Source organism: Eudoraea adriatica DSM 19308 (assembly GCF_000382125.1).
Classification (GTDB): domain Bacteria; phylum Bacteroidota; class Bacteroidia; order Flavobacteriales; family Flavobacteriaceae; genus Eudoraea; species Eudoraea adriatica.
Genome location: NZ_KB907547.1, coordinates 230,687 through 288,357 on the forward strand (window position 1 = coordinate 230,687; position 57,671 = coordinate 288,357).

Genomic DNA, 57,671 nt, shown 5'->3' on the forward strand with positions numbered 1-57,671 from the left:
TTTTTGGGATGGTGTACTTCCGGATGGAGAATCGGGTATGATAAATGAACATATTCAGGACCATCATATAGACCTGCGTCTGGCAACGAATTTAAATGAAATCCTGGCTGATGAAAATGGCAGGGTAAAGGGAGTAATTACAGATAAAGAAGAAATCATTGAATGTCATATGGTAGGGTTAACACCTGGTGTTTCTCCCAATATTTCTTTTTTAGACGACTCAGGAATTGAGCTGGGAAAAGGCATTAAGGTAAACCGGTTTCTTGAAACGAATATCAAGGATATTTACGCTATAGGAGACTGCGCAGAACAACGTGAACCTATTGGAAACCGCCGTCCTGTGGAAGCTGTTTGGTATACGGGCCGCATGATGGGAGAAACCGTAGCACAGACTATTTGCGGAAACAGGACCGAATACAAACCCGGACACTGGTTTAATTCGGCAAAATTTCTGGATATAGAATACCAGACTTATGGTTGGGTCTTTAGTGCCAACGGCAAGAAAGCGTATGAACAACATTTTCATTGGAGACATCCCTCTGAAAAAATATGTCTTACAATTGCTTTCCACAAAGAATCCGGAAAATTTCTTGGAATAAATACATTTGGTATTCGCATGCGCCATGAGATCTTTGATAGGTGGCTTAATGAAGAACGGGATGTTATGCATGTGATAAAATATCTTAAGGACGCCAATTTTGATCCTGAATTCTACGCAGTATATGAAAATGAAATTGTGGCTAAATTCAATTTAGAATTTGGCACAGATCTTAAGCCGGAAAAGAAAAACTGGAAACGAATTTTTGCTGGCGGATAATCAGGCAACTCTTAAATGTGGTCTAAAAAACTTTCTAATACTCAAATAATATATGAGCACTCTTGATAAAAGTATGGAACTGGCAGGACAACCTCCGGTAGCTTTGAGCCGATTTCAAAAAATGGCTGTAATCCTTGGATTATCGGGTCTCTTCATAATACTCCTCGCCGCTTTTAATGCAAACTTCCCCAATAAAGCAATGTGGCTGATCATTTCTCTCACAGCTATGTTTATTGGAGTATTTTGGTTTACAAAAGAGGCATATGATAAAAAACTCAAGGGCATAAAAAATGATGGCGTTTGGTTTAAATCCATATCCTCTAAAGGGTTATGGGGCTGGATAACCGGAATAACACTTACCGGATTTTACATCGTCCTTTATTTCTTCCCTGAATTCCTGGGCTTAGTGAAGAATGGTGCAAATACGGGTATCATTGCATTTTTTGATCCATTAAGCCAACTATTGAGCGGAAATCCCGCCAGCCAATGGTTCGTCTACGGCACACTTTATACCGTTGCTATTCTGGCTTTCGGCATTAAATTTATTTCGAAATACAGGCATAACAGATACGAGATCATTCGTACCATAAGTGTTATGTTTTTTCAGCTGGCATTTGCATTTATGATTCCCGAAATAATGGCCAGGTTAAATGGAAAGCTCCCCTATTATGACCTGAAGAATATATGGCCTTTAAACTATTACAATTTTGAAAGATATCGTATTAATGCATTTATAGATTCCGGGGATGTAGGTATGGCAATGCTCTTTTTCGGCATATTGTCCGTTTTTGTAATCTCCCCTATCCTAACCTATAAATATGGCAAGCGTTGGTATTGTTCCTGGGTTTGTGGTTGCGGAGGATTGGCAGAAACGGCCGGGGACTCCTTCAGACAGCTAAGCGATAAAAGCTTATCTGCCTGGAAAGTAGAGCGCTGGGTTGTTCACAGTGTTGTGGTATTTGTTACCCTCATGACAACGGCCGTAATTTATTCTTATCTGGGTAACGACACCAGCAAGTATTGGTTGACAAAAAATACTTTCCTGATTGGTGTAGCCTTCTTATTAACCATGATTTTTGTCCTTGCCATGGTATTCAAAAGAGAGCAGTTTCAAAAAGATGCCCGATATGGTGCAATAGGATATTTCGCGATTATCATGGCCTTAATTGGTTTTCACTTTCTTAGTGGAGAGGGCAATGTATTCCTTTTCAAATCGGAAACCTTAAGAAAATCATACGGATTTCTTATTGGCAGTATATTTTCGGGGGTTATAGGCACAGGGTTCTATCCTATTTTCGGCAACAGGGTTTGGTGTCGTTTTGGTTGCCCAATGGCCGCGATTTTAGGATTTCAACAGCGTTTGTTTTCAAAGTTCAGAATAACAACCAACGGGGGTCAATGTATATCATGCGGCAATTGCTCCACCTATTGTGAAATGGGAATTGATGTGCGCGCCTATGCCCAGAAAGGGGAAAACATAGTTCGTTCTAGCTGTGTAGGTTGTGGCATATGCTCTGCGGTCTGTCCCAGAGGTGTTTTAAAACTTGAGAATGGCCCCTTAAAAGGACGTATCGATGGTAATGAGATCTTATTGGGAAATGATGTGGATCTAATGACCCTGGTCAATCAAAATAAATAATACTGGATTTCAACTACGTCGCATCAGTATCTAAATTCCATTGCTTCTGGCTGCCGTATTTTCCGGACTTCCCCGCCACGGCGAAGTATCATCCGATTAAAAAGAATTATTTGATATATCATTGGTGACTTAAATAATGATATTTTTGCACCGCAAAGGCAAAAAAAGTAAACGGTTTATCAAGAAATGTCCAAAAAATTAAGACACGTGGAGATCAACATATCATTCTGGAGCATATGAAGGACATTAATGTCATAATTCCGGCATATAATGAAGCAAATTCCATTGCAAAGGTCATTCAGGAAATTCCAACTACAGTTTCCGAAATAATTGTTGTAAATAATAATTCAACCGACGACACTGCTATGAACGCAAACAGAGCAGGGGCTACCGTATTAAATGAACCAAGAAAAGGCTATGGTTATGCATGCCTTTGTGGAATGGATTATATAGCAAAGAAGTCCAGGAAGCCAGATATTATCGTATTTATCGATGGAGACTATTCAGATTACCCTGAAGAGTTGAATAAAATTGTAAAACCTATTCTGGATGATGATATGGATTTGGTGATTGGGGCAAGAACAAAGGCCTTGCGAGAGGAAGGCTCAATGACCCCTCATCAGATTTTTGGTAATAGACTGGCCACATTTTTAATGAAGATATTTTTTGGGTCAACATTTACGGATTTAGGGCCTTTTAGAGCAATAAAGTACGAGAAGCTTCTGGAGATGCAAATGGAAGATAAAACCTACGGGTGGACCATTGAAATGCAGCTGAAAGCACTCAAAAAGAAAATGGCATATGTCGAAATACCAGTGCGTTACAAGAAAAGAATTGGTGTGTCCAAGGTGTCAGGTACAGTAAAAGGTAGTATCTTTGCAGGATTAAAAATATTGGGTTGGATTTTTAAATATAGTTTAAGATAATATGGGACTAACAATTGCTTACATCATTATAGGGATTTACAGCACGGCGCTCCTACTGATCTTTTTTTACAGTCTGGCACAATTAAACCTTCTGGTTAATTATTTAGGCAACAAAAAGATTAATGAGGTTGCTCCAAAATATAATTTGCTGGACCCAAAGGAGATCCCGTTTGTAACTATTCAGCTGCCCATCTATAATGAAGAATACGTCGTAGAGCGATTGCTGGAAAATATCTCAAAAATAGAATATCCGAAAAGCAAACTGGAAATTCAGGTACTGGACGATTCGACGGATAAGTCTGTTGAAGAAACAGCGACAAGAATAAAAGCCTTGCAGGAAACAGGATTAGACATACAGCATATCCGAAGAGAAAACAGAACAGGCTATAAAGCCGGGGCACTCAAAGAAGGGCTGAAAATAGCAAAAGGTGATTTTATCGCTATTTTTGATGCCGATTTTCTTCCTGATAGCGATTGGTTGAAAAAAACGGTTATTTATTTTAAAGACAGGGAAATAGGTGTAGTTCAAACCAGATGGGGACATATTAACCGTGACTATTCCACACTTACTAAAATTCAGGCTTTTGCACTCGATGCTCATTTCACTCTTGAACAGGTTGGAAGAAATGCCAAAGGCCACTTTATAAACTTTAACGGCACTGCAGGCATCTGGAGAAAAGAATGTATCCTTGATGCAGGAAACTGGGAAGGTGATACCTTAACGGAAGATCTGGACCTTAGTTACAGAGCCCAGTTAAAAAACTGGAAATTTAAATATCTTGAAGATGTTGAAACACCGGCGGAACTTCCTGTAGTAATCAGTGCTGCCAGATCTCAGCAATTCCGATGGAATAAAGGAGGTGCAGAAAACTTCAGGAAAACGGTTTGGAGTGTAATTACTTCTAAAAATATTTCATTCAAAACCAAATTTCACGGAGTAATGCACTTATTAAACAGCTCCATGTTCCTTTGTGTTTTTATAGTGGCTATGTTGAGTATTCCTATGCTTTACATAAAAAATAGTTATGGCCATTTAGGCTGGATATTTGAGGTGACAAGCTTTTTCATTTTAAGTACTGTAATCTTATTCATTTGCTATTGGTTCACTTATAAAAGTATTCAGGGGAGTAGTTTTGACAATTTTGTAGATTATATAAAACTATTCTTTACATTTTTCTCTGTAGCCCTTGGTTTCTCTTTGCATAATACCGTTGCCGTTCTTGAAGGCCATATGGGAAAAAGAAGTGAATTTGTGCGTACCCCAAAATTCAATATCAACAACCTCACAGATAGCTGGAAGGGTAATAAATACCTGGCCAAAAAGATATCTCCTAATATGATACTTGAATTCGGCCTTATGATCTATTTCCTTTTTGGAATGTACAGTGCTATTCCACTAAATGATTTTGGTTTGTTCCCTTTTCATTTTATGTTGTTCCTGGGGTTTGGTTTTGTTGCTTTTAAATCTCTGACTGCTAAAGCCTGACACTTCAATGTTTTAGCCGAATTCCCTGATGTTCTAAAGTCTCCCGGGTTATTTTACCAACCTTTTGGAATGCGTTTTTAGTACTTGAAAATTGTCTTTTTTTGTGTACTTTGTAAAGACCAAACTTTAAAGACCAATGGCGTCAAGGATTTCTTCTTTTTGGAATCTTCATAAGTTCTCAATACTATTGGTATTAGCAAGTCTATTGTTCTATACCAGCTTTGCATACGAGCTCGTAAGAACAGACTTCATAAAGCTTATAAGCCTTTTTTTTGCGCTCTTTTTTCTCACATTCAAGTTAATTCAATTTGAAAAATGGAATTTTAGTTTTCTTCTGATTTCGGGTATTCTTTTTCGTTTGATTTTTTTGATGGTAGAACCAAACTTATCTCAGGACTTCTATAGGTTTATCTGGGATGGTGAATTAGTGCTATCTGGTATGAATCCATATTTACAGACACCTGATGCAATTATGGAAAACGGCCAGATACTTTTGGCTAATGCATCTGAACTGCACAACGGCATGGGCTCATTAAGCGCCAGGAATTTTAGTAATTACCCGCCCTTAAATCAGTTACTATTTGCAATCTCTGCCTTTTTGGGAGGTAAGAGTATTATGGGGTCCTTAATTGCCATGAGATCTATTATTATAATGGCTGATATAGGAATATACTATTTTGGGAAGAAATTACTCCGCCACTTAAACAGATCGCCACATCTTATTTTTTGGTACTTTTTAAATCCCCTTGTAATAATAGAACTTACAGGAAATCTTCATTTCGAAGGAGTGATGCTCTTTTTCTTTGTTTGGGGGCTCTGCTTTCTCACAACAAATAAAAGCCTGTTTGCAGCCATTGTATTTGCATGTTCCATTTCGGTAAAACTTGTACCCTTAATGTTCCTGCCTTTATTTATTTCCTACTTCGGGTTCAGGAAAAGTATAAAGTTCTATTCGGCATTGGGATTAATAACTTTATTGGGTATTCTGCCATTTTATTCACCCGAACTCTTTAGCAATTATACGAATACTGTTGGCCTGTGGTTTTCTAATTTTGAATTTAATGCAGGTCTCTATAACATTATTAAACAGATTGCTATAAATTTTGATGTGAAACCCTGGGAGATAATAAAAACCTATGGGAAATTGATTCCTTTTATAATAATTGGTTTTGTTTTAGCACTTACTTTTCTAAGGGATAACAAAAAATTGTCCGTCCTCATAAGTTCAATGTTATGGACACTGGCACTTTATTACTTTCTTTCTTCTACAGTGCACCCATGGTATATAATTTTTTTGGTGGGATTGACTGTTTTTACAGATTATCGATTCCCCCTTGCCTGGTCACTGGCAATCATTTTAAGTTATTCCGCTTATGCGAATCCTGAATTTAAAGAGAATCCTGGCTTTCTATTAATTGAATATTTAATAGTTTTTGGGTTTATGGCTTACGAAATATATAAACTGAAAGGTAAAAAATTGCTAATTCGTAAAAATTAGAGGGCAAATTATGATAGTTCAATTTAATTTGTACATTTGATCTGCAATGGAAAAATGCGCAAACATAACTATACCAACCTGGAATTTTGTTCCGGCATCCACCTTTGTACGTCCTCGCCCGTAAGGGTGTATTTCTTTCTTGGAAATAGGTGAGTCCATTTCCGCACAATCAAATCAACTGTTTTTTACACCTATAAATAAAGCTAGCAATGGAAATATTAATTGCTAACGAATCGCACTTTAAATACGCCAAAATAATTAGTGACACTATAACCGAATCGGCTAGTGTGCGCGGAACCGGTATCGCCCAAAGAACGCCGGAATACATCATAAAAAGACTGGAAAATGGAAATGCCGTTATTGCTCTGGACGGTGACAAATTTGCCGGATTCTGTTATATAGAAGTGTGGGGTCACAAAAAGTTTGTTGCGAATTCCGGGCTTATAGTCCACCCCGATTACAGGAACCAAGGCCTGGCAAAAAAAATTAAGAAAGCAATTTTTGAACTCTCTTTAAAAAAGTTCCCGGAAGCTAAAATCTTTGGCATTACAACCGGTCTAGCTGTAATGAAGATGAATTACGAACTGGGATATAAACCCGTTACATTTTCAGAATTGACTGATGATCCTGCCTTTTGGAAAGGATGCCAGACATGTAAAAATTTTGATGTACTTACGAGGACCGAACAAAAAATGTGTTTGTGTACCGGTATGTTATATGATCCCGCTTTGGCAGCTGCAAAAAAAGAAAAACTCAACGATAAGGCTTTTAAAAGGCTTAAAAGAATTAAGGAAAGACTACTTCTAAAACGAAAGAACAAATGAAAAAATTAGTTTTGGCATATAGCGGGGGACTTGATACTTCTTATTGCGCCAAATATTTATCCCGGGAAGAAGGTTTTGAAGTACATGCAGTAAGTGTCAATACCGGTGGGTTTTCCCCGGAAGAAATTACAAGCATTAAGGAAAAGGCCATTCAGCTGGGTGCTTCGAGCTATACTTCCATTGATGCTCTGGAACATTTTTATGAAAAGGTAGTAAAGTACTTAATTTACGGCAACGTATTAAGAAATAATACATATCCCTTATCTGTAAGTGCAGAAAGAATAGTTCAGGCTATCGAAATTGTAAACCATGCCAAAAAAATAGGCGCCGGGTATATAGCCCATGGCAGTACGGGCGCAGGTAATGACCAGGTGAGGTTTGATATGATTTTCCAGACTCTGGCACCTGATATTAAAATTATTACTCCCATAAGGGATAAAAGTCTGTCAAGGGAAGCGGAGATTAAGTACCTTCAGGAAAACGGTATTGAGTATTCCTGGGAAAAGGCTAAATATTCTGTAAATAAAGGATTATGGGGTACTTCAGTTGGTGGCGATGAAACACTTACTTCTGATTTGCCTTTACCGGAATCTGCATTCCCTTCTCAGTTGGTTGCTACAGAACCAAAGGATATTAAGCTGGGTTTTTTCAAGGGAGAATTGGTTTCCATTAACGGTCAGGAGGGAACTCCGATTGAAAATATTATTGCACTGGATGCTATAGCCTCGGCATATGCCATAGGCAGGGATATTCATGTAGGTGATACCATCATAGGCATAAAAGGAAGAGTAGGCTTTGAAGCTGCGGCATCAATGATAATAATCAAATCCCATCATTTATTGGAAAAACACACCCTTAGCAAATGGCAGCAATTCCAAAAAGAGCAATTGGGCAATTTTTACGGAATGCTATTACATGAAGGGAATTATCTGGATGAGGTAATGAGAAATATCGAAGCCTTTTTAACAGATACACAAAGAAATGTATCGGGTGAGGTTACAGTAAGTTTACACCCCTATCGATTTGAATTAAATGGCATTAGGTCTGAGAATGATTTAATGAATGCCTCATTTGGCAATTATGGAGAAACAAATAAAGCCTGGTCAGCCGATGACGCGAAGGGCTTCATTAAAATTTTGTCCAATCCGGGTAAAATAGCGAATCAAATAACTAAGAATCATGATTAGAGCAGGTATTATCGGAGGGTCCGGATATACGGGGGGAGAGCTTATTAGGCTTTTAATAAATCATCCCAAAGTGGAGATCGACTTCGTATATAGCAGGACAAAGTCCGGCAAAAAAATTAGTGGGGCGCATGCAGATTTGCTGGGTACTACAGATCTGGCTTTTACAGATTCCATCAATCCGGAAGTCGATATACTTTTCCTGTGCCTGGGTCATGGTAATTCCAAGAGTTTTCTAAGTGAGTATTCTTTTTCATCCAAAACAAAGATTGTTGATTTAAGCAATGATTTCAGATTGATGCAAGATGCTTCTTTCAGCGGAAAAGATTTTGTATATGGCCTTCCCGAATTAAATAAAAACACAATTACAAGTGCAGAATATATTGCCAATCCGGGTTGTTTTGCGACCTGCATTCAGTTGGCTTTACTTCCACTGGCCGATGCCAAATTGTTGAATTCTGAGGTCCATATAAATGCAGTAACCGGGAGCACCGGGGCCGGAGTCATGCCATCTCCAACCACGCATTTTAGCTGGAGAAACAATAATGCATCCTGGTATAAAGCTTTTACACACCAACATCTCGGAGAAATAAATGAAAGTCTGGAATCGCTTCAGGAAGACATTGGTGAACTTTTTTTTATTCCCAACAGGGGCAACTTTTCCCGTGGTATTCTGAGCACAGCATATACCAGGTTTGAAGGCAGTGATGCAGAAGCCTCTGATCTATATCATGAATTCTATAAAGATGCAGTTTTTACACAGATTTCAGAAGATCCTGTACACCTTAAGCAAGTGGTGAATACGAATAATTGTCATATCCACCTGCATAAGCACAAAAATGTTCTACTAATAACATCTGTAATTGATAACCTGCTTAAAGGTGCATCCGGACAAGCAGTACAAAACATGAATTTAATGTTTGGTTTTGATGAAAGCCGGGGTTTGAATTTAAAAGCGACTGTTTATTAAAAGGAACCCTAAAAAGAAATAAGATCTTAAATAAGTATATATGAAAATAGCCATTATTGGAGCAGGAAATTTAGGTTTATCCATTGCCAAGGGAGTTTTACATAGTAATGGAGCTACCACCATGTATCTGACCAAAAGACATGCAGACAGCATTAAGAACTATGAAAAATATGGAAATGTAACTGTAGGTTCAGATAATAGAAAAGCAGTAGAAAAATCTGATATTTTAATTTTTGCTGTACAACCACGCGATTTTGCCAAGATTTTAGAAGAAGTTAAAGATCTTCTAACTGATAAACATGTAATCATTTCTACCATAACCGGCTTTAGTATTGAAAAAATGGAAGCTATTCTCGGAAAGGAAAAACATATTATCCGCAGCATGCCTAATACGGCTATTTCTGTTGGCAAATCTATGACTTGCGTGTGCTCCAATACAGCCGGTAATAAGCGTATAGATCTTGCAAAAGCCATTTTTAACAGAATGGGGTATTCCATGGAAATACCGGAAAACCAAATGCAAGCGGCTACTGTAATATGTGCAAGTGGAATCGCCTTTTGGATGCGTCTGATAAGAGCAACCACGCAAGGGGCTATTCAATTAGGTTTCGATGCTAAGGAAGCTCAGGAACTGGCTATGTATACTTGTAATGGCGCAGCGGGATTACTAATAGAATCCGGGAATCATCCGGAAGAAGAAATAGACAAGGTAACGACACCAATGGGTTGTACTATTCAAGGGTTAAACGAAATGGAGCATCAGGGCTTAAGCTCTTCGCTTATAAGGGGAATAGTGGCTTCCTTCGAGAAAATAAACGAATTTAAAACGAAGGACTAGGTATTGAGATTTATTCCTATGAACCTTTTCTAAAAAGAAATAAATGGAACTATTTGATGTGTACCCTCTTTATGATGTAACACCGGTTAAAGCAAAGGGTATTGTAGTAATTGATGAGAAAGGAGATAAATATCTGGATTTTTATGGCGGCCATGCGGTTATCTCCATTGGACATTCACACCCCTATTACATTAATTGCATTAAAAATCAATTAGATCAGATTGGCTTTTACAGCAACTCGGTTAAAAATCCATTACAAAAACAACTGGCAGCCAGGTTGGGACAATTATCGAAGTGCGAGGATTATAATTTATTTTTATGCAATTCGGGAGCAGAAGCTAATGAGAATGCCTTAAAATTAGCATCTTTTCATACCAATAAATCACGGGTAATTGCATTTACAAATAGTTTTCATGGCAGAACCTCGGCTGCAGTTGCGGCAACCGACAATGAAAAGATAAATGCTCCTATAAATAAACAACAAAAGGTTACATTTTTACCATTTGAGGATCTTAAAGCCTTTGAGACGGAAATTAAAAAGGGGGATGTCTGTGCGGTAATTTTGGAAGCTATTCAGGGAGTCGGCGGCCTGGATGAACCATCCGGGAAGTTCTTTCGGGAAATTGCTGCATTATGTAAAAATTATGGTGTAGTTCTAATTGCAGATGAGGTGCAATCTGGTTTTGGACGCAGTGGTTCTTTTTTTGCCTTTCAGCATCATGACATTGAACCAGATATTATTACAATAGCCAAGGGCATGGGGAATGGCTTTCCCGTTGGTGGGGTATTAATTCATAAAAGAATAGAGGCATCCTATGGCATGCTTGGGACTACTTTTGGGGGGAATCATCTTGCCTGCACGGCTGTTTTGGCAGTTTTAGAGGTTCTGGAAAAAGAAAAGCTAATTGAAAATGCTGAAAAACTGGGTAAATATTTCAAAGAAAAAGCCAAAGAAATCCCACAGGTTAAGGAAATTAAAGGCAGGGGGCTTATGCTTGGATTAAAGTTTGATTTTGAGGTTGCGGATTTGCGCAAACGACTAATACACAACCAACATCTTTTTACAGGAGGCGCAAAAGACAAACAAGTTCTCAGGATTCTCCCTGCGCTGACAATTAATGAAAAGGATCTGGATCTGTTTTTTGAAGCCTTAAAAAATGAATTGCAATGAAGCATTATCTTTCTGTAAACGACATAGATTCGATTAATGAATGGGTTAAAGACGCCTTGATTCTTAAGAAAAATCCATTGGCATTTAATAAGCTTGGAAAACAAAAGACCATTGGGTTGTTATTCTTCAATAATAGTTTAAGAACACGTCTAAGTACACAAAAGGCCGCAATGCACCTCGGGATGACATTCATGACCATGAATTTTGGCAAAGATGGATGGGCACTGGAGTTTGAAGACAGATCTATCATGGATAAAGGTAATGCCGAACATATAAAGGAAGCCGCGCAGGTAGTCTCACAATATTGTGATATCCTGGGAATCCGTGCTTTTCCATCCTTAAAAAATAAGGAAGCCGATGAATCCGAAACGGTTATAAATTCATTCAGTAAATATGCAAGCATCCCCGTTCTGAATATGGAGAGTTCACTAAGTCATCCTCTCCAGGCTTTGGCAGATCTCATAACAATTGAAGAACACAAGAAGAAATCAAACCCAAAAATTGTATTGTCCTGGGCTCCTCATCCCAGAGCTCTTCCACATGCCGTGGCAAATTCCTTTGTAAAAGCTATGCAACTAAAGCAAGCCGATTTTACAATCACACATCCTGAAGGATATGAACTAGATCCAAAAATCACTAATGGTTGCCGAATAGAATACGATCAGGAAAAAGCACTGAATAATGCGGATTTTGTTTATGTTAAGAATTGGAGCAGCTATAAAGATTATGGTAAGGTAATTAACCAGGATAAAAATTGGATGATGACTCAAAAAAAACTGGGAACTGCCAAATTTATGCATTGCCTGCCAGTAAGGCGCAATGTAGTTGTAGAAGATGAAGTACTGGACGGGAATCAGTCTCTGGTTATTGCGCAGGCTAACAACAGAACTTTTGCTGCTCAAATCGTTTTAAAGAAGCTATTGGAATCATTAAAATAATTGAACTTTTGCCGCATATACGGCAAAAAACAGGAAGCTATGAAACAAAAACTTTCAATAATAAAAATTGGAGGGAATATAATTGAAGATCAGGATTACTTATCTCAATTTCTGAAACTATTTGCCCAACTGGAAGGCCGCAAAATTTTGGTTCACGGCGGTGGAAAGCGAGCTACAGATTTAGGCAAAAGACTTGGGATAGAATCTAAAATGGTAGAGGGAAGAAGAATTACGGATGCCCAAAGTCTCGAACTTGTTGTTATGGTCTATGCCGGCTTAGTTAATAAAAATATAGTGGCTCAGCTACAGGCAAATAATTCTAATGCGATCGGATTAAGCGGTGCCGATGCAAATACGGTAATTGCAGTAAAAAGGCCGGTAAACAAATTGGACTTTGGCTTTGTTGGCGATATCGTTGATGTTAATGCCGGATCTATATCCGTGCTATTGAACGCCGAATTCGTACCTGTTTTTTGTGCTTTGACCCATGATACAAAAGGGCAGTTATTCAATACAAATGCAGATACAATTGCCTCTGAAGTGGCCATAGCCATGAGCCAGGCTTATGATACAACATTATATTATTGTTTCGAGAAAAAAGGAGTTCTTCGCTCTGTTACAGATGAAGATTCTGTTATACAGAAAATTAACCGGGAAAATTATCAAAAGCTGAAGCAGGATAAAATTGTTGCAGATGGAATGCTTCCAAAGTTGGATAACTGTTTTCACGCACTGAACAAAGAGGTTCAGCGGGTTTGTATTGGAGATATCTCCATGTTTGAGCCCGAAGCGCAATTATTTACTACAATAACCTTATGATAACAGAACAAAATTTATTGACCAAAAAAGCGATTGAATTACTGCAAAAGCTAATTGCCACCCCTTCTTTTTCCTCAGAAGAAGACATGTCAGCGCAACATCTTGAAAATTGGTTCAAGGAATTTGATATTCCATATAAAAGAGAAAACAATAACGTATATGCCTTCAATAAATACTTTGACAAGGAGAAACCTAATTTACTGCTAAATTCACATCACGATACCGTAAAACCCAACGAAGCATATTCCAGAGACCCATTTGAACCTCATATTGTGGATGGCAAGCTTTTTGGTCTTGGAAGTAATGATGCCGGGGGTTGCCTGGTTTCACTTATTGCGACTTTTACCTTTTTTTATGAATCGAAGAATTTAAATCACAATATAATAATCGCGGCTACAGCTGAGGAGGAAAGTTCCGGAAACAAGGGTTTAAATAGCCTTTTAACTATCCTTCCGGAAATTGATGTTGCAATCGTTGGGGAACCAACATTGATGAACCTGGCGATCGCAGAAAAAGGCCTTGTTGTTTTTGATGCAACAGTTCATGGCACTCCTTCTCATGCAGCACATCCAAATAGCAATAATGCCATTTATAATACCATTGAAGTGTTGGAATGGTTTAAGAATTATAAATTTCCGAAAATTTCCGAAGTCCTGGGCGAAGTAAAATTAACGGTTACACAAATTAAGGCTGGCAGCCAGCATAATGTCGTTCCTGCTAAAGTAAATCTGGTTATTGATGTGCGTGTTAATGACAGGTACAATAATAAGGAAATTGCAGAAATTTTGTCGAATGAAGCCCCCTGTGAACTAAAGCCAAGATCACTAAGGCTAAATTCTTCATGTATAGACAAGAATCATCCTTTGGTAATTTCAGGGATTGCATTGGGAAGAAGCTCATACGGGTCTCCTACCCTTTCAGATCAGGCTGCGCTTAGCTGTCCCTCATTAAAATTAGGTCCGGGAGATAGTACACGCTCACATTCTGCCGATGAATTTATTTTCATTGAGGAAATTGAAGGAGCAATTGATCTTTACATTAAGATTCTGAACGGATTTTTAAATAAAAAAGAGCTTTAAAGAGGAATAACCACTAAAAATAAAAGCAATGAAACTTTGGGACAAAGGATACAGCACAGACAAAAAAATAGATCAGTTTACAGTGGGTAATGACAGGGAGCTTGATTTGGTACTGGCTAAATACGATATACAAGCCTCCTCAGCCCATGCTAAAATGCTGGGTAAAATTGGCTTATTGACAGCTGAGGAAACCCAGGCCCTGCTTAGGGAACTGGAAAATATAGCCCTTAGCATCAAAGAAGGAAATTTCATCATTGAAGATTCGTTTGAGGATGTCCATTCTAAAATAGAATATATCCTTACCGAAAAACTGGGCGATACGGGGAAAAAGATTCATACCGCCCGTTCCCGAAATGATCAGGTTTTGGCAGCTATGCAATTGTATCTTAAAGAAGAATTATCTGAAATAAAACACCTTACTAAAGAACTCTTTAATTTACTGCTCCGACTTGCAGACAAACATAAAGAACAACTTTTACCAGGATATACCCACTTTCAGATTGCGATGCCTTCTTCATTTGGCTTGTGGTTCTCCGCCTATGCCGAAAGCCTGGTAGATGATCTTCATTTTGTAGGTGCAGCGTACAAGATAGCAGATCAAAATCCGCTTGGAAGTGCAGCCGGATATGGAAGTTCATTTCCCATAGATCGTTCCTATACAACTTCGGAAATGGGTTTCGCAGATTTGAAATATAATGTTATTGCTGCCCAAATGGGACGGGGAAAAGTGGAGAAAGCTGTAGCAATTGGAATTTCGGGAATTGCAGATACTCTTTCAAAACTCGCGATGGATATTTGCCTCTATATGAGTCAGAATTTCAACTTTATTTCATTTCCGGATGCATTAACAACGGGAAGCAGTATTATGCCTCATAAAAAAAATCCGGATGTCTTTGAACTAATAAGGGCCAAATGTAACAGCCTGCAGGCCATCCCTAACCAGATAACCTTAATCACAAGCAATTTACCCAGTGGCTATCACAGGGACCTTCAAATCGTAAAGGGATTGATAATACCTGCTATTCAAGAAATAAAATCCTGTTTGGAAATGATGACTTTTACTTTAAAGGATATTAATGTGAATGCCAACATTCTGGATGATCCTAAGTACGATTATCTTTTTAGTGTAGACACATTAAATCATCTTGTACTTAACGGAATGCCCTTCCGAGAAGCATACAAACAAATAGGTTCCGAAATTGAAGCAGGAAATTTTAAACCCGAAAAACATTTAAACCATACCCATGAGGGCAGTCTGGGCAATTTATGCCTCGATAAGATAAAGGCCAAAATGAAACCATGAATTTTGTGTGCATTTTTCACTAAATGATTCCCTAAACGAACTTAAAGAATAAATATTTTTATCTTTAAGGAAGGGATTACAGATACGCTATTAATCATGTTTTGTCTCGTTTATAGATCCACTGCTCAACTGGCTTTTAAGACAGTTGATGTTAAAGAAATGCTGGAAAAAGCCAGGTTTAGCAATTCACGCGATAATATTACAGGTTGTTTGCTGTATTATGAAGGTGAGTTTATTCAGTATCTTGAAGGTAATCAGATTAAGGTTCTAAACCTCTTCGATAAGATCAAAGCAGATAAACGGCACAAAGACATCTCTATTCTAGCTCACGGTATAACAGATTCCCGGGAATTTAAGGATTGGGAAATGGCCTATGCAGATTACTTTGGAGACAATGACCAAATTAACTATTTCCGGTTATTGCTCGATTCTTATGAAGAAATGGAAGATTCATCTATTCACCCAAACCCGTCTTTTAATGCCTTTTGGATTGCTGTCAGGGAAAATCTTGGAAAACCTCTAACGTCACAGCCCTGAATTATTGGTTCATCCCTAAATTTATGACTTCCTGTTTGGTTAAATGTCTCCAATGTCCGCGTGGAAGATCTTTTTTAGTTAAGCCTGCAAATATTACACGATCCAGTTTTTTTACCTCATACCCCAGGTGTTCGAAGATTCGCCGCACAATCCTGTTTCTTCCACTGTGTATTTCGATACCTACCTCTCGTTTTGGGGAATTGTTTATATAACTTATTTCATCAACCTTTATCGGACCATCATCTAACGTAATGCCTTCCTGTATTTTTTTTAGGTCTTCCGCTGTAAGGTTTTTGTTCAATTCAACATGGTAAATCTTTCGAATACCATGTTTAGGATGTGTAAGTTTTTTTGACAGATCCCCGTCATTGGTAAAAAGCAAGAGGCCGGTGGTGTTCCTGTCTAGTCTGCCAACCGGTACTAATCTGGATTTTGAGGCTTTCGAAACCAGTTCCATTACTGTTCTTCGCCCTTTTTCGTCGCTTGTAGTCGTGATAAAATTCTTGGGCTTATTCAACAGTACATATTCCTTTTTCTGCGGGTTTAGTATACGCCCGTCAAACTTAACAATATCTGTAAGCCTAACTTTGTGGCCCATTTCAGTAATGGTCTTCCCGTTAACGGTTACATTGCCTGCTTCTATATAGGTGTCGGCTTCCCGCCTGGAACAAACTCCGGCATTGGCTACATATTTATTGAGTCTTATTAAATCAGGGTCTGAAGAAACGCGACTAGTACTTTTGGTACGTGGTTTGGCACCTCCTTTTGAGAAAGTTTTTTTTACATACTCCCTGCTTTTTCCCGGAGATTTGCCTTTATCCTTATTTGATTGCGGTCTGCGCATTTTCTATATTTTGAGCAAAGGTAGTAAAGGGAATTGGATGTAGCTTACGGTAAAAGTCAATATATATGAAAGTTAATCCTCCACTTCAATTGTTGACTGCCTTTGCCTGTTTACCACCAACTTGGTTACATCTGGTCTTGAGTAGTGCCCGGCAGGATCAAAATTTTGCCGTTCTTCAAAGACTGCGTTAAAATCTATTGTTTGAAAAATAACTTCTTCCTTCCCAACAACAGGTGCCAGAATCCATTCACCGTCAGGACCTGCTATGCAAGATCCTCCGTTGGCCATGATTTCAGGGGTCTTACTCAATAAGTGCTCTAAGTGAGGTAAATTATCCGGGAAATCATTCTTATTCATGAAAGATGAAACCGAGACTACAAAACTCCTTGATTCCCTGGCTATAAAACGTGTAATGTCTTTTGTATTATAATCACTGCCAGGCCAAACGGCAACATGTAAATTTTCTCCCAGGCCATACATTGCAGCCCTGACCAAAGGCATCCAGTTTTCCCAGCAATTTAACCCTCCTACCGTAAACTGTTTTAATTTATGGGTTTTAAGGCCGTGACCATCTCCCTGTGCCCACGTAAGTCGCTCGTCATAGGTAGGTTGAAGTTTTCGATGAACAGATTTTACTATGCCGTCATTGCTGATGAATACCAAAGAGCAATACAAGCTATGACCACCTCTATCCGGGGCTCGTTCTATAATCCCCAGGTATATTGCTAGCTTATGTTCCCGGGCCAGGTCGCAAATCTCATCAAGGTCCCCATTTTCTACCTGAATAGCATTGTGCATATAGTGCGCATGTATTTCCTTATTTATCTTGAGATCCCAGGAAGCGCCATCTGTATATGCCAGCCAGAAAGGATACCCAGGCAGAAACCCTTCACCAAAGATTAATAGTTCCGCATTATTTTCGGCAGCTGTATGGATGGTTTCCTTTACTTTGGCAATGGTGCCTTTTTGGTCCAGCCATACCGGGGAGATTTGCGCCAGTGCTAATTTTAAATGATTCTTCATCAGAATATCCTGTTTAAAACGAGATCTACGTCAATCAATAATATACTAAAAACCCCGGAAACAATTATAAACTTAAGAATATTGTGGAGCCAGATATAATCTATTTTTGTCCTGGATCTCCAAAGCAAAAATAGAAATACTATTAAAAACAGGATGCAGGCAACAAAGTAAATATACATATAGCCAACATCAAATTTCCTTATTAACAAAGACGCCGGAATTAATGTCAGAAGTATTAGAAGAGTTATGATCAGTTTTGAATAGAATGAACCATACAATACAGGTATGGTCTTGTAATTCTGAGCAAGGTCGCCTGTAATATTTTCCAGGTCTTTAATCATTTCGCGAGCTAAAATTAACAAGAACAAGAAAGTGGCATGAACAAAGATTACAGTTTCAAAATTCCTGTAATAGACTAAAATTGCAAAAAAAGGAGTGACTATTAAAGTGGCGGAAATAATGTTTCCTAAAAAAGGTATTTTCTTTAATCTATGTGAATAAAACCAAATTCCAAATACATAAGCTGAGAAAAATAAGACTGCTCTGAAAGACACATAGCTGGCAAACAGAACGGCAAGAAAATTAAATACAAAATAGGCGCTGAGCTTTGTTCGCTGATTAACCAACCGGTCCAGCATACTTTTTTGAGGCCGGTTAATTAGGTCCTTCTCAGAGTCATAAAAACTATTAATAATATAACCGGCAGATATTACCAGAGCCGATGCTAATACAAGTACAAAAAGGTTTGGATCAAATACTACCTCACGCAGGCGCATGTTGGGAGCCAGAATATAAATAGAGGCCAGATACTGGGCCAGTGTTATCATAAGAACATTGTAGCCTCTTATGATAGAAAACAGACTCAGGCCTTTTAATAGGAAGAGTTTGTTTTTTCTGCTAAGCATTTTCAGGGACTTAGAAGTTGTACACCACTTCTAACTGATAGTCTTTTAAGGCAGTTTTCGCTTTCTCCATATCCTGAGTGAAACCCAAAATATAACCACCGCCTCCGGAACCGCATAATTTCAGGTAGTAGTCATTAGTTTCTATACCCCTTTCCCATAGTTTGTGAAATTCTTTAGGTATCATAGGTTTAAAATGATCCAAAACCACATGCGAAAGTTGCTTGAGATTTCCGAACAGCGATTTTACATTTCCGCTTACAAAATCATCTACACAGGCATCCGTGTGTTTTATAAACTGATCTTTCAAAACTTTACGGAAACCTTCATTTTTCATCTTCTCCATAAAAATTTGAACCATCGGGGCTGTTTCTCCGATAATTCCACTATCCAATAGAAATACCGCACCTTTACCATCCAAATTTTGAGACGGAATACTGGTTGATTCTATATTTTCCTGAGAGTTAATTAGAATAGGTAAACTCAGATAACTGTTTAAGGGGTCCAGGCCGGAAGATTTACCATGGAAAAATGATTCCATTTTACCGAAAATCTCCTTGAGTTTTAGCAATTTTTCACGAGTAAGGTTTTCCAGGATGGTTATTTTTTCAATAGAATACTTGTCATAAATCGCAGCAACCAGGGCGCCACTGCTGCCAATCCCATAACCCTGGGGAATAGAGCTGTCAAAATACATCCCTGTATCTACATCGTCCTTTAAGCTTTTAAGGTCTAAAGAGAATAACTTTGGTTCCCGATCCTGTAAATCACTTAAATAATGATAATACTTTTTAAGGCTTTCATTTGATTTCTCAGCTGTTTCAGACAGGTTTTCGTCTTTTTTCAGAGCACCTTTAAAGAAATTATAGGGAATAGAAAGTCCTTTGGAATCCTTGATGATTCCGTACTCGCCAAAAAGTAAAATTTTTGAATAAAAAAGGGGTCCTTTCATCTAAAATCAATTATTTATACAACTAAGATAAGATGTATTAGCATTAATAAAGGCTCAAATTACATTTTTTTGGCTCCAAAACCAATTTGGTCGCAAATATACTGACCATTTTCACAATAGGCAATTAGCTCTTCTTTTATAAATTTTTCTACCTCCTTCTTCTCATTATTTGGATAAAGCAGGTGCACGTTTGCCCCGGCATCCAGGGTAAAACAAAGATGCTTTTTCCCGGTCCTTCGATATTCCCAAATTTTCTCAATTATGCTAAGTGTATTCGGTTTCATCAGTATAAAATACGGGATGCTGGTCATCATCATTGCATGCAAAGTAAGAGCTTCACTTTCTACTACTTCCATAAAATCATCCAGATTACCTTCGGCGAAAATTGAACGCAATCGAATCAGGTTGTCATGAGCCTGTTTAAATCGTTTTTCACTGAAGGGGTGGCCGTGCATAAGATCATGGCCTAAAGTGCTGCTCACACTCTTCTGTCCCTTATGCACAAGGAGTATTGTATCCTGGTAACTTTTAAACACATCATTTACGGGAAAAGGATAGGGTATTCCGTATAGATTTGTGCTCCCAACTATTTTATCGTGCTCTCCCCATTGCACAAGGCTACCCTTTACGCTTCTGCAGGCACTACCCGATCCCAACCGAGCTAAAAAAGATGCTTTTTTATAAAAAAAATCCGGATTCATTTCTGAAACCATTTGTTTTTCTATATCCATTAGACATAAAGACAATGCAGCCATACTGCTGGCGGAAGAGGCAATTCCACTGCTATGTGGAAAAGTGTTCGACGTATTAATAGAAAAATGATAATTTTTAAGAAAAGGAATATACCTTTCGATTCGTTTGAAAAATGTTTCAATCTTGGGTTTAAAGTCTTCCCTTTTTTGTCCTTCAAAAAGTAAATCAAATGAAAATTCTTTATCTACTTTATCGAGCTTAGTAAATTCAACAGAGGTTATAGTTCTGCACTTATCAAGTGTAAAGCTTACAGAGGCGTTGGCCGGTATTTGATTTTGCTTCTTACCCCAATACTTAACTAATGCAATATTACTCGGGGCTTTCCACTGTACTCTACCTTGTTCCTTGTCATGCGCATAGGATGAAGGAATAAAGTCGTTTTCAATCATTTACAAAACAATTTATGCAAAGATAGTTTTTAACCGCCTTTGCAATAGCCACAATTAAAATAAATTACTATTTTAGATAACTTATGATCAACTAATTTTGAAAAAGAAACTAACCTATATTGCCATTTCCGTAGCCATTTGTCTTCTCATTGGTTTCTTATCGGGCTTTGCTACCCAGTCTTCTGTAGGTGATTGGTATGTATCCCTGAATAAACCCAGTTTTAATCCACCAAATTGGATTTTTGGTCCTGTCTGGACACTGCTGTACATACTAATGGGAATCGCCGCAGGAATTGTTTGGGCCAAAGGTTTTTATCATATTTGGGTGAAAACAGCATTGTATAACTTTGGTTTTCAGTTATTATTTAACGCACTCTGGAGTGTCGTTTTCTTCGGGTTTAAAAACCCATTTTGGGCACTTTTGGTAATTCTGTTTCTCCTCGCATTAATTTTAGTAACTATTAAGTGGTTCAATGTAGTGAGCAGGACTGCTGCATATCTCCTTATCCCCTATTTTTTATGGGTTTGCTTTGCCACTATCTTAAATTATAAAATTTGGGAAATGAATTAGCTGCCTGCCAGCTCCAATAGTTTTAAAGTAGTTTTATGGTTTCTTGCTGTAGCATTAACACCTAGTCTTTTTTCAAAAATATTGGTAGTAAGTTTGGCTTTCCCCATCCCTGCCAGACATTTCAGATAAATATAATCCCTTTGAATAAAAAACCTTTCATTTTTATATTTAGTCTTATTGAATAATTCTACTGCCGCCTTTTGTGGTAAATCTTTCAGGAATACATAATAAATTTTATTGATGTCATCTTCATCAAAAGGTTTAAAAGGATTCTCACTAACTATCTTTTGAAGTTTTGAATTGGTCAATACCATTACCGGCACCTGAAAACCAAATGCCTTTTCTATAGATTGTTCTATTTGATGTTCTAACTTTAGAATATTCGTTTCATTGCACATAAATATTACATTCCCACTTTGGATATAGGATACGACTTCTGAAAAACTCAATTTTTGGAACAAGATCTTCAATTCAGTCATCTTTATTTTCTTGTGACCTCCAACGTTGATCCCGCGCAATAGGGCTATATATTTAGGCATGGTAAAACAAATTTTTACATACAGACAAAGAATACCGGGTTTAAATTAGCGAATTATGAAGTATTACATAAATCAATTACATTTATTACCTTTCACTTGTTAATTCTTTAAATCCATTTTTCAGTTAGTATGCAAACATATATCCTTGCATTTGATCAAGGCACTACAAGCTGTAGAGCACTAATTTTTGATAAAAAGGGAACTATCATTTCCACTTCGCAGAGAGAATTCACACAGTATTTTCCAAAACCGGGCTGGGTAGAGCACGATGCAATGGAAATATGGTCTACACAAGTGGCTATGGCAGCTGAAACCGTTACTAAAAAAGGATTAGAAGCAACCAATATTGCCGCAATAGGGATAACCAATCAACGTGAAACTGTAGTTGTCTGGGATAAAAAAACGGGGAAACCCGTTTATAATGCCATTGTATGGCAAGATAAAAGAACAGCTGACTATTGTGACCTTTTAAAAAGTGAAGGCAAGTCCGGGTGGATACGAGAAAAAACAGGCCTGGTAATCGATGCTTATTTCTCCGGAACAAAAGTAAAATGGATATTGGATAATGTAGAAGGGGTCAGGGAAAGAGCAGAGTCTGGTGACTTGTTAATGGGAACAATAGATTCATGGCTTATCTGGAACATGACCAGGGGAGAATTACATGTGACGGATGTAACCAATGCATGCAGGACACTTCTATTTAATATCAATACCCTGGAATGGGACGACGAACTTTTGAAATTATTTACCATTCCAAAAAGTATGTTGCCCATTGTAAAACAGTCCAGTGAAGTTTATGGGCAGACTGCTCCGGGATTGTTTGCTGCCAGAATTCCTATTTCCGGAATAGCCGGTGATCAGCAGGCTGCATTATTTGGACAAATGTGCACAAAGCAGGGAATGGTTAAAAATACTTATGGCACCGGATGTTTTATGTTAATGAATATTGGCGATAAACCAATAGTATCTAAAAACAACCTTCTTACTTCGGTAGCCTGGCAAATTAATGGTAAGGCCGAGTACGTTCTGGAAGGAAGCATTTTTATTGCCGGTGCTGTTGTACAGTGGCTTAGAGATAGTCTTAAAATCATAAAAACATCTGAAGAAGTAGAACAACTGGCTGGTTCTGTGGAGGATTCCGGCGGGGTATATTTTGTTCCTGCTTTTGCCGGATTAGGCGCTCCACACTGGAATCAGCATGCGCAGGGCACCATTTTTGGTCTTACGCGCGGTAGTACAGATGCCCATATTGCCCGGGCTGCACTGGAATCAATTGCATTCCAGACCATGGATATTTTAAAGGCTATGGAAGCAGATTCGGGAATTACAATTAAGGAATTACGTGTAGATGGTGGTGCTACTGTCAACAATTTACTCATGCAATTTCAGGCTGATGTATTAAATACAGTAACCGTAAGACCCAAAGTAGTAGAAACTACAGTCATGGGGGCGGCTTTCCTTGCAGGACTGGCAGTAGGTTATTGGGACAATCTGGAAGAAATTCAGGAGATTTGGCAAACTGACGTTCATTTTAAACCAACCAAAGACAGGGATTCCATAAATAGTCATATCGAGGGTTGGTATAAGGCCATAAATGCCCTGGAATTTTGGACAAAATAGTTAAAAACCGATAGTATATATGACACCATTTATCGCTGAAATAATAGGTACTTTTCTTTTAATCCTTCTTGGGTGCGGAGTTATTGCCAATGTAGTTCTAAAAGATACCAAGGGGCATAATAGTGGATGGATTGTAATTACCACGGGATGGGCCTTTGCAGTTTATATCGGTGTGCTTGTTGCCGCTCCATACAGTGGTGCACACATAAATCCGGCTGTAAGCATTGGTCTGGCCGCTGCGGGGGAGTTTCCCTGGGAAAGCGTTCCCTCCTATTTGCTAGCCCAATTTATCGGTGCTATGCTGGGTGCTACATTAGTATGGCTGATGCACAAAGATCATTTTGACCGTACGGAAGAACAAAGCTTAAAACTTGCAGTTTTTAGTACCAGCCCGGCAATCAAAAATACATTTACAAATCTTCTGGGAGAAATTTCCGGAACATTTGTCCTGGTTTTCGCTGTTCTCTTTTTTACCGATGCCTCCTTAACTGAATCAGAAACTGTGATTGGTCTGGGTTCTCTGGGGGCACTTCCCGTTGCATTGGTAGTTTGGGGAGTTGGACTTTGTTTGGGTGGTACCACGGGTTATGCAATTAACCCCGCCAGGGACCTGGGACCAAGAATAATGCACGCCATATTACCTATAAAGAACAAGGGGTTAAACAATTGGTCTTATTCCTGGATTCCGGTAATTGGGCCCGTCGTGGGAGGAGTCATTGCGGCTTTACTTTACCTGGCACTTCCATTAGTTTAGTTAATCTTCACTGCTATAAAGACTTCCCAATAGCCTGAGCGGCGATATATGCTCCGGTCCATGCATTTTGAAAGTTGAAGCCTCCGGTAACCGCATCTATATTCAATACTTCTCCGGCAAAATACATGCCGGGGAATAATTTGCTTTCAAAAGTCTTAAAATTTACCTCTTTTAAATCTACACCACCTGCAGTAACAAATTCATCCTTAAAAGTACTCTTGCCCTCTACATTAAATTCTGAAGCCGTTATAAATTGACTGAGTCTTTCTAACTGTTTCCTGGAAACATCAGCCCATTTTAAATCCTTTGCTATATCCGAGGCAACTACCAGTTTTCCCCATAACCTGGCCGGGATGTCGATGGCTTTTGTTTTATAGATCGTCTTCTTGGGGTCAATTTTCTTTATTTCATTAAAAAGAGACAAAAGCCCCTCTTTATGATAGTCCGGCATCCAGTTTATCCTTACCCTAAATCTGTAGTTATATTCATTTAATAATCTTGCTGCCCGGGCCGACAGTTTTAAGACAGCCGGTCCACTTAGACCCCAATGGGTAATCAAAACAGGGCCTTCTGAAGTTAAATTCAAAGCCCCGCCTATTCTGCTTTTAAACCTGGATTTGATCTCCTCCCCCATCATCTGTCTGGGTAAAACTTCAATTTTGGCATGCGTGCTCAGCCCCGGTATTCCGGAAATTCTAACATCATTAATATTAAATGTAAACAAAGAAGGTACAGGCGTTACAATTTTATGACCCAGTTTTTCCAATAAACCCCATATTTTAAGATTACTCCCGGTTGCCACAACAATTCTTTTTGCGTAATAAACCTTTTTAACCGATTGCACCTGCCATACAGCTTCCTCACCAAATTTATTATCCTTGTGAGGCCCAATATCTACAACTGAACTGCTCTTCAGGAGGGCAATACCGTATCTCTCAATTTCACTAAGAAAACATTCAATAATGGTCTGGGAGCTGTTGCTTTCGGGAAACATTCTGCCATCAGACTCCGTTTTTATCCGTATTCCGCGTTTCTCAAAAAACGCTACTGTATCAGCAGTAGAATAGATGTGAAAAGGACCAAGAAGTTCTTTTTCTCCACGGGGATAATTCTTTACCAATGAAGATGGTTCAAATTCGGCATGGGTAACATTGCATCGGCCACCACCGGATACTTTGACTTTAGAAAGCACCTGTTTTCCCCGCTCAAGAATAGCTATTTTCAGTTTGGGATTTGCCTCTGCAATGTGAATGGCACAATAGAATCCCGCGGCCCCTCCCCCTATTATTATAACATCAAACATTACTTGACCCGCTCCGGATAATTTGTAAAAATACCATCGACCCCTATTGATTTCATTTTTGAAATTTGTTCCGCATCATTTACTGTCCAGGTAAATATCTTAAATCCGTGACTTCTGATTTTTGAAACATTTCCTTTGGTTAACCTCTTATAATTTGGGTTAATAGCAACTGCATCCAATTCTTCTGCAATAGCTATGGCATCCAAAGGATTGGACTCTGTAAGGACAGCAATTTCTATATCTTTGTCAATAGCACGCATCTCTTTTAACTCCTGCCAGTTAAAACTTGAAATCAGAAAATCATCCAAACGCCAGCCCCGGTTTTTTATATAAGAATTAATAATTTCATGCACACCTTCGGATGTGCCGGGTCCTTTTAATTCAATATTTAAGGGCACCTTATGATCTATTACATCTAAAACTTCAATTAGTAAAGGAATTTTATGATTCCCTTTAACGGTTAAATTTTTCAGAGCTTCTAAATTCATGTTTTCAATAGCGCCACTGCCATTTGTTAAGCGGTCTATTTTCTCATCATGAAATACTACTATTTCGCCACTGGAAATTTTAAAGACATCTATCTCTATCATATCCACATTCAGCTCCAATGCTTTTTGTATTGAGGCGATGGTATTTTCCGTCTCATGGCCCATAGCTCCCCTGTGTCCTATGTTTAAAATGGTGTTATCCTGTCCTATACAATTCATAAAAAAAAGAATAAGAATAGATGGTAGTAATCCTCTCATCAAACTAAAATTTTATTTGCTCAAAAGTACAACATGATCCTTAGAATAATTAAGAATAAGACGTCTTATAGCATAATGGTTTTGCGCCTGGCACATTTTATTGTAAGGCGCCAGAAGAATCCATAATGCAGCGTTATTTTTAAATCTAAGACCCGGGAATTAGTTTTTAGCGGTCTCGTATCTGACCATTTTAACTAATCCAGGAGTTTAAAGATATAAGATTCCAGCGGAGCAATCTCCACATTTAATTTACCGATTCCATCAATAACCTTCAACTCTTTCTCTGTTTTGTCATATAATGCGTCTTTCACCTTAAAAGACCCCTCTTTCAGGCTCCATTCCTGTATAGTCCCCTGTGGTATTTTTAATTCAAAAGAATAGGATTCTTCGGCATCAAAATTGGAAATGACAATTAGTTTTTCATTTCCGGACCATCGTACATACGAAAGTACTCTGTGGTTATAATTCTCCGTATGCTCTTTGTTGTAATAGTGTATATCAGCATACTTACCCATTAATGCCTCGCTGCCAATTGTAAAATTAAGTAACCGTTTGTAAAAATCTCTTAGTTCCTTTTCTTCGGGTAAAAGCTGACCTCCATCAAACTTTTTATTGTTTACCCACCGTTGATGGTTAGGAACTCCAATATAATCAAATATAGATGTACGGGTAGGACTGCCAAAGCCTGCATGTTCTTTCGCGGGCTCACCTACTTCCTGACCAAAATAGATCATAGTTGGTGAAGTGCTAATTGTGGCTGAAACCACCATGGCAGGTTTTCCCTTTTCAGCATTGCCGGCAAAATCCGGACTGGCAATACGCTGTTCATCATGATTTTCAAGAAAATGCAACATTTGATGTTCTATATCCAGCATTCCTTTTTGTACTACCGGAATATGGTCTGTCCAACCGTGACCCTGCATAATATGTTTCAGGCTATCGTAGAATTCCACCTTATCATATAGGTAATCCATTTTGCCTTTATGAATATAAGTCCTGTACAGATTCGGATTATAAACCTCCGCCAGGAGAAAAGCATCAGGGTTTTTCATTTTAATATTGGAGTTCAGATAGCTCCAGAATTCCACAGGTACCATTTCGGCCATGTCAAAACGAAATCCATCTACCCCCATCTCAAGCCAATACAAGGCAATATCCTTAAATTTTACCCATGAATCCGGGAGGTCCTTATCAGACCAAAAAGCAAAGTGTGCTTTATAATCCTTTTGGGTGTATTCATCGGGCAGGGTTTCAAAATCATATGAGCCATCCGGTCGTACGCCATAATTGATTTTCACAGTTTCGTACCAATCATTGAAGTCTGGTTGCGACAGGCGTGAACCATTTCCTGTCCATTTTGCCGGAACCTCATCAAATTTACCATCCGCCAAAGGGTGTTTTTCACCTCCCAGAGGTAGGTAGCCGTTTTGCCATTCCGGTACTTTGAAGGATCCTTCTGTGATATAATAATAATTATTGTCCTTATCGTATTCCAGGGTAGTATCGTCCTTTGCCCCAAACGGATCATGGCCCTCCGGGGTTGATCCGCCTTCGTATTTTCGGGCAACATGATTTGGAACTATGTCGATTAAAAGTTTTAATCCCGCATTATGTGTTCGCTCAATCAAAGATCTGAATTCCTCCAGTCTATTTGAAAGGTCATCCGCCAGGTCCGGATTAACATTGTAGTAATCTTTAACGGCATAGGGAGATCCTGCCCTGCCTTTCACAACATCCGGATCATCATTAGAAATACCAAATGCCGTATAATCAGTTACCAATGCATGATGCGGCACCCCCGTATACCATATGTGAGTAACCCCAAGATCTTTGATCTCTCGTAAGGCTTTATCTGTAAAATCAGAAAATTTACCCACTCCATTTTCCCGGATAGTCCCCCAGGGCTTGTTTGTGGTATTTGTATTTCCAAACAAACGCGTAAATACCTGATATACCACTTCTTTATTTGATTGATTTATGCTATTCATTTTTTTAATATTTGTTCGTTCTTTTTCCTTAACGCACCCCATAAGTACAAAGCAACTCAATAACACAAAAAAGATCCTTTGCATCTTATTCAGATTTTTTGGTTAATAGTAATACGCCCTTTTCTTTTAATTGCAATTCATTTTTCAAAATTACCTCCTCTGAGCTAAGTACATTTTTAAATCGGGTCCCTATAAGATTCATTTCATTGTATCGCTCCAGGTTTAAGGCAAAAGGTTTCTCATTTTTGTTTAGTACAAGCATTACGGTTTCATCCCTGTCCTGCCTGAAAATAATATAAACGCCATCTTTCGGAGCAAAGTGAACGGTTTTACCCGAGTGAATTGCTGAACTTTGTTTCCTGTAATTCAGTAATTTTCTTGTAAAATCCTGCATTTCTTTCTGATCCTTATTGAGGCCTTCGCCCTTAAAGGCGTTTACCAAATCCTTTTCCCATCCGCCCGGAAAGTCAGTCCGGATTAGACCATGATCTCCGGGATTTTCAGTATTACTAAGCAATACTTCCGTCCCATAATATATTTGAGGTATTCGCGGAGCAGTTAAAATAAATGCGAGTGCCATTTTTGTTTTAACAAAATCTTCATTCAACTGGGTAAATAAGCGATCCATGTCATGATTATCTCCAAAAAGCAATATGGAAGAGGGATCGTGGTAAGCAAAATCATTTGCAAGTCCTTTATATAATTTTATCCAACCCGAATCCCAGTGCTCTTCTTCATTTAGCGCTTCTATTAATGCGCGTTGTAAGGGAAAATCCATTGTCGTTTTTAGGTTAGATTCATAACCATCACTATTACTTACCCCCTGCTGCCAGTAGCGAACCAAAAGAGGGTTATAGGACCACTCCTCCCCAACTATATTGAATTCCGGATATTCGTCCATTATTTTACCTGCCCATCTTGACATAAATGCCTTATCGGGATAAGGATAGGTATCCTGCCTTATTCCACCGAGTTTTAAAGTCTCAATCCACCAAATACTATTCTGAATAATATAATTTGCCATAAATGTATTCTCTTGGTTTAAATCTGGCATTGAGGGCACAAACCAACCATTATTCATAAGGTCTTTATCGGCCTGTGAAGCGTAAAGGTCCTGATTAACTGTGCGCTGATGGTTCGTAATCATTGCCGCAGAGCCTTTCTCGTAATCTGATTGATAGTTTATCCAATCTTTAAATGGTAAATCAGACATCCACCAATGACCGGTCCCGCAATGGTTTGCAACCTGGTCCATTATTAATTTAATGCCATTTTCAGATGCTTTTTTTGAAAGCAACTTATATTTCTCAAGATTTCCAAAACGTGGATCCACCTTGTAAAAGTCCGTCATTGCATAGCCATGATACGAAGTCCGGGGCATATCATTGATCAATAGGGGGGTTGGCCATAAAGCCGTAAAACCCATTTCAGAAATATAATCCAAATGATCGATCATTCCCTGTATATCGCCACCATGCCTGGCGTAATCATCTTTTCTGTCGATCCTTTTTTCCAGTAATCCGGGGACCACATCTAGTTCAGGATCGCCATTTGCAAATCGATCCGGAGTAATTAGATAAACTACATCCGATGCATTAAAACCCAAAAATTCCTTAGAAGACCTTTCTCTTTGGTTTAAAGGATACGAATAAGTAATTTCATTTCCATCCAAAGCAGTAAATACAATTTCCATCCTCCCCGGAGAAGCAATTTCCGAAATAGAAATATCCATGAATAAATAATTGGGGCTTTCAGCCCTGTGGAAAGCTTCCAGCGTAACACCATTGTATAGAATTGACGGAGTAGTTGTGCCAATATCCTTGCCATATATCATTAGCTGTACGCTGGAGTTCTTAAATCCTAACCACCAATTCGGAGGCTCTACCCTATCTATCTGAGCGGTTGAAAAAGTTACTATCAAAAAGAGCATAGCGGTTAAAACAATTGATTTAATCAACCCTCCAATTTTCATCATAGGTTAATTTCTTGTGAAGCATCATCCTAATAAAATCATATAGCCTGATCTCTTAGATATTTTGAACAATGGTTTCCTGAGATGGTTTTAAGAGAATCCGTTTGTCATTTACACGCAGCGTCATTTCAGCAGTGCCATTGTATTCAAAACTTGTCTGATTTTCTGTTACGTTTACCTTAATAATACGATTTCTGAAATTTACTTTAAATGAATAGGATTTCCATTGCTTTGGAATTTTTGGAGCAAAAGAAAGTTTATCATCTTTCATTCGCATTCCTCCAAATCCCTCCACGATACTCATCCAAGTGCCAGCCATAGAAGTTATATGCAAACCTTCTTCCACTTCTTTGTTATAATCATCCAGATCCAGTCTGGATGTGCGCAAATAAAATTTATATGCCTGCTCCATCCTTCCCAATTTGGCGGCCTGAATACTGTGAACACATGGCGACAGAGATGATTCGTGAACTGTAAATGGTTCATAGAAGTCAAAGTGCCTTTCAAGTTCGTCTATGCTAAAATGGTCTTCGAATAAATAAAACCCTTGTAAGGTATCGGCTTGTTTTATATAAGGGGAACGCAAAATTCTATCCCAGCTCCATTTTTGATTAATTGGCCTTTGGGAAACATCAAGATCTTTAACTGTGATAAGTTCTTTATCCAGGAAACCGTCTTGCTGAAGGAAAATTTGCAATTGGTCCGAATAGGGAAAATACAAATTTTGTATAATCTCTTTCCATCTGTCCGTCTCCGTTTCAGAAAGTGATGTACGCCCCATAATCCTTGTGTAGTCTTCTATATAGCCCTCTTTTACTTTTTGCAATTGTTGGAGCGTATATTCCATACACCATTTTGCAAGATAATTTGTATACCAATTATTATTGACGTTATTCTCGTATTCGTTGGGGCCCGTTACTCCCAGAATTACGAACTTATTTTTGTCATTTGAAAATGTGGCTCTTTGGCTCCAGAAACGGGAAATCCCTATCAGTACTTCGAGGCCCATTTCTGGTATATAGGAATAGTCTCCCGTATATCTGAAATAGTTGTATATGGCAAATGCTATTGCTCCATTACGGTGTATTTCTTCAAAAGTAATTTCCCATTCATTGTGACATTCTTCTCCATTCATTGTTACCATAGGGTACAAGGCCGCCCCATTGACAAAACCCAGTTTTTTGGCATTCTCAATAGCTTTTTCCAGGTGATTATATCTGTATTGGAGGAGATTTCTGGCCACAAGGTGATCTTTGGTTGCCATATAAAATGGAATACAATAGGCCTCGGTATCCCAGTAAGTACTACCTCCATATTTCTCTCCGGTAAAACCTTTCGGGCCAATATTTAGTCTGGAATCTGTTCCCAGGTAAGTTTGATTAAGGTGAAAAATATTAAATCGTATACCCTGTTGCGCTTTTACATCGCCCTGTATACTAATGTCACTCATCTCCCAGATTTTAGCCCAGGAAGCTATCTGCTTTTCCAACAAATTTTCGAATCCCAGAGAAGTAACAGATTTGAGGGCTTTTTTTGCGGCATTGACAAGCTCCTCTGGTTTGTGGTCCCTGGAGACGGTGTAGCCACCATATTTATAAAAAGTAACTTCTTCGCCCTTATCCGCAGCATGTATATATTTATGCCCTACCCATACTTCTTTGACTTCTTCAGAAACAGCTGCAGGGACTTCTGAACCGGCAGCCGTTAACCGGCACTCCATAAATGTGCAAATCTCAAAATTCGTTTTCATGGTATGAGCCTCTATAAAGGCTTGTTTCCCTTCAGAACTAACATTGGTAACATTCCAGAATTTGTCGTCCCAATTGCTGTCCTCGTTCGTAATGCCATTATCTAGATATGGAGTAAATTGAATTTCAGCACTTTTATTTACCGGAGTGATTTTATATTTAATGGCCCCTACTTCATCAATATCCAGGCTCAAAAACCTAACCACTTCAATAGCAACAACAATACCATTGGGTAAAGCAGCTGTGAAGTTCCTTTTGTACCAACCCCCCTTCATATTAAGCTCACGCCTGAAGCCGGTAATATTTGTACAGGTATTAAGATCTAAAGGTTCCTCATCAACGAAAACATTAATCCCAATCCAGTTTGGTGCATTTAATACTTTGGCAAAATACTCCGGGTAGCCATTTTTCCACCATCCTACCCTTGTTTTATCCGGATAGTATACACCGGCGATATAGCTGCCCTGAAATGTGGGGCCAGAGTATTGTTCCTCAAAATTTGCACGTTGCCCCATGGCACCATTTCCAATGCTAAAAAGGCTTTCAGAAGATTTAACATCCTCTTTGTTAAACCCTTCTTCAATTATGGACCATTCGTCTGCTTTAATATATTCTTTATTCATTTTCTAAATCGTTACTTTATTTAAGGATTGAAAAATAGGGAATTAGGTAGAATTTGCCGGATAAATATCTTAATTTTTGCTCTCAAGCAGCAATATAAGGTCATCCAAAAACTTTACATCTATTTCGGTGAAGTTGTTAAAGCCATGGTCAGCATCAGACAAAATTTTAACATCTCCAATTCCAATACTTTCCATGCCCGCAATATTTGCAGCCTCTATTCCTGCCAATGCATCCTCAAAAACAACACAATTTTCGGGTTCGGCTCCTATTTTTTTTGCCGCTATTAAAAAGACTTCTGGATCTGGTTTAGCCTTTGTAACCTGAGTTCCATCTACAATTGCATCAAAATAAGACATTAGCGCAACCTTTTCCAAAATAGAAACAGCATTTTTACTTGCAGATCCCAAAGCCATCGGTATTCCCTTATCCTTTATATAATCCAGGACTTTAGTCACATCCGGAAGTATTTCTTTCTTATCCATTTTGGAAATATATTTCAAATAGTCTTCATTTTTTTCCTCCAGCCATCTGTCGAATTGCTCTTTTGAAACGGTAATATTACCCATTTCCAATAGAAGCTCCAGACATCTTTTACGGCTAACCCCTTTAAATTTCTCATTATCTGCTTCGGTGAACTCTATGCCCAGTTCATTGGCCAGATTTTTCCAGGCCAGATAATGGTATTTCGCGGTATCCACAATTACTCCGTCTAAATCGAATATAAATCCGGCTTTTTTCATTTTGCTTTTAATCATTTTATTTGGTTGATTGTAGATTCTCTTTCAATCAGCGTTGCTTCAATAACTGCTGTTTTAAAGCTTTCTACTTGCTGAATTTCATCATCCCGCTCTATTTTCTCTATTAGCATTTTAGCAGCTACCTTACCCATTTGTTCTCCATGTTGGGCAATAGAGGTAAGTGCAGGATTAGCCAATTTTGAAAGAATGCCGTCTGTAAAACCAATAAAGGCGATATCTTCCGGGATTTTCTTTCCATTTCCTTGGGCAATTCGCATAGCTCTGACCGCAAAAATTTCATTCACACATAAAACCGCATCCATAATGGTTGAAGCAAAGAAAGCCTCACTCTTTTTTTCATCTTCGAATTGATAGGGTAGACGCAAAATTAAATTTTCATCCAACTCCAGATCATGGTCTTTCAAAGCCTTGTAATAACCTTGAGCCCTTTTTTCACTGACATTCAGATAGCTTTCTGTCGTTATCAGGGCTATTCGTTTTCTCCCATTTTCTATTAGTTTTTTGGTAGCCATGTAAGAGGCCTCAAAATCATTAATCACTACCTTATCACAAACCACTTCATCGGCAACCCTGTCAAAAAGAACCAGAGGCATTCCCTGATCAATTATTTCCATTAAATGATGAAAGTCTTTTTTTTGCTGTGTTTCTGCGGACAAAGCCAATATAAAGCCATCAATGCTTCCGTTCGCCAGCATTTCCATATTGATCACTTCCTTTTCAAAAGATTCATCAGACACACATGCAATAACATTATAACCTTTGGTGTCTGCATATTGCTCAATTCCTCTGAAAACAGTAGTAAAAAAATGGTGAACTATATCAGGTATTATTACTCCAATATTTCTGGTGCGCTTATTTTTAAGGCTAAGCGCTATATTGTTAGGCTTGTAGTGGTAAAGTTTAGCAAACGCCTGAATCTTCTCAGTAGTATCCTTGCTAATTTCTTTGCTGTTTTTCAGAGCCTTGGAAACCGTTGAAATGGATACTTCCAATTCCCTGGCAATTTGCTTAAGAGTAATTTTTTTTTTCAAAAGTCAAAAATTGAAAGTCGCGTAAATATTAAAGTAACCAATTTCCAGATAACTTATAAATATATCCTTTTTTTAACATATTAAAAGCCCCAAAACCATGTAAGTAAAGAACATTAAAACCTTGTGGAATAAAAAAAGTCTTATATTTGTTCCGTTATTGACAAAAATTGAACCTGTTAAATAAGGATATCAGAATTTTGCCAATTCTATATTATCATACTCATATATTTCAAAAGTTATCAACACGAAACCGTTTTCGTTGTTAACATATGTTGACAAGAGTGTGGTGTTAACAATTATTTTACATAGGTTTAACCTTTGGTGCTAAAATTAACTAAACTCAAAATTAACTTTTTATGAAGATTACGCTACTAAAGAGCTTTTTATTGGTTGGGGCTATTCTAAGCTTCGGACTTGCAAAAGCGCAAGAAGTATCAGGTACAGTTTCTGATGCAAATGGTCCTTTACCAGGGGCCAGTGTTGTTGTAAAAGGAACTACCAACGGTACACAAACAGACTTTGATGGTAACTACACGATAAATAATGTAGACAGCGATGCTACATTGGTTATTAGTTATATCGGTTACAGTACTCAGGAAGTCGCCATTAATGGAAGAACTACTGTTAATGTAGTTTTAGAAGAGGATGCGCAAGCTTTGGATGAAGTAGTTATCATAGGATATGGTACAACTACGGTTAAAGATGCAACAGGTGCGGTCTCCGCAATTAATTCTGAAGACTTCAATTCGGGTATTATTGCATCTCCTGAGCAATTGATTCAGGGTAAAACCGCAGGGGTTCAGATTACTCAGGCCAGTGGGGAACCAGGTGCAGGAGTAAACATCAGGATAAGGGGTGCAAATTCTATCCGTTCCAACAATAGCCCGCTATTTGTTGTGGATGGTGTTCCTTTATCATCTGAATCTACTACGCCCGGTGGTGGTGACATAGCTGAAGGTGCACTTGCTTCAAGAAACCCGTTAAACTTTATAAACCCATCTGATATTGAAAGTATCTCTATCTTAAAGGATGCCTCTGCAACAGCCATTTATGGGTCCAGGGGGGCAAACGGGGTAGTAATCGTAACCACTAAAAGTGGTAAAACTGCCTCAGGTGGTGTTTGGGAAATAGATCAAACCATTAGTTTTTCAACGCCCAGAGAGAATTTTGACCTTCTGGATGCACCAACATTTCTTGAGCAGACCGCGGCATTTCGTGGTGAGCAGAGCGCAAACGATATTGATGAAGGCTTTAATACAGACTGGCAGAAAGTAGTTTTAAGAACTGTAGCTTCTCCTGTTACCAATTTATCCTATTCCAATAATTATGGCAGTGGTAATGTAAGGGGAACTTTTTCTTATGGAAAACAGTTTGGAGTTCTCGAAGGTTCTTCTCAGGAAAGAATAACAGGAAGAGTAAATGTGAATCAGCGCTTTCTGGATGACAGGCTAAAATTTGATTTACAAGCCTCACTTGCCCGTGTTAATGATTTGGCTCCTCAAATTAGTGGTGGTTCCGGTGCCAGTGGTAACTTAATTGGAGCCACATATTCCGCAAATCCGACATGGCCGAACAACCCATCGTTTTTTATTCCGGGCAACCTCTTAAACCCAGCGAACTTTTTGGCTTACTACCGCCAAAAAACCAATACAGACAGGTTCCTGGTAAACTTTGCGACTTCTTATGATATTATCGATGCTGATGATAATGAATTGAGGGCTAAAATAGCTTTGGGTTATGATGATTCTGATGCTACAGCTAGCGCAACTATTTCACCTTTAGTAAATAATCTGAACAGGGTGAGTGGTCAGGGACAGGCCTCATTCAATGAATTGCGGGCAACAAGTAAATTACTTGAGGCTACGCTTAATTGGCAAAGAGATTGGGAGAACGTTTCTTTAGATGCAATTATTGGTTTTACCTATCAGGATTTTCAAAGACAAGGATTCAATTCTCAGGGTTGGGGTACGCCGGAAGTTAACCTGGACCAGATGGGCAGAAACCTGAGACAAGACATAAATAATGCAGCCAGTACCATTGAAGGCCCATACCAGCAATTTGGTTATGATTCTAACGGTACTTTTGTAAACTCCCTAAACCCATTCAATGATAGCGGAGTGCTCCCTACTGTTCAGGGCAGGCAATATAACTCTGTCTGGGTAAACAACTTCAACAACACCGATGAATTACAATCGTATTTTGCAAGGGCAAATGTAAGCCTCCATAACAAATACTTGTTTACTGCTACCTTTAGAGCGGATGGTTCATCCAAATTTTCTCCGGACAACCAATATGGTTATTTCCCATCAGGTGCCTTTGCATGGAAGGTTAATGAAGAAGAGTTCATTGGCCCTGCTTTTTCTACATTAAAACTAAGGTTAAGTGCCGGTATTACTGGTAACCAGGATGGATTATCCTATGGCCAGTTCATAAAAAGACAGCGTTTTGCGGATCCAAACATTGAAGATAATGGTAATATAAACAGGCCAGGACTTGAAACGGTTGCGGTGCAAAATCCTGATTTAAAGTGGGAAGAGACAACGGATTTCAATGTTGGTATTGATTTTGGTTTCGGCCTCGATCGCTTAACTGGCTCACTAGACTTCTACAAAAAGGAGACTAAAGATCTCTTGTTCAGACAATCGGCTGCTGCACCGGCTTTTGATCCTTTTGTATTTAAGAATCTTGAAAATGGTAAATTAGTCAACCAGGGGGTAGAATTGGCGGTTGCCTATGATTTTATTCAAAATGATAAAATGACCTTCTCAGGAGCATTTAATATCTCCTATAACGACAACAAGGTTAAAGGACTGGAAGGTACAACTGCAGATTTCGGAGAAATTAATGGACCGGGTCTTACCGGAGCTTTCGCGCAACGTCTTGGTGAAGGAATATCTATTTTCTCCTACTATATGGCAACATATTCGGAGGATGCCAATGGTAACCCTAACTTCAGTGCTGACGATAAAGATTTTGTCGGTGAAGATGCGGTACCTGATGTTCTTTCCGGACTTACCCTTAACCTAAATGCAGGCAATTGGGATGCCAATATCTTCTTTGCAGGACAGTTTGGTTTCTCGGTTTATAACAACACAAGAAATGCCTTCTTAAACAGGCCTACCTTCTTAACTTCCAGAAATACAGATCCCGAAGGATTAGCGCTTGTATCGCAAGAAGTATCTACTCTATATTTGGAGAAAGGAGATTTTGTGCGCTTACAAAACGCAACGGTTGGCTATAATGTGCCTCTTAAGGATGGAACGTTTAAGAATTTGAGATTCTCTTTAACAGGACAGAATTTATTACTGTTTACTGGCTATAGCGGTCTGGACCCTGAAGTTTCGGCCAACACGGGCGATTTTGGTACTGGTATCCCAAGTCAGGGAATAGATTATACCACATTCCCAAGACCACTTACAGTGACCTTAGGTATAAATGCTAAATTTTAATTTAAAAAAAAACTGCAATGATTAATTATTTAAAAACACGATCAAAAATTTTGATGTTTTCGTTACCGGCATTGGCACTGTTTTTCTCATGTACCGATCTGGAAATCGAACCGACGGATTCGTTGCTTGCCACTAATTTTGAGGGCATTGCAACTGCAGAAGAAGCAGCTAGCCAGGTATCCGCAATGTATAATTCCATTAACACATTCATTGGCGACCAGGCTAACCTGTATGCGCTGAGTGAGGTTACCACGGATGAAATGTTGGTTCCTACAAGAGGTTCTGACTGGGGGGATAATGGTATATGGAGACAATTGCACCAGCATTCATGGACACCGGATCATCAGTATATTACTACTGTTTGGAATCAATGGAATGAGCTTCAGCTCGTAGCAAGTGAAGTATTAGACCCCAGGTCTGCATCTTCACCAGATTCAAGGGCAGCCGCATCTTTCTTCAGGGCTTTGGCAGTATATGTTATTTTAGATAATTTTGGCCAGGTCCCAATCAGGGACACTGAAGCTCCACCATTGGCAGATCCTGAGGTTCTGACCGGTGAAGATGCTATAGCCTTTATAGTTTCCGATTTAAATGATGCTATTGCAGGACTTCCTGCATTAGGACCTTCAGGTGCAGAAAACGTAAATGTTTCTCAAGCCGCAGCCAGGTATTTATTGGCTAAAACACATTTGAACAGACATATTTTGAATGGTACCAGAACCGTTGATCCTGCAGACATGACAATAGTAATATCCTTGGTAGATGAAATTGAAGCCGATGGCTACGCATTGGAAGAGGGATTCTTTGATATCTTCAGGGATACTCCGGATAATGAAACCATATGGTGGATCAATACTAGTGTTGGTAACCGGATTTGGAATGGTTTGCACTATAACCTGGTTACACCAGAGCAATCTGGTGGTTGGAATGGTTTTGCTACCTTATCTGAGTTCTACGATCTTTTTGAAGGTCCTGAAAGTAATGTAGAAGGTGGAGGACAGGAAGAAAGAAGAGGTGCTGTACCCCTTCAAGGTTTGCCTGCCGGCACAGATGGCACCGTTGATGATGATGGTGATGGTATTGCAGACGGAACACATATTGGATTTGGTTTCCTTAAAGGGCAGCAATATGGACCAACCGGCACTGCTCTTAAAGAGAGAGGTGGCGATCCTTTGGATTTTACCAGAGAATTTGTGAGTTCGGTTGATGGCCAGCCAAGCCTTTTGGATAATAATGAAATAACTGGTATCAGGGTACTTAAGTACAATCCCCGATATGGTGCAACTACTACACATGAAATCTTTTTCAGATATTCAGATGCGCATTTAATGAGAGCAGAAGCTATTCAAAGAGGCGGTAGCGGTGGTGCCAAAACAGCCTTGGCCTATGTTAACGATCTACGTAGTTTACGTGGCGCCACGACATTAGGAAGTTTATCAGATCAAGACTTAATTGATGAAAGAGGCAGAGAACTATACATAGAGTTTTGGAGACGTAGTGATTTAATCAGATTTGGACAATATACACGGGATTGGGAATTTAAAGACCCTGCCGCTGTTGGGAATTCAGATCGTGAATTATTCCCTATTCCTGCTACGCAGATTATTCTTAACCCCAATCTGGTTCAGAACCCGGGATACTAAGAAGTTTTTTTAAGTTTATTTTTTTAATCCCTGATCATAGAGATCAGGGATTTTTTGTTTTTGTTTGCTTGGCATATCCCCATAAAAACAATATCTTAAGGCGTTAAAAATCAATCCCAAATATGTACACTTTAGGCTATGACCTTGGAAGTTCTTCGATAAAAGTAGCCTTAGTAGAGATAGCCTCAGGTAAAAGTCTGTCTGTATTAAGCGAGCCTAAAAAGGAAATGAGTATGCTATCCCTTAAAAAAGGATGGGCAGAACAGGATCCTGATAATTGGTGGGTACACCTGTGCAATGCTACAAAGGAAATACTAAAAGAAACAAAAGTAGATCCGGGTAAAATAACTGGAGTTGGCATTTCCTACCAAATGCATGGCCTGGTTTTGGTTGACAAGAAAGGGATTCCCTTAAGAAAATCCATCATATGGTGTGATGGCAGAGCTGTGGCTATTGGCAATAAAGCTTTTGACGATCTGGGGCATAATACATGTTCCGAAAAACTTTTGAATTCCCCGGCAAACTTTACGGCCTCCAAATTAAAATGGGTTAAGGAAAATGAACCCGATCTCTACAATAGCAGTTTTAAGGCCATGCTACCCGGCGATTATATTGCCTATAAGCTTAGTGGTAAAATGAATACTACCGTATCCGGACTTTCGGAAGGTATATTTTGGGATTTTGCAGAGGATAAAATTGCACGTTGGTTATTAGACTATTACGGCCTGGATGAAAAGCTTATCCCAGAAATTGTAGATACGTTTTCAGACCAGGGTCACGTATCGGCAGAGGGCGCCATGGAAACCGGTTTAACCGAAGGCACTCCAATTCTTTACCGTGCCGGCGACCAGCCCAACAATGCGCTATCACTTAATGTATTCAATCCTGGTGAAGTAGCCGCAACCGGTGGCACATCTGGGGTTATCTATGCAATTACGGATAATCTGTCTGTTCGGGAAAGTTCGCGTGTTAATAATTTTGCGCATGTCAATTACTCATCGGGCAATATGCGCATAGGCAAATTGCTTTGTGTAAATGGGGCTGGGATAATGTACAGGTGGCTTTTAAACAATTTAGATATTTCTTCCTACCACGAAATGAATGAGTTAGCCAAAAAAGTTCCGATTGGTTCTGAAGGAGTTGTTATTTTACCTTTTGGAAATGGCCCGGAGCGCATGCTGGATAACAAGGATTTAGGAGCGCAATTAGAAAATATAAACCTAAATATTCATAGCAGCTCACACCTTTGCAGGGCTGCATTGGAGGGGATTGCCTTCTCCTTTGTCTATGGAATGGAAATACTTAAGGCAGATGGCATTAAGGCCAATGTTATCAGGGCAGGGAATGATAATTTATTCAGGTCTCCAATTTTTTCAAACACTATAGCCAGCTTAATAGATCAGGAAATTGAAATTTACAATACCACAGGTGCTATTGGTGCAGCTCGTGCCTGTCAGCTGCATGATGGAAATTATGCGGCTTTCGGGAAACAAATTATGGATAATGACTATATTATGAGCTATAAACCCTCATCAGCAAATAAAGAGTATAAGATGGCATATGAAATCTGGAAAAACAAACTGGAAATAACATTAAAAAACAACTAATATGGCACTAATAGGAAACACAGAATTTTATAAGGGAATAGGTGAAATACCTTTTGAAGGCAAAGAATCTGATAATCCCCTGGCATTTAAATACTACAATCCGGAACAAGTGGTTGCAGGCAAAACAATGCGGGACCATCTAAGATTTGCAGTGGCCTACTGGCATACATTTTGTGGTGTAGGAGCTGATCCTTTCGGACCCGGAACCCAAAATTTTCCATGGGATAATTTTAGCGATCCTTTAGATGCCGCAAAAGCAAAGGCGGATGCCGCCTTTGAATTTATTACAAAAATGGGGTTTGACTATTTCTGCTTTCATGATTTTGACCTGGTAAGGGAAGGAAGTACATTTTCGGAATCCGAAAAGAGGCTCTCGTCTATAGTCGATTATATTAAAGAGAAAAAAGCAGCATCCGGAGTAAAACTTTTATGGGGTACTGCGAACTGTTTTTCACATCCGAGATATATGAACGGCGCCGCTACCAATCCGGATTTTAATGTACTGGCCAGAGCAGGTGGCCAGATAAAACTGGCTCTTGATGCCACAATGGCCCTGGATGGAGAAAATTATGTTTTTTGGGGAGGCCGGGAGGGCTATATGTCTTTATTAAATACAGACATGAAACGCGAATTGGACCATATGGGCCGTTTTTTGGCAACAGCGAGGGATTATGCAAGAAAACAAGGTTTTAAAGGGACTTTCTTTATAGAACCGAAACCTATGGAACCTATGAAACATCAATATGACTTTGACGCTGCGACGGTAGTGGGCTTTTTGCACCAGTACGGTTTACAAGATGATTTTAAACTGAATCTTGAAGTGAATCATGCCACCCTGGCAAGTCACACCATGCAGCACGAAATGGAAGTTGCCGCAGCCCATGGAATGCTTGGAAGTATCGATGCAAACCGGGGTGATTATCAGAATGGCTGGGATACAGATCAATTTCCAAATAATATTACAGAAGTCACGGAAGCCATGCTCACATTTCTAAAGGCAGGAGGTTTGCAGGGGGGCGGTATTAATTTTGATGCCAAAATAAGGCGAAATTCCACAGATCTGGACGATGTCTTTCACGCCCATATTGGCGGTGCAGATACTTTTGCCAGGGCTTTACTCATTGCGGACAAGATTATAACTTCTTCACCCTATAATGAGCTTAGGGAAAAACGATATCAGTCCTTTGATTCGGGTAAAGGAAAGGAATATGAACTGGGTAAATTAGACATGACTGATCTTTATGAAATTGCCAAATCAAATGGTGAATTGGAATTACAAAGCGGCAAGCAGGAATTGTTTGAAAATATTGTTAACCAATACATTTAATATTAAGGTTAGAACCTAATATATTTCAAGGCTATTTTTTAATTAAAGAAGAATTTTGCCTAAATTGAGCAATTAGCATATTATAATACTAACAACCAACCAAACAAACTATGACATCATCTTTCGGATTTTGGGATTATTTTATTTTTGTGGCATATGCCTTCCTGATTTTAGGGGTAGGCCTATGGGTATCCAGAGATAAAAAAGGACATCAGAAGAATGCAGAAGATTATTTCCTGGCCAGTAAATCTTTGCCCTGGTGGGCAATAGGGGCCTCCCTGATTGCTGCCAATATTTCAGCAGAACAGTTTATTGGAATGTCCGGATCAGGATTTGCTGTGGGCCTTGCAATTGCCTCTTATGAATGGATGGCGGCAATAACATTGCTGATTGTTGGTAAATTTTTCCTTCCAATTTTTATAGATAAAGGTCTGTATACGATCCCGGAGTTTGTTGAGCAACGATATTCCACAACTCTAAAAACTATTTTAGCCGTATTCTGGATCGCACTTTACGTTTTTGTAAATTTAGCTTCTGTTTTGTATTTAGGTTCACTCGCATTGGAAACAATAATGGGAATTCCAATGGTTTACGGGGTAATTGGGTTGTCATTGTTCGCGGCGGCATATTCACTTTATGGAGGCCTTTCTGCCGTTGCTTGGACAGATGTGATCCAGGTTATCTTCCTGGTTTTCGGAGGTTTAATTACATCGTATTTAGCACTAAATACAGTCTCAGACGGGCAGGGAGTTCTGGAAGGTCTTAAAGTAGTTTACGAAAGTGTACCTGAAAAATTTGTCATGATTCTGGATAAATCCAATCCGGAATATGCTAATCTGCCAGGACTGGGAGTATTAGTTGGTGGTTTGTGGGTAGCCAACTTATATTATTGGGGATTTAACCAATATATTATTCAAAGAACCTTAGCTGCAAAGTCTTTGCGTGAATCACAAAAAGGTATCATTCTGGCTGCTTTCCTTAAAATAATTATTCCTGTAATCGTAGTTGTACCGGGAATTGCCGCCTATGTAATGGTTAATGACGCTGAAATATTGAATCGGCTTGGTGATGCCGGACTTCAAAACTTACCTACCCTTGAACAGGCGGATAAGGCTTACCCATGGCTATTGCAATTTTTACCAACCGGGCTTAAAGGGGTTGCTTTTGCTGCTTTGACAGCCGCTGTGGTGTCTTCCCTGGCCTCTATGTTAAATTCTACATCCACCATTTTTACGATGGATATTTACAAACAATACATAAACAAAAACGCTACAGACAAAAAAACGGTGAATGTTGGTCGTATTTCAGCAGCCGTAGCACTTGGCATTGCTTGTGTCATGGCACCATTGCTGGGAGGGATAGATCAGGCATTCCAGTTTATTCAGGAATGGACAGGACTCGTAAGTCCCGGTATTCTGGCTGTGTTTATGCTGGGCTTATTCTGGAAGAAAACTACCAATAGGGCTGCCATTGTTGGGGCATTGGTGTCTATCCCAATAGCGTTCTATTTCAAAGTGGCCCCAAGTGGCTGGTCTGATAGTGCAATTTTTGCTGATGTCCCTTTCCTGGATCAGATGGGATACACAACACTACTTACAATGCTTGTTATAGTTTTGGTTAGCCTTAATCAAAATAAAGGCAAGGATGATCCTAAAGGCATCCCGCTTACAAAAGGTTTGTTCAATACCAGCGCTAAATTCAATATCGGGGCGTTTGCAGCAATGATTATTATTGCTACGATTTATGCATTATTCTGGAATTAATTTCAGGTTTAATTATGATAAAATATGAAAAGAGTCGAATAACTTCGACTCTTTTTTATAAACCTTAACCTCCATACTAAAATGAGACAGGAACTCAGGTTGCATATCAGCAATGTACTGTAAATTGGTTAAACATTAACTCGTATTACACTCCTGTTTCTGCCGTTTTCATTATCTTGCCAACCAATTTTGGAGCATAAATGAAAAGGATTTTAAGACTTCTTTTAATTGCGTTTATTCTAATAACCGCTTGTAACAAAAAGAAAGAAAAACTGTTTAACAAAGTTGATCCTTCCTATTCCGGAATTTATTTTAAAAACCTGCTGATTGATACCCCTGAACTTAATATTCTAAACTATCTGTATTATTATAACGGAGCAGGTGTAGTTTCAGCCGATTTTAATAATGATGGATTGGCTGATCTTTATTTTTCATCTAATCAGGGGGAAGATAAGCTATACTTAAACAAAGGAGGATTAAAATTTGAAGATGTCACCAAGGCAGCACAGATTGATAATTCCGGAAACTGGACTACAGGAGTTTCTCATGTTGATATTAACCACGATGGCTTGCTGGACATTTATGTTTGTAAGGCCAGTAATTACAGGGGGTTGAAAGGCTCAAACCTGTTATTTATCAATAAAGGCATAAACGAACAAGGTATTCCTCAGTTTAGTGAGGAGGCGTCTTCCTATGGTCTTGATTTTAGTGGGCTCTCAACACAGGCCGCATTTTTTGACTATGACCTGGATGGAGATTTGGATATGTTCCTTTTAAATCATTCGGTTCATCCTAACCATACTTATGGAAAGGGGGCGCAACGTTTAGAAATAGATTCGCTTTCTGGTGATCGCCTCTACAGGAATGATGACGGGTGGTATGAGGATGTTTCAGCAAATGCCGGGATTTTTCAGGGAAAAATTGGATATGGTTTGGGACTTGGCGTAAGTGACCTCAATGATGATGGATTCCCGGATATTTATATTGGCAATGATTTTTTTGAAAACGATTATTTGTATATCAACCAGGGCGATGGCACTTTTAAAGACATTATTTCATCAGACAACAGGCACCTGGGACATACTACGCATTATTCTATGGGCAATGACCTGGCAGATTTAAACAACGATGGACTAACCGACATCCTCTCATTAGACATGCTTCCCGAAGATTTGGAAACCTATAAAACTTCCGGACTGGAGTATTCCTATCCAACCTACCAATACTATTTAAAAAATGGATATGCCCCCCAGTATATGCAAAACACCCTGCACTTAAATCTGGGCACATCAAATTTTAGTGAGATTGGAAACTTATCCGGAATATCGGCTACAGAGTGGTCCTGGAGTGTTCTTGCTGCAGATTATGACAATGATGGTTATAAAGACATTTATATCTCCAATGGAATTAAAGGTGCCACCAATGATATGGATTTTATAAGTTTTATCGCCAATGAGAATATTCAAAAAAGAATAAGTGCTGGCATGACTCAAACAGACATGGCATTTATTAAAGAATTACCGGAGAAGAAAGTAGCAAACTACCTTTTCAGGAATGAAAAAAACCTTTCTTTTCAAAATGTCTCCAAAGAATGGCACCACCCGGAATTATCTTTTAGCAATGGTAGTGTTTATGCAGACCTGGATAACGACGGCGATTTGGAAATTGTTGTGAACAACATAAATGAAGAGGCCTATCTTTTTGAAAATAAGTCAGATAAAAACACAGACAACAATTACATTCAGATCACCTTAAGCGGAGACAGGAAAAACAGTTTTGGCATTGGGACTAAAGTAATGGCTTATACAACAAATGGTATTTTAAAACATGAAAATTTTGTGACCAAAGGATACTTATCAGCCGTTTCCAATAAAATTCATTTTGGCCTCGGACAGGATACTTTGATAGATTCCATACAGATAATATGGCCCGGCGGGAGATACGAAACAATAAGGTCTGTTAAATCTAATCAGGAGCTATTCATTGATGAGCAGAATGCGCGAGGTGATTTTTATAAGGAACACCAACCAGAATTAGAAAGTCTAATTGTTAACGCCCCCGAAACACTCGATTTTAAACATCGGGACCCAAATACCCTGGAATTCAACCGAGACCCCCTTGTGCCCTTTGCAAATACAAATGAAGGTCCTTCCATTTCTGTTTGCGACGTGAACAAAGACTCCAAAGATGATTTTTTTATTAGTGGCGCTAAGGGGCAAGCCTCCGCACTCTTTATGCAGGATAGTTTAGGTAGATTTAAAAGAAAACAGTATGCTGTTTTTCAACCGGATGCAATAAGTGAAGATGTATCGCATGTCTTTTTTGATGCCAATGGAGATGACTATGATGATTTGTTGGTAGTTAGCGGAGGTAATGAGTTTAAAAAAGGTAAACCTCTTCAACCCCGTCTTTACTTTAATAATGAAGGCACATTCAAAAAAGATACTTTGGCATTTCTGAATATACAAACTAACGCCTCAAAAGTCACTGCATCGGATTTTGACAATGACGGGGATTTGGATATAACCATAGCCTCTGACCAGCTTCCTCTGACATTTGGGGCTGTCCCAAATCAATATTTATTTTTAAATGACGGATATGGTAATTTTAATGAGGTAACTGCCAAAATAGCTCCCGAATTTCAAAAAACAGGCCTGGTCAAAGACCTGATATGGAAAGATCTTGACAATAATGGATATAAGGATCTTATTGCCGTTGGTTATTGGATGCCCATTTCTGTTTTCATGAACGATGGTATTAAATTAGAATTACAAAATAATAATGGTCTTGATCTTACCAACGGTTGGTGGAATACGATTATAGCCGACGATTTTGACAATGATGGAGATACAGACCTGGTCTGTGGGAATTGGGGTTTGAATACTAAATTAAAAGCCTCTAAAGAAAAACCTCTATCGCTTTATAGCTATGATTTTGATGAAAACGGCACTTTAGATCCAATTGTCACCTACTTTCATAAAGACAAAGAAACCCCTTTTGCTTCGAAAGATGAACTGGTTAAACAAATGCCCTATTTAAATAAAGAATACCTTTCATATAAGAAATTTGCCGGGGCAAGCTTAAAAGACCTTTTTACCGCCGGCAAGTTAAGTAAGGCCAGGAAAATACAGGTATATGAATTAGCCAGCTGCTATTTTGAAAATGAAGGCAATGGAAAATTCAAAAAGAAAGAATTGCCGCTACTTGCACAGTCTTCTTCAATAAGGTCAATAGCAGTAAATGACTTCAACAAAGATGGGTATAAAGATTTGTTAATTGTAGGCAATAATTATGAAATTAGCACGCAATTGGGTAGGATGGATGCCTTACATGGCTTAATTTTGCAAAATGATCAGAAAGGAGGTTTCGTGATGGTTAACCAGCAGAATTTTGATGTTTCCGGACCGGCAAGAGATCTGAAAAATATAACTATAGCAGGGCGTGACTACTACATTGTGACCATAAATAATGATTCTCCTATTATTTTGGCAAAAAACAACAAATAATCTATATGACAATATCAGGATTAAAAAGAATAGCAGGTTTTATGCTTGTGCTTTCATTGGCTTTATCTTGTGTTTCAGAAGAGGAAAATACTACCGAGGAAACAAGCAATGAAAAAACACTCTTTACCCTTTTGTCTTCAGAGCAAACAGGCATAGACTTCCTTAACAAAGTTGAAAACCAAAAAAACTTCAACATCTTTAAGTATAGAAATTTCTACAATGGTGGCGGGGTAGCCATAGGTGATATAAACAATGATGGATTGGCCGATATTTATATGACCGGCAATATGGTGGCCAACAGGCTATACCTCAACAAAGGAAATTTAAAGTTTGAAGATATCTCAGAAAGTGCAGGAGTTAAAGGGTCCAAACCCTGGTCCACCGGGGTGGTTATGGTTGATATAAACCAGGATGGATTGCTGGATATCTATGTTAGCAATGCCGGAAATATGAAGGCCAATAATCATGATAATGATCTCTATATAAACAATGGAGACCTCACTTTTACAGAAATGGCTTCCGAGTATAATTTGGCTAAAACCGGGTTTTCTACACATGCTTCTTTCTTTGATTATGACAAAGACGGTGATCTTGATGCATATATCCTTAACAATAGTAACATTCCTGTAAGTAGTTTAGGGTATGCAGAACAAAGGGAAGTAAGAGCTCAGGACTGGGAAGGAGTCCCGGATATTTTTAAGGGCGTTGGGGATATGCTTTTAAAGAATGATAATGGAAAATTTGTTGATGTCAGCGAGGAAGCAGGCATCTATGGAAGTCTTATTGGATTTGGCCTTGGGGTAATGATTACAGATATCAATAAAGACCTGTATCCGGATATCTATGTTTCCAACGACTTTTATGAACGAGACTATCTGTACATCAACAATCAGGATGGCACCTTTAAAGAAGATATTAAGAACTGGACTTCCCATCTCTCCTTATCTGCTATGGGCATTGATATTTCGGATATTAATAACGACGGTAATGCAGATATTTTTATTACCGATATGCTTCCGGAACCAGATCAAAGGGTAAAATCTGTTATGGAATTTGAAGGTTATAACATTTATAAATTAAAGCAAAGCAAGGATTTTTACCAGCAATACATTCAAAATACCTTGCAGCTGAACAATGGAAACGGATCCTTTTCAGAAATAGCCTATTTCAGCGGTGTGGATGCTACAGATTGGAGTTGGGCCGGACTTCTTTTTGATATGGACAATGATGGGTTAAGAGATATCTATATAACCAACGGCATGAATCACGATCTTACGGATCTGGACTTTAATGATTTTTTTGCCAATGAAATCATTCAAAAAATGGTTTTAACAGGTAAGAAAGAATCGATTGATTCCATAATAAACAAAATGCCCGTTAGACCACAACCAAATTACGCCTATAAAAACAATGGAGATCTCACATTTTCGAACGCTAACAAAGATTGGGGGTTTGAAATACCAAGTTTATCGAATGGTGCTGCTTACGGAGATTTGGATAATGATGGAGATCTGGATATCGTAGTTAACAATGTAAATATGGAGTCGTTTGTATATGAAAACAATGCTACTTCACTCACAGATAACAATTACATAAAGTTTCGGTTTGAAGGTCAGGATAAAAATAAATTCGCAGTAGGAACAACCGTTCTGTTGTATTATGACAAAAATGTAATCCTGCAAGAATTAATACCTTCACGGGGATTTCAATCTTCCATGGATCATGTAATGACAATAGGCCTGGGCAAATTCAAAACCATTGATTCTGTCCGGATTATTTGGCCGGATGATAAAACGGAAAAATTAGAAAATGTTGCTGCCAATCAATACCTTACCCTAAAGCATTCCAATGCCAGGGATGTATATACTCCCAAGGTAAAAGACAAAAAACCTGCCTTATTAAAAGAAATCAATAACAGTAAGCTCATTGCCCATAAAGAGAATGCCTACAATGACTTTGATTACGAGGGTCTTATTTACAAACAGCTATCACAGGAAGGACCTGCCCTGGCAGTAGGTGATATAGATGGCGACGGTAACGAGGATATATTTATAGGTGGGGCAAAAAAACAAGCTGGAATAATCTACAAACATAATGGTAAAGGTAGGCTAAGTGTTATACCGCAACGCGATTTGGAAGAAGACGAAGAATACGAAGATACTGCAGCTGCTTTTTTTGATGCAGATGGTGATTTGGATTTGGATCTGATCGTTGGAACCGGGGGCAATCAGGTAGGTGAAGAAAATAATTATAGAGCACGCCTTTATTTAAATAATGGAAAAGGGACTTTCGTTAAGTCGGCGGAAAAGCTTCCCTCTGCATTTACAAATATTTCAACCATAGCCCCTTCAGACTATGACAATGATGGAGATATAGATTTATTTATTGGTTCAAGAAGTGTTGTGGGTATTTACGGAATTAATCCCGGTCATTTGTTTTTGGAAAATAAGGGTGACGGCACTTTCGAAAATGTAACGGAGAGAATTGCCTATGATCTTAAAGATGCAGGAATGATCACAGATGCAACCTGGGTTGATATGGATGGGGATTCTAAAAAGGACCTCATTACCGTTGAGGACTGGGGAACTCCAAAAATCTTCAAAAATTCAGGCCGCCGATTGAGCCTGCGTTCTTCTGCACTGGACAGCCTTCATGGATGTTGGAATGTTGTGGAAGCCGTTGATATAGATAAAGACGGAGATAATGACTTGATTCTTGGTAATCAGGGAAAAAATCTGCATTACAAACCTAAGGAGAATAGGCCAATGAAAATGTGGGTTAATGACTTTGATGATAATGGTACTATTGAACAAATAGTAACGCAAAATATTGATGGGAAGGATCTTCCTATCCATCAGAAAAAGGATCTGACAGCGCAAATGGTTGCTCTGAAAAAGCAAAACCTAAAGGCATCTGAATATTCAACCAAGGCCTTATCGGAGTTGTTCCCTAAAGAAGTTTTTGAGAACTCAATTATGAAAAAATCGGCTATTTCTGAATCTGTAATTGCGGTCAACGAGGGTGGTGGGAACTTTAGAATTATTAAACTTCCTTCAAGGAGTCAATTATCTTGTATATGTGGCATCACCTGTACCGATGTAAATAATGATGGGAATATAGATCTCATCCTTGGAGGAAATAATTTTGAATTCAGACCACAGTATTCCAGATTAGATGGTAATTATGGTAATGTACTACTGGGAGATGGTGCACTGGGATTTGAATGGCAGGACTATGAAACCAGTGGTTTCTTTATTAAGGACGAGATAAAGCATCTGAAACAGTTTAAGGATAAAACAGGAAAGACTTTCCTAATAGTCGCGATCAATGAGAATAAACCGAAGATATTTGAACTCAATGAATAAATTCCTGACAGTTATTCTTGTTACTTTGGGTTTTATAAGTTGCACTTCAAGGGAAGGTGAATTATTTTATAACCCGCCTGCAGCAGAAACCGGAATATCATTTGAAAATACCCTGCAGGAAACAGACGATCTTAATATTCTGGATTATCTGTATTTCTATAATGGAGGGGGCGTTGCTGTTGGAGACATAAATAATGACGGCCTTGCAGATATTTTCTTCTCTGGAAATATGGTTAAGAATAAACTCTATTTAAATAAGGGGAATCTTGAATTTGAAGATATAACGGAACAAGCCGGGGTTGCTGGAAATAGCAGTTGGAATACCGGATCTGTAATGGGTGATGTGAATGGTGATGGTTTGCTTGATATTTATGTATGTGCTGTGGTAGGAATTAATGGTTTTGATGGCTACAACGAACTTTACATCAATCAGGGAGATTCAACTTTTTTGGAAAGTGCTTCGGAATATGGCCTTGATTTCGATTCCTATAGTTCATCGGCAACATTTTTAGACTATGATCTCGATGGTGATCTGGATATCTACCTTCTAAACCACGCTGTGCATACCCAGGAGTCTTTTGGTACGGCTGACCTGCGTTTAAAAAGGAATTACGAGACCGGAGACAAGTTGCTGCGAAACGAAAATGGAAAATTTATCGATGTAAGTGAAGAAGCCGGAATCTTTGGAGGTGTTAATGGATATGGTCTCGGGGTTGCTGTCTCCGATTTTAATCAGGATGGATACCCGGATATCTATGTGGGCAATGATTTTCATGAAGATGACTACTATTACTTAAACAATGGTGACGGAACGTTCACTGAGGGTATAAAAAAGTATTTTGGGCATACCACCAGATTTTCTATGGGTACTGATGTTGCAGACATTAATCATGACGGATGGCCGGATATTCTATCTTTAGATATGCTTCCGGAAAATGAGAACGTCCTTAAATCTTCTGAAGGCGATGACAACATTCAAACGCAGAAAATGAGAGTCGAAAAGTTTGGCTATCACTACCAGTTCACCAGAAATATGATGCATTTAAACCAACCGGGAAGTAGCTTCGCTGAAATTGCATTATACAGCGGCATTGCAGCTACGGACTGGAGTTGGAGTAGTCTTTTTGGGGACTTTAACCAGGACGGTGAACAGGACTTATTTATATCCAACGGTATCCCGAAACGCCCTAACGATCTGGATTTTATAAATTTTGCTTCCAATGATCAGATTAAGAAAAAGATTAGTAACACCAAACTGTTAGATCAGCAGGCTCTTGATATGATGCCTTCTGGTATCGTACATAATTACATATTTAAAGGAACTACAGACCTCTTATTCGAAGATAAATCAGGGGCATGGATTGTTTATGATACCCTTGTTTCCGGGGCCACGGCGATGGCGGACTTTGATAACGATGGTGACCTGGATCTTGTGACCAATAATATAAATAGCCCTGCCAGTTTATATATCAATAAAACAAATGGGGAACACAATTACCTGAAAATTAAAGTAAACTATTCGCCGCAAAACCAATTTGGAATCGGAACAAAAGTACTCTCTTATCACAATGGTGTTTTACAGTACAAGGAATTATACCCGGTCAGGGGATTTCAAGCCTCTTCAGAGCCAATAATTCATTTTGGATATGGTAAAGCCGAAACTATAGACTCTCTAAAAATAGTCTGGCCCGATGGTCAGTATCAGGTGGTCAAAAACATTAATACCAATCAAACCTTAACTGTTTCACCCCAAAAAAGGATGCCTTTTGATTATGCATCTCTTCAGCCCTCAAGAGATATTATCTTCAGTGAGGTAGAAGATAACCTAGGAATCAACTTTGTGCATAAGGAAGATAACTATGTAGATTTTAACAGGCAAAAACTAATCCCTTATCAACTATCAGACAGAGGGCCCGCAACCGCAATTGGAGATATCAATAATGATGGCAAAACCGATATTTTTTTTGGAGGATCTAAATTTATTCCTTCCAGGATCTTTTATCAGACAGACTCTTTGTTCACAGAAAAAATGATCCCTGAAATTCAAAGAGATAGCATTAAAGAAGATGTTTCCGCGGCAATTGCTGATTTTACGGGCAACGGTAAAGCTGATTTAATTCTGGGTTCCGGTGGGGGAGATTTTTATAATAAAATGGCACCATTATTAGACAGTTATTACGTTCAGAATGATTCCGTTTTCGAACAAGCTACACTGCCTGAATATTTTGAGAACGCTTCGGTTATTAAAGTAAATGACTTTGACAATGATGGGGATCTTGACCTATTTGTTGGAAACCAGGCAGTGACCAATGACTTTGGTAAAATACCAAATTCTTATTTGCTTAAAAACACCAATGGTCAGTTCAGCATTGTAAAAAATGAGGAACTCCAAAATGCGGGGATGATCACCGAAGCCCTATGGGAAGATTTAAATGGAGACGGTTTTAAGGATCTTATCGTAATTGGGGAATGGATGTCTCCCAAATTTTTTATCAATAGCAATGGTCTTCTTGTTGAAAAGAAACTTTTGAACAACGAAATAAATGGCCTTTGGCAAAGTGTAATTGCTTTTGATATAGATCAGGATGGCGACAAGGATTACCTGTTGGGTAATTGGGGTACTAACAATAAGTTCAGGGCATCTGAAGACTATCCCTTAAAACTATTTTATTCGGATTTTGATGGAAATGGCAGCACCGAAACTATTGTTGCCATACCCAAGAATGGAAAATACTTTCCACTGGAAGGATTAGATGGTATTGCCGGGCAAATAATAGAATTGCGTAAAAAGTTTACCAACTACCGCGATTATGCAGGCAAAACCATTGAGCAGGTATTTGATAAGAAAACCTTAGATAAATCTATTGTTTTAGAAGTATCGGAATTGAGATCAGGATATCTCGAGAATACTAATGGTAAATTTACCTTTGTGCCTTTTGAAAATGAGTTACAACGGGCACCTATAATGGCCTTTCTTGCTTATGACTTTGACCAGGATGGTTCTGAAGAAGTGTTGGCAGCAGGAAATTATTTTGGGGTTAAACCTTATCATGGACGTTTTGGTTCTTTTCCCGGTGCTATGATTAAAAGCAAAAATGACGTAATTTTGGGACATAATATAGGACTGGATCTTTCTCAAAAATCGACACGTCATCTTAATATAATTACGTTAAACAACCAACCTTATCTACTGTTAACCTTTAATAACGAGAAGGCCCTTGTTTATGAATTAATAAAACATAACTGAAAATGAAGAAGACATTAGGAGTATTATTGGTACTGGCAACCCTCGTTGCCTGCAATAAGAACGTAGAACCCATTATTGTGACAACAGATGAACTGCATATGGCCATTGATAAAGTTACAGAGATAATGATACATGATATCTTCTCTCCGCCTGTTGCCAGTAGAATATACGCCTACCCGAATATTGCGGCCTATGAAATAATAGCTCTAAACGATGAAACTTACAATTCATTGGCCGGTCAGGCTCACGAACTAACTGCTATCCCCAAACCAGATACAACCAAACCGGTAAATTATGCTTTATCTGCCCTGGTAGCGCATATGGATGTAAGCAGCAGAGTAATATTTTCGGAGGAGAAACTGGCGGTCTTCAGAGATAGTCTGTATGCAGTCTGGGAATCCAAAAACCCCAGTGAATTTAATGCGTCTAAAGATTATGGTCTGCAGGTAGCCGAACATATTGCAGAATGGATGAAGGGCGACAATTATAATCAAACAAGAACAATGCCTAAGTTCACTGTCAATACTGATGATCCTTCAAGATGGCAGCCCACCCCTCCGGCATATATGGATGGAATAGAGCCGCATTGGAATAAAATACGCCCCTTCGTTATAGATTCTGCTAATCAGTTTGTACCCGATCCTCCCCCACCATTTTCTATGGATGAAGATTCCGAATTTTATAAAGAAGTCAAGGAAGTATACGATATTAGCCTGGAAATCACTGAAAAAGGAGATGCCTCGGAAGAAATTGCGATAGCCCAGTTCTGGGATTGTAATCCATATGTCTCCGTGACCCGTGGACATTTGATGTTTGCTACCAAGAAAATTTCTCCGGGAGCACATTGGATTGGAATCGTTAAAATTGCAGCTAAAAAGACAAATAGCGATTTTAACAAAACCGTTTATGCCTATACAAAAACATCCATGGCCATAGCAGATGCCTTCATCAGCTGTTGGGATGAAAAATACAGGAGTAATCTTATTAGGCCGGAAACCCTGATAAACGAGCATATTGATGAAAACTGGCAGCCGGTATTACAAACTCCGCCATTTCCGGAGTACACCAGTGGGCATAGCGTTGTTTCCGGAGCTGCGGCAACTGCACTTACGGATATTTTTGGGGATGAATTTGCCTTTGACGACGATACAGAATTACCTTATGGATTGCCTGTAAGAAGTTTTAATTCCTTTAATGAAGCCGCAGATGAGGCAGCTATCAGCAGAATGTATGGAGGCATCCATTACAGAAAAGCCGTTGCGGTCGGTGTTAAACAAGGAAGAGATTTAGGCCAGTACGTTTTGGAAAACCTTACAATGGCTAATTAGGTATATGAAAAAAGTCATTTTTGTTTTAGCACCACTAGTAGTTGTTGGACTTGTTTGGTATTTGTTTTTAAAACCCTATGATTATCTTGTGACTTTTGAAGCCAGGACTTTTCCCGGCACCATTAATCAATCCATTAAGCTATGGAATTCTACACTGGAAGATGCCCAAATAGTGAATCAGGAAAGTCTAACACACCTTGAACAAACAATAAAATTCAGCGATTCTACCTATTCCTATGAATGGGAAATTACCCCTGTAACAGATTCTACTTCCAAAGTAAAAGTCTACATAAAGGATCTTGATCATAGCCTTCAAAACAAAATTGCCATTCCATTTTACAATACGGATTTTGAAAAACGAACCATAAGTACTGTTAAGGATTTTAATGAAAAGCTAAATGAACATATAGGATTGTTTAGGGTTAAAGTTATCGGTACGAGTCAATTACCTGCTACATATTGTGCTTATGTTTCTGTGAAAACGGATCAATTTGGTAAAGCCAAAGGAATGATGTACAATTATCCATTACTAAATTCTATCCTTGCAAATAATGGGATTGAGCTTAACGGAAGACCATTCATAGAAGTGAGACAATGGAACAAGGAAACAGATAGCATTCGATATGATTTTTGCTATCCCATAATTAAATCAGATTCTTTGCCACAACATCCAGACTTAAAGTACAGGGAGTTTAATACAAGAACTGCGCTTAAGGCAATCTACAATGGCAATTATATAACTTCCGACCGAGCCTGGTATGCACTAATGGATTATGCCAATAAAAATGATTTGGAAATTTCAGGTTTGCCTGTTGAAGTTTTTCATAATAACCCTAATATGGGAGGTGATGCCCTTAAATGGAAAGCGGAGATTTACATGCCTTTAAAGGATATGGATGACTAGATATATATCGCTCTTATTTTTTAGTCTTTTAACCAGTTGTACCAACTATGGACAACTGACTTTCATTACTAAACTCCCTAAAAAACTGGATGAAAATTCAGGAATGGTTGTAAGCAAGGATTCAACTATCTGGATGATTAACGACAGCGGTGGTGCCGATAAAATTTATCAGACAAATTTCAAGGGAAAATTGCTTAAAGAACTTGGGGTAAAAAATGCCGGAAACATAGATTGGGAAGAACTGGCTATGGATAAGGGTGGTAATCTTTATATAGGAGATACAGGTAATAACAACAATAAAAGAAAAGATCTTGTGGTCTATAAAATCCCCGATCCGAATAAGGAAAAAGGAGACAAGATAGAAGCGGAACGCATAGAATTCAGTTTTCCGGAACAAAAAAAATACCCTCCAAAAAGGAGCAAACTTCTATACGACACGGAGGCCATCTTCTACGCTAAAGACAGTCTTTATTTGATAACAAAAAATCGGTCTCATCCCTTTAAGGGTGAAGCTTTGATATACAGAATCCCGGCAAAAAAAGGAAAATACAAGGCTACTTATCTGGGTGCCTTTATTCCATGTACAGAATTTTCGGTTTGTAAAATTACGGCGGCAGATATTTCGCCAGACGGTAAAACTATTGCCCTGTTAGGCTATGGTAAATTATGGCTTTTCACAAATTTTGACCTTTCCAAATTCTTCGAAGGAGAACTAAGAACAGTAGATCTTGGCGTTAGTACACAGCTGGAATCTATTTCGTTTCTTAATGATAAAACATTGCTTCTTTCAGATGAACAATTAAAACATAGAGGGAGAAATCTATATTCTTATAAAATCAATTAGCGTTTTTTCAGTATTTGACATGAATAGCCTTGACGGTTTTCAAATTTAAGTCAATTAAACAGTAATTATTCTTTAGTAAGATCAACGTATAATAATTCTACTTAAAAGTAAAAAGCACTATATTTCATAAATTTTTACACAA

42 protein-coding genes (1 of these 42 cut by a window edge) are annotated in these 57,671 nt (G+C 38.7%); 29 read left to right on the forward strand and 13 right to left on the reverse strand.

Annotated elements, in window-relative coordinates:
* The 15 genes from G504_RS0104670 to G504_RS19115 form a co-directional block, all read left to right on the forward strand.
* Positions 1–817: the 3' portion of an NAD(P)/FAD-dependent oxidoreductase gene (locus G504_RS0104670; protein WP_019668981.1), read on the forward strand. Its footprint begins 530 nt before the window's first position; the window shows 817 of its 1,347 coding nt (coding positions 531–1,347); its start codon lies off the left edge, out of view; the stop codon is at positions 815–817.
* Positions 818–869: 52 nt separating this feature from the next.
* Entirely contained in the window at positions 870–2,456 is a 1,587-nt protein-coding gene (locus G504_RS0104675; RefSeq protein WP_019668982.1) for a 4Fe-4S binding protein, read from the forward strand.
* 236 nt (positions 2,457–2,692) lie between these two features.
* Complete coding sequence (locus G504_RS0104680; RefSeq protein WP_019668983.1) at positions 2,693–3,382, forward strand: glycosyltransferase family 2 protein; 690 nt, start codon at positions 2,693–2,695, stop codon at positions 3,380–3,382.
* 1 nt (position 3,383) lies between these two features.
* Positions 3,384–4,868: a cellulose synthase family protein gene (locus G504_RS0104685; RefSeq protein WP_019668984.1), complete on the forward strand. Its 1,485-nt coding sequence runs from the start codon at positions 3,384–3,386 to the stop codon at positions 4,866–4,868.
* Positions 4,869–5,004: 136 nt separating this feature from the next.
* On the forward strand, positions 5,005–6,366 hold the full coding sequence (gene mptB / locus G504_RS0104690) for a polyprenol phosphomannose-dependent alpha 1,6 mannosyltransferase MptB (RefSeq protein WP_019668985.1): 1,362 nt from the start codon (positions 5,005–5,007) through the stop codon (positions 6,364–6,366).
* A 209-nt stretch (positions 6,367–6,575) separates the two neighbouring features.
* The gene (locus G504_RS0104700; RefSeq protein WP_019668987.1) at positions 6,576–7,190 is read left to right on the forward strand and encodes a GNAT family N-acetyltransferase; all 615 of its coding nucleotides are present in this window, start codon (positions 6,576–6,578) and stop codon (positions 7,188–7,190) included.
* Positions 7,187–8,377, forward strand: a complete 1,191-nt coding sequence (locus tag G504_RS0104705) for an argininosuccinate synthase (RefSeq protein ID WP_019668988.1) — start codon at positions 7,187–7,189, stop codon at positions 8,375–8,377. Before G504_RS0104700 ends, G504_RS0104705 begins: the two co-directional genes overlap by 4 nt.
* Positions 8,370–9,344, forward strand: a complete 975-nt coding sequence (gene argC, locus G504_RS0104710; RefSeq protein ID WP_019668989.1) for an N-acetyl-gamma-glutamyl-phosphate reductase — start codon at positions 8,370–8,372, stop codon at positions 9,342–9,344. The genes G504_RS0104705 and argC overlap by 8 nt, the downstream gene beginning before the upstream one ends.
* A gap of 40 nt (positions 9,345–9,384) precedes the next feature.
* Positions 9,385–10,182: a pyrroline-5-carboxylate reductase gene (gene proC / locus G504_RS0104715; RefSeq protein ID WP_019668990.1), complete on the forward strand. Its 798-nt coding sequence runs from the start codon at positions 9,385–9,387 to the stop codon at positions 10,180–10,182.
* A gap of 43 nt (positions 10,183–10,225) precedes the next feature.
* Positions 10,226–11,353: an aspartate aminotransferase family protein gene (locus tag G504_RS0104720; RefSeq protein ID WP_019668991.1), complete on the forward strand. Its 1,128-nt coding sequence runs from the start codon at positions 10,226–10,228 to the stop codon at positions 11,351–11,353.
* Complete coding sequence (locus G504_RS0104725) at positions 11,350–12,291, forward strand: Rossmann-fold NAD(P)-binding domain-containing protein (protein WP_019668992.1); 942 nt, start codon at positions 11,350–11,352, stop codon at positions 12,289–12,291. Before G504_RS0104720 ends, G504_RS0104725 begins: the two co-directional genes overlap by 4 nt.
* A gap of 39 nt (positions 12,292–12,330) precedes the next feature.
* Complete coding sequence (argB, locus tag G504_RS0104730) at positions 12,331–13,110, forward strand: acetylglutamate kinase (RefSeq protein ID WP_019668993.1); 780 nt, start codon at positions 12,331–12,333, stop codon at positions 13,108–13,110.
* On the forward strand, positions 13,107–14,189 hold the full coding sequence (locus G504_RS0104735; protein WP_019668994.1) for a M20 family metallo-hydrolase: 1,083 nt from the start codon (positions 13,107–13,109) through the stop codon (positions 14,187–14,189). The genes argB and G504_RS0104735 overlap by 4 nt, the downstream gene beginning before the upstream one ends.
* Before the next feature lie 28 nt (positions 14,190–14,217).
* Entirely contained in the window at positions 14,218–15,492 is a 1,275-nt protein-coding gene (argH, locus tag G504_RS0104740; protein ID WP_019668995.1) for an argininosuccinate lyase, read from the forward strand.
* Between the two features lie 96 nt (positions 15,493–15,588).
* Positions 15,589–16,029, forward strand: coding sequence for a BLUF domain-containing protein (locus G504_RS19115; RefSeq protein WP_019668996.1), 441 nt, complete (start codon positions 15,589–15,591; stop codon positions 16,027–16,029).
* A gap of 1 nt (position 16,030) precedes the next feature.
* Here the strand turns inward: G504_RS19115 and G504_RS0104750 are convergent, their stop codons facing one another.
* The 5 genes from G504_RS0104750 to G504_RS0104770 form a co-directional block, all read right to left on the reverse strand.
* Positions 16,031–16,873, reverse strand: a complete 843-nt coding sequence (locus G504_RS0104750) for a pseudouridine synthase (protein ID WP_019668997.1) — start codon at positions 16,871–16,873, stop codon at positions 16,031–16,033.
* A 72-nt stretch (positions 16,874–16,945) separates the two neighbouring features.
* Entirely contained in the window at positions 16,946–17,896 is a 951-nt protein-coding gene (locus G504_RS0104755) for a carbon-nitrogen hydrolase family protein (RefSeq protein WP_019668998.1), read from the reverse strand.
* The gene (locus G504_RS0104760) at positions 17,896–18,801 is read right to left on the reverse strand and encodes a geranylgeranylglycerol-phosphate geranylgeranyltransferase (protein ID WP_019668999.1); all 906 of its coding nucleotides are present in this window, start codon (positions 18,799–18,801) and stop codon (positions 17,896–17,898) included. The genes G504_RS0104755 and G504_RS0104760 overlap by 1 nt, the downstream gene beginning before the upstream one ends.
* Positions 18,802–18,811: 10 nt before the next feature.
* Positions 18,812–19,750 carry a mevalonate kinase family protein gene (locus G504_RS0104765; protein WP_019669000.1) on the reverse strand — a complete coding sequence of 313 codons (939 nt, stop codon included), beginning with the start codon at positions 19,748–19,750 and terminating at the stop codon, positions 18,812–18,814.
* A gap of 59 nt (positions 19,751–19,809) precedes the next feature.
* Complete coding sequence (locus G504_RS0104770; RefSeq protein ID WP_019669001.1) at positions 19,810–20,892, reverse strand: diphosphomevalonate/mevalonate 3,5-bisphosphate decarboxylase family protein; 1,083 nt, start codon at positions 20,890–20,892, stop codon at positions 19,810–19,812.
* 97 nt (positions 20,893–20,989) lie between these two features.
* Between G504_RS0104770 and G504_RS0104775 the strand changes: the two genes are divergently transcribed.
* Positions 20,990–21,463 carry a TspO/MBR family protein gene (locus G504_RS0104775; RefSeq protein ID WP_026348400.1) on the forward strand — a complete coding sequence of 158 codons (474 nt, stop codon included), beginning with the start codon at positions 20,990–20,992 and terminating at the stop codon, positions 21,461–21,463.
* Here G504_RS0104775 and G504_RS0104780 read toward each other — a convergent pair.
* On the reverse strand, positions 21,460–22,002 hold the full coding sequence (locus G504_RS0104780; RefSeq protein WP_019669004.1) for a DUF1697 domain-containing protein: 543 nt from the start codon (positions 22,000–22,002) through the stop codon (positions 21,460–21,462). The two genes, G504_RS0104775 and G504_RS0104780, sit on opposite strands and share 4 nt — an antisense overlap.
* Before the next feature lie 129 nt (positions 22,003–22,131).
* Here G504_RS0104780 and glpK point away from each other — a divergent pair, with 129 nt between their 5' ends.
* Together glpK and G504_RS0104790 are read left to right on the forward strand one after the other, a co-directional pair.
* Positions 22,132–23,622, forward strand: a complete 1,491-nt coding sequence (glpK, locus tag G504_RS0104785; protein WP_019669005.1) for a glycerol kinase GlpK — start codon at positions 22,132–22,134, stop codon at positions 23,620–23,622.
* Between the two features lie 19 nt (positions 23,623–23,641).
* A complete protein-coding gene (locus G504_RS0104790; RefSeq protein ID WP_019669006.1) occupies positions 23,642–24,376 on the forward strand; it encodes an MIP/aquaporin family protein in 735 nt (244 codons plus the stop codon).
* A gap of 13 nt (positions 24,377–24,389) precedes the next feature.
* Here G504_RS0104790 and G504_RS0104795 read toward each other — a convergent pair whose 3' ends face one another.
* The 7 genes from G504_RS0104795 to G504_RS0104825 all read right to left on the reverse strand — a co-directional run bounded on the left by G504_RS0104795 (position 24,390) and on the right by G504_RS0104825 (position 34,546).
* Positions 24,390–25,679, reverse strand: a complete 1,290-nt coding sequence (locus G504_RS0104795) for a BaiN/RdsA family NAD(P)/FAD-dependent oxidoreductase (RefSeq protein ID WP_019669007.1) — start codon at positions 25,677–25,679, stop codon at positions 24,390–24,392.
* On the reverse strand, positions 25,679–26,425 hold the full coding sequence (locus G504_RS0104800) for a glycerophosphodiester phosphodiesterase (protein ID WP_019669008.1): 747 nt from the start codon (positions 26,423–26,425) through the stop codon (positions 25,679–25,681). Before G504_RS0104800 ends, G504_RS0104795 begins: the two co-directional genes overlap by 1 nt.
* 194 nt (positions 26,426–26,619) lie before the next feature.
* Entirely contained in the window at positions 26,620–28,497 is a 1,878-nt protein-coding gene (locus tag G504_RS0104805) for an alpha-amylase family protein (RefSeq protein WP_026348401.1), read from the reverse strand.
* A 1-nt stretch (position 28,498) separates the two neighbouring features.
* Positions 28,499–30,385 carry a glycoside hydrolase family 13 protein gene (locus tag G504_RS0104810; RefSeq protein ID WP_019669010.1) on the reverse strand — a complete coding sequence of 629 codons (1,887 nt, stop codon included), beginning with the start codon at positions 30,383–30,385 and terminating at the stop codon, positions 28,499–28,501.
* Positions 30,386–30,440: 55 nt separating this feature from the next.
* Positions 30,441–32,756: a glycoside hydrolase family 65 protein gene (locus G504_RS0104815; protein WP_019669011.1), complete on the reverse strand. Its 2,316-nt coding sequence runs from the start codon at positions 32,754–32,756 to the stop codon at positions 30,441–30,443.
* A gap of 69 nt (positions 32,757–32,825) precedes the next feature.
* Positions 32,826–33,512 carry a beta-phosphoglucomutase gene (gene pgmB, locus G504_RS0104820; protein ID WP_019669012.1) on the reverse strand — a complete coding sequence of 229 codons (687 nt, stop codon included), beginning with the start codon at positions 33,510–33,512 and terminating at the stop codon, positions 32,826–32,828.
* Positions 33,509–34,546 (reverse strand): LacI family DNA-binding transcriptional regulator, encoded by a 1,038-nt coding sequence (locus G504_RS0104825; RefSeq protein ID WP_019669013.1) that lies wholly within the window; start codon positions 34,544–34,546, stop codon positions 33,509–33,511. The genes pgmB and G504_RS0104825 overlap by 4 nt, the downstream gene beginning before the upstream one ends.
* 356 nt (positions 34,547–34,902) lie before the next feature.
* Between G504_RS0104825 and G504_RS0104830 the strand changes: the two genes are divergently transcribed.
* The 11 genes from G504_RS0104830 to G504_RS0104880 all read left to right on the forward strand — a co-directional run bounded on the left by G504_RS0104830 (position 34,903) and on the right by G504_RS0104880 (position 57,529).
* On the forward strand, positions 34,903–37,995 hold the full coding sequence (locus G504_RS0104830) for a SusC/RagA family TonB-linked outer membrane protein (RefSeq protein WP_019669014.1): 3,093 nt from the start codon (positions 34,903–34,905) through the stop codon (positions 37,993–37,995).
* Between the two features lie 17 nt (positions 37,996–38,012).
* Positions 38,013–39,638, forward strand: coding sequence for a RagB/SusD family nutrient uptake outer membrane protein (locus G504_RS0104835; RefSeq protein WP_019669015.1), 1,626 nt, complete (start codon positions 38,013–38,015; stop codon positions 39,636–39,638).
* Positions 39,639–39,760: 122 nt separating this feature from the next.
* Entirely contained in the window at positions 39,761–41,245 is a 1,485-nt protein-coding gene (locus G504_RS0104840; RefSeq protein ID WP_019669016.1) for a xylulokinase, read from the forward strand.
* A 1-nt stretch (position 41,246) separates the two neighbouring features.
* Positions 41,247–42,572: a xylose isomerase gene (gene xylA / locus G504_RS0104845; protein ID WP_019669017.1), complete on the forward strand. Its 1,326-nt coding sequence runs from the start codon at positions 41,247–41,249 to the stop codon at positions 42,570–42,572.
* 110 nt (positions 42,573–42,682) lie between these two features.
* The gene (locus tag G504_RS0104850) at positions 42,683–44,335 is read left to right on the forward strand and encodes a sodium/sugar symporter (RefSeq protein WP_019669018.1); all 1,653 of its coding nucleotides are present in this window, start codon (positions 42,683–42,685) and stop codon (positions 44,333–44,335) included.
* A gap of 200 nt (positions 44,336–44,535) precedes the next feature.
* Positions 44,536–47,841 (forward strand): VCBS repeat-containing protein, encoded by a 3,306-nt coding sequence (locus G504_RS0104855; protein ID WP_019669019.1) that lies wholly within the window; start codon positions 44,536–44,538, stop codon positions 47,839–47,841.
* A 5-nt stretch (positions 47,842–47,846) separates the two neighbouring features.
* Entirely contained in the window at positions 47,847–51,206 is a 3,360-nt protein-coding gene (locus G504_RS0104860; RefSeq protein ID WP_019669020.1) for an FG-GAP-like repeat-containing protein, read from the forward strand.
* Positions 51,199–54,453, forward strand: a complete 3,255-nt coding sequence (locus G504_RS0104865; RefSeq protein WP_019669021.1) for a VCBS repeat-containing protein — start codon at positions 51,199–51,201, stop codon at positions 54,451–54,453. The genes G504_RS0104860 and G504_RS0104865 overlap by 8 nt, the downstream gene beginning before the upstream one ends.
* Positions 54,454–54,455: 2 nt before the next feature.
* Positions 54,456–55,781, forward strand: a complete 1,326-nt coding sequence (locus G504_RS0104870) for a vanadium-dependent haloperoxidase (RefSeq protein WP_019669022.1) — start codon at positions 54,456–54,458, stop codon at positions 55,779–55,781.
* 4 nt (positions 55,782–55,785) lie between these two features.
* Positions 55,786–56,685, forward strand: a complete 900-nt coding sequence (locus tag G504_RS0104875) for a GyrI-like domain-containing protein (protein ID WP_019669023.1) — start codon at positions 55,786–55,788, stop codon at positions 56,683–56,685.
* The gene (locus tag G504_RS0104880) at positions 56,678–57,529 is read left to right on the forward strand and encodes an NHL repeat-containing protein (RefSeq protein ID WP_019669024.1); all 852 of its coding nucleotides are present in this window, start codon (positions 56,678–56,680) and stop codon (positions 57,527–57,529) included. Before G504_RS0104875 ends, G504_RS0104880 begins: the two co-directional genes overlap by 8 nt.
* Positions 57,530–57,671 lie beyond the last annotated feature (142 nt).

Bases quoted from the DNA above. Each gene is read 5' to 3' on its own strand.
- G504_RS0104675 (WP_019668982.1), top strand. From the start codon at position 870: ATGAGCACTCTTGATAAAAGTATGGAACTGGCAGGACAACCTCCGGTA.
- G504_RS0104680 (WP_019668983.1), top strand. From the start codon at position 2,693: ATGAAGGACATTAATGTCATAATTCCGGCATATAATGAAGCAAATTCC.
- G504_RS0104685 (WP_019668984.1), top strand. From the start codon at position 3,384: ATGGGACTAACAATTGCTTACATCATTATAGGGATTTACAGCACGGCG.
- mptB (WP_019668985.1), top strand. From the start codon at position 5,005: ATGGCGTCAAGGATTTCTTCTTTTTGGAATCTTCATAAGTTCTCAATA.
- G504_RS0104700 (WP_019668987.1), top strand. From the start codon at position 6,576: ATGGAAATATTAATTGCTAACGAATCGCACTTTAAATACGCCAAAATA.
- G504_RS0104705 (WP_019668988.1), top strand. From the start codon at position 7,187: ATGAAAAAATTAGTTTTGGCATATAGCGGGGGACTTGATACTTCTTAT.
- argC (WP_019668989.1), top strand. From the start codon at position 8,370: ATGATTAGAGCAGGTATTATCGGAGGGTCCGGATATACGGGGGGAGAG.
- proC (WP_019668990.1), top strand. From the start codon at position 9,385: ATGAAAATAGCCATTATTGGAGCAGGAAATTTAGGTTTATCCATTGCC.
- G504_RS0104720 (WP_019668991.1), top strand. From the start codon at position 10,226: ATGGAACTATTTGATGTGTACCCTCTTTATGATGTAACACCGGTTAAA.
- G504_RS0104725 (WP_019668992.1), top strand. From the start codon at position 11,350: ATGAAGCATTATCTTTCTGTAAACGACATAGATTCGATTAATGAATGG.
- argB (WP_019668993.1), top strand. From the start codon at position 12,331: ATGAAACAAAAACTTTCAATAATAAAAATTGGAGGGAATATAATTGAA.
- G504_RS0104735 (WP_019668994.1), top strand. From the start codon at position 13,107: ATGATAACAGAACAAAATTTATTGACCAAAAAAGCGATTGAATTACTG.
- argH (WP_019668995.1), top strand. From the start codon at position 14,218: ATGAAACTTTGGGACAAAGGATACAGCACAGACAAAAAAATAGATCAG.
- G504_RS19115 (WP_019668996.1), top strand. From the start codon at position 15,589: ATGTTTTGTCTCGTTTATAGATCCACTGCTCAACTGGCTTTTAAGACA.
- G504_RS0104750 (WP_019668997.1), bottom strand. From the start codon at position 16,873: ATGCGCAGACCGCAATCAAATAAGGATAAAGGCAAATCTCCGGGAAAA.
- G504_RS0104755 (WP_019668998.1), bottom strand. From the start codon at position 17,896: ATGAAGAATCATTTAAAATTAGCACTGGCGCAAATCTCCCCGGTATGG.
- G504_RS0104760 (WP_019668999.1), bottom strand. From the start codon at position 18,801: ATGCTTAGCAGAAAAAACAAACTCTTCCTATTAAAAGGCCTGAGTCTG.
- G504_RS0104765 (WP_019669000.1), bottom strand. From the start codon at position 19,750: ATGAAAGGACCCCTTTTTTATTCAAAAATTTTACTTTTTGGCGAGTAC.
- G504_RS0104770 (WP_019669001.1), bottom strand. From the start codon at position 20,892: ATGATTGAAAACGACTTTATTCCTTCATCCTATGCGCATGACAAGGAA.
- G504_RS0104780 (WP_019669004.1), bottom strand. From the start codon at position 22,002: ATGCCTAAATATATAGCCCTATTGCGCGGGATCAACGTTGGAGGTCAC.
- glpK (WP_019669005.1), top strand. From the start codon at position 22,132: ATGCAAACATATATCCTTGCATTTGATCAAGGCACTACAAGCTGTAGA.
- G504_RS0104790 (WP_019669006.1), top strand. From the start codon at position 23,642: ATGACACCATTTATCGCTGAAATAATAGGTACTTTTCTTTTAATCCTT.
- G504_RS0104795 (WP_019669007.1), bottom strand. From the start codon at position 25,679: ATGTTTGATGTTATAATAATAGGGGGAGGGGCCGCGGGATTCTATTGT.
- G504_RS0104800 (WP_019669008.1), bottom strand. From the start codon at position 26,425: ATGAGAGGATTACTACCATCTATTCTTATTCTTTTTTTTATGAATTGT.
- G504_RS0104805 (WP_026348401.1), bottom strand. From the start codon at position 28,497: ATGCAAAGGATCTTTTTTGTGTTATTGAGTTGCTTTGTACTTATGGGG.
- G504_RS0104810 (WP_019669010.1), bottom strand. From the start codon at position 30,385: ATGAAAATTGGAGGGTTGATTAAATCAATTGTTTTAACCGCTATGCTC.
- G504_RS0104815 (WP_019669011.1), bottom strand. From the start codon at position 32,756: ATGAATAAAGAATATATTAAAGCAGACGAATGGTCCATAATTGAAGAA.
- pgmB (WP_019669012.1), bottom strand. From the start codon at position 33,512: ATGATTAAAAGCAAAATGAAAAAAGCCGGATTTATATTCGATTTAGAC.
- G504_RS0104830 (WP_019669014.1), top strand. From the start codon at position 34,903: ATGAAGATTACGCTACTAAAGAGCTTTTTATTGGTTGGGGCTATTCTA.
- G504_RS0104835 (WP_019669015.1), top strand. From the start codon at position 38,013: ATGATTAATTATTTAAAAACACGATCAAAAATTTTGATGTTTTCGTTA.
- G504_RS0104840 (WP_019669016.1), top strand. From the start codon at position 39,761: ATGTACACTTTAGGCTATGACCTTGGAAGTTCTTCGATAAAAGTAGCC.
- xylA (WP_019669017.1), top strand. From the start codon at position 41,247: ATGGCACTAATAGGAAACACAGAATTTTATAAGGGAATAGGTGAAATA.
- G504_RS0104850 (WP_019669018.1), top strand. From the start codon at position 42,683: ATGACATCATCTTTCGGATTTTGGGATTATTTTATTTTTGTGGCATAT.
- G504_RS0104855 (WP_019669019.1), top strand. From the start codon at position 44,536: ATGAAAAGGATTTTAAGACTTCTTTTAATTGCGTTTATTCTAATAACC.
- G504_RS0104860 (WP_019669020.1), top strand. From the start codon at position 47,847: ATGACAATATCAGGATTAAAAAGAATAGCAGGTTTTATGCTTGTGCTT.
- G504_RS0104865 (WP_019669021.1), top strand. From the start codon at position 51,199: ATGAATAAATTCCTGACAGTTATTCTTGTTACTTTGGGTTTTATAAGT.
- G504_RS0104870 (WP_019669022.1), top strand. From the start codon at position 54,456: ATGAAGAAGACATTAGGAGTATTATTGGTACTGGCAACCCTCGTTGCC.
- G504_RS0104875 (WP_019669023.1), top strand. From the start codon at position 55,786: ATGAAAAAAGTCATTTTTGTTTTAGCACCACTAGTAGTTGTTGGACTT.
- G504_RS0104880 (WP_019669024.1), top strand. From the start codon at position 56,678: ATGACTAGATATATATCGCTCTTATTTTTTAGTCTTTTAACCAGTTGT.